Raw genomic sequence first — 57,671 nt, forward strand, 5'->3', positions numbered from 1 at the left:
AGAAGTATTCTTGCCGAGCTTTCGTTGAACGCATATCTCAAAACCAGCGGAGGTAAAGGCTATCATGTGGTCGTCCCGTTAAAACCTTCTGCTTCCTGGGAGGCATTTCGTGATTTTGCAAAGCGCGTTGCCGAAGTGATGGAGCAAAAATGGCCTGACCGCTATACCAGCAATGTCAGAAAGGCTAAGCGAACTAATAAAATATTTATCGACTGGATTCGAAACGGAAGAGGCGCTACTAGTATTTCCCCCTATTCCTTGAGAGCGAGAAAAGGGGCCAAGGTGTCTATGCCTATTGCGTGGGACGAACTTGACACAATTGCCCCCGATGGCATCAATATCGTGGATGCGCTTTTGAGAATTGACGGCAATGACCCTTGGAAAGATTTTTTTCAGAATGATCAGAAGCTAATGTAACAGGTAAAAAAACACTTATATAATTTGAACTATAAAAAGGAGTCCGGCAAAAGTAAATACCGAACCCCTTTCTGTGACCAAGTATATTTTTATAAGTTAATTAATGGCTCTGACCAAGCATATTTTGTTGAGATTGTCCAGACGGTTGACCCTGTTGCTGACCGGAAATCATATTTTGGCTCTGTTGAGTCATTTGGTGCAGCTGTGTCTGTGTTTGATCAATAAGGCTGCTCATCTGTTCAAGGACCTGATGAGCTTGAATCTGTTGGTTAGCCTGTGATAAAGCATTCATTGCATTCTGAATAGCTTGACGTAATTGTTGATCAGCCTGTTGTTTCTGTTGCTGGGTTTGATTTCTGAAGTTCTGAATTTGTTGTTGCAATTGACTGGTAGCCTGCTGGCTTTGCTGAATAATTTGATTATTAGGAGCACTTTGCCCACTGATGTTACCAAAAGGAAACTGCTTTAGTTGATTCATAGTATTTTCTATTTCAGTTATTTGACTTCTTAAACCGCCGATTTCTTCGCTTACCTCCATATCCTTTTTTGCTAATTCTAAGAGATTCTTGTTTTTTTCATCCATTACTATTTGACCTCCAAAATTATAATTGAACAAATATATTTTTTACATATAAATAAATATTTATGTAAAAATGATATCCCGGAGAAAGAATCAGAGTCTAGTAAAAGCTCTGTCATGTAAAAATCAAAATATATCAAAAAAGGTCTCCCGGCATAGGGGGCCAAATTTTTTACTGGAATAAGACGCACAAGAGTAAACCCAAAAGAGCAAATGAATGCTAAATGAAAAGTGAGATATCATGCTCTTTTTTAACGGATTATCTTAATAACACATATAATAGGCATATGGAAATATAAGGCAAGAGGGAGGTTTAATAATGTTTTTCTTTCCGTTATTTGCAGGTTTCGCACTTGGAAGGTTATGGAGACGTAGTTATTGGTACTAATCTTATTTTCTGTTACAGGCTAAGGACAGTTATCCTTAGCCCGAACATAGTAGATATTGATTAAGTATAATAATAGGCAAAGAAAATGAAACCTGTTAAATTGCCAATCGATTAATAGTAAAAACAGAGTACTTATTTTGAATAGGTTCCTTGCCCCAGATTCCATCAAAAAGATCACAGGTGATTTCCTGAATCCTATTTGTGGATCGGTAGGAGTAGACCTTTGCGGTATTTGTTCACATCAAAGGTCTTTTTGACTTTGGGAGGAAAATGTGTAAATTAACCAGAAAGTATAAACTTTCTGGCATAAGTTAATTTAGAAGAGCCAGGAGTATTTTTCATTTCCCGTTAAGGAATTGTAATTGTGGGTATGGCCATCTTCAAATGAAGTAGTACCGTGGTACTGATGAGTATGGCCACCGCCGGGTAATGGTATTACGGGACCGGTAGTCCTGGAGAAATAGTGGACATGAACATGGTCAACGGTTGTTACCCCATTATAAGAATGGACATGAGAACTGCCGTAAGGTATATCATATCCTGTTATACCGTACATTCGATGGGAATGTCCAAAATCAAAAGTGGTTTCATTATAAAAGTCGTGAACGTGAGGTTTTTCCATTATTCTTACATTTAACTCCTTTCCATGGAAATCATATCCAATACAGGTATATGATTTATCTTTTATTCTTGTTAATGATTATTCAAAATACTTGATATACAAGTTCAATTATCCATTATTTAAATCAATGGATAATCAAGCTTTTGCATATTTTAAATTGAACTAGAAAATTCTAATATTACCGTGTTAATCCTTGGGCTTGCGCTATATTGGACACCTACATCGCTCAACACTCTCCTTGGAAAATATAAACGACACCTCGGGGACGGGGACGGGACAGAACCCTAGTGAGGCCGTCAGGCCTCTCTTGTGCCTTTTTTTGTCTCTTCCTTTCTTGAAGAACACGTAGTTGTATGAAAGTCCGTCTGACAGAACGCAAAAAATTAGATGGACAAAAAGCCATATTCCTTAAAAGGCTGCTAAATCCATTGGCAGTGCTTTTTTCTTTTTTGTTACAATGGAATATTTTTGGAGAGTCTGGCTTAGAATGGAATAAGTTGTTTGAACTTAGGAGTGGGGCCAGATGAAAAAGGCAATTGTAATATCATGCTTACTTCTGATGATTATCGGTATTATAGGAGCAGGAGCTTATTATTGGGAATGGAATACACTTCACCATGCGGGGGTTATTTCTGAACCGGCAAATTCATTAATGAGTGCGAATGACAAAAAAGACCAGACTCAAAAAGCGAACAGCCAAGTGAATATACTTGTTTTGGGAACAGATAATAGAGGGAATGAAGTTGCGCGTTCGGATTTATTAATGTTCGTTACAGCCAATGTGGATACGCATCACGTAGCTATGATTTCAATCCCGCGCGACACGCGTGTAAATCTTCCGAATGTGGGATTAACTAAGATCAATCATGCCAATGCGGTAGGTGAAGAGCAGGGGGGAGTCCGTGAAGGAACACTGGAAAGTGTTAAAGCGGTAAGTAATTTGCTTGGTGTGCCGATTAATTATTATGTAAAAATTGACTTCCAAGGTTTTAAAAAAGCCGTTGATGCAGTGGGAGGGATTGAGGTTAATCTTCCTAACGCAGTAAATGATGATCTTCGCGGGATTCATTTATCTGCCGGAATAAACCATCTGTCAGGAGATCAAGCGCTACGGTTATCCAGGGCAAGATATGGTTTACCTAATGGAGATTTTGATCGGCAGTGCAATCAGTTTTATCTTCTTTCTACTTTGGCCAATACGATGCTTAACCTCTCAAATATTTCGAAACTGTCGGAGACTATTCATATAGTCTACCAAGATTTAATCGATACAAATATGTCTGCTGCAGAGATGGCTGCCATGGGACTAAACTTCAAGGGGATTACAGAGAATGAAATACAATATTATCAACTTCCCGGCAAGGGAATTTCAGCCCAAGATCCCCTTGTCGGTGCAGTAGTTTATTATTATGAACCTGATCTAAATGGTGTTCAGAAAGTGGTAGAGCAAGCGCTTGCTAATGCTCAATGATTTTTAGCGCAAAAGTTTTTAAGCTAGAAAGGAGAGAAGTTTTTGATTGATGTCCACTGTCATCTCCTGCCGGGAATTGATGACGGAGCAAAGGGAATGGATGAGTCGTTGATTTTAGCCCGTCAACTGAGCAAGGTAGGCTTTCAGAAGGTTATTGCAACTCCACATGTACTTGAGGGACGTAGATTCCTGGATCCCAAGGTTATCCGAGAGGCGACAGTCCGTTTGAACCTTGAATTGGAACGGGAGGGTATCCCTATAGAAGTACTCCCTGGAGCTGAAAATTATATTTTTCCAGAATTACCTCGATATCTCAAGGAAAATAAAATTCTTACTATGGCCGATAGTCATAAATATCTTCTTTTTGAACTCCCGATTCAGGTACTGCCCAGTTATACGGAACAAGTGATCTTTGAATTACAAGTGCAAGGAATTGTTCCCGTATTGGCGCATCCTGAACGCTACGGCTATTTAGCCGAAGCAACAGAACTTCTGGTAAAGTGGAAAAACAATGGGGTTCTTCTGCAAGTGGATTTGCGAAGTTTGGAAGGACTTTTCGGCCGGGGACCACTTAAGTTAGCCAACTGGTTACTGGAAAATGGCTTGGTACAACTGATCGGGACAGATGCCCATTTTGCATATCATCATGAGGACAGGTATAAAAAAGCACTCCTGTACTTTTCCCAGAGAGTTGGGCCCCAGTACTTTGAGCGTTACTTTAAGACGAATCCTCAGGCTATTTTAGGAGGTGAAGGATTGGAGATCCTGAATAAGGAACAAACAATGACTCCCTTTCGTAATAAAGGAAAAGGCTGGGGATTCAAGGCAAATGCGGGAGAAAAAATACGCAGTTTCTTTGCCAGCGGTAGCAATGAGGGATCTTCTCGATAAGTAAAAACCTAGATTCAGCATCTTAATACAGGGAGCCTAAAGTGAAGTAATTAAAAAATACAGAGAATAAAAGGAACGGGACAGGCATAACTAATAACAGACAACAAATAACAAATAACTATTAAGTGTATTTCTTGGTTGTTTTGACATTATGAGGAGGAAAGAATGGAACAGGAAATCGACCTGAGAAAAATTTGGGAAGTCATTAAAAAACGCTGGTTGATCCTCGTCGCCATTCCCCTCTCGGCGGCTTTGATCAGCGGCGGGATTAGTTTTTATGTACTCAAGCCGGTCTATCAATCCTCAACTACTCTCATCGTGGGCAAGAAAGCTATCGATTTAGAGGAACAGTCTGCCAGACAGCTTTTGGAAAATAATGTCCTAGAGGCTAATAGGCAGCTTGCAAAGACCTATGGCGAAATCGCCAAGAGCCGAACTGTAAGGGAACAGGTCATCATCGAGCTCAATTTAGGATTAAGCGAAGACGAATTGAATTCAAATATTAGCGTTAGTCAAATTAATGAGACAGAAATCCTTCAGATCACTGTCTCAGATACAAACCCTCAATTAGCTGCAGATATCGCCAATAGCGTAGCGCGGAAGTTCGAAGCGGCAGTCATGGAGATCAAAAAAGTCGATTCAGTCAGCATTGTCGACAAAGCCGTGGCCCCCATTGCTCCAGTCAAGCCGGACAAGATCGTGAATATTCTCATCGCCTTTATAGCAGGTTTTATAGGAGCCCTCGGGCTATCCCTTTTGCTCGAATATCTGAACAACACGATCAGCAGCAGTAAGGAAGCAGAAGAACTCCTGGGGCTGTCGGTGTTGGGAGTTATACTCGATTATCGGTATGACAAAATTAGAAAGGAGAGACCATGCGAGAATATAATCTCAGAACCTTAGACAATCCTAAATCCCTGACAGCGGAAGCCTATCGCACCCTACGTACGAACATCCAGTTTGCCAATGCCGATAAAGTAATCAGGCGTATCCTCTTTACTAGCGCTGGATCCGAGGAAGGTAAATCATCCATCGTAGCAAATCTTGCAGTCAGCATGTCCCAAGCCGGAAAAAACGTCATCATTATTGATGCTGACTTGCGTAATCCGTCACAGCACAAGATCTTCGGGCTATCTAATCTGTTGGGGCTAACTATCACCTTGGCAGAAGATGTACCCGTTTCTGATTTTATCGTTAAAACTCCACACGAAGGATTAGATATCCTGACATCCGGTCCAATCCCCCCGAATCCTGCCGAGCTTCTAGATTCCCGGCGTATGAAACACATTTTGAATGAAATAACCCAAACCTATGATTTCGTGCTTATCGATTCCCCGCCAGTCATTCCCGTTACAGACGCTTCAATTCTAGCCCAGTTGGTAGATGGTGTCGTCCTTGTCTTGGCTGCACGGGAAGTTAAGCGGGAATATGCCCTGCGCGCCAAAGAACAGCTCGAGAAAGTAGGAGCTAAAATCCTTGGTACCATATTGAATAAAGCCAAGGTGCAATCCAAGAAGCAAAATTATTATTACTAAAAGAATTAAAAAACACTTCGTGTATGAGATGCGATGGATAAAAGCGCATAAAGATTCATTGTTGCTAAGCCTTTAGGTCTAGTTTTTTTTTGTTTTTCTGACAAAAGGACATCCTTGATGATAAATGCCGAAAAAAATTGGAAATTCATTGGAATTAACAGCTTGAATTTTGAATAATCTTTAGGAATAAGAGGTGTGGAAGGAGCGAGGAGATGTTAAGGGAAAAAAATGGGATCATTGAGCCCATTTCATTGTTGATAGACCTTTTCCTAATAGGTATTGGTTTTTACCTCATTATCAAGCTCGCTATCAATTCGGATTATATTCCGCTAAAGTATTTTCTGATTTTCCTGTCTTATATTCTTTTTTGGACTTTAAACTCTAATGTAATGAGAGTATATGAATCGAGACGCTTTATGTCTTTTGAACAGGAACTATTGAAAATATTTAAATCACATTTTCTCTCCTTTATATTGACAATCTCTTTTTTAATTTTATTTGATCCGAAATTCATAGGTGACCGTTTTATTTTTTATTTTGTAGCCATCGCTTTAGGACTGACCTTCAGCGTTCATATCCTGATTCGGCTGATTTTGCAATACGGGAGACGATCGGGATATAACACCAAGTACAGTTTAATTTTAGGAAGCGGTATTGCTGCTAAAACATATCTAGAAAAAGTTAAAAACAATCCTCAATTGGGCTATAAAATTATTGGTTATTTAGCGCCCCAAAGAAATGGTCTGGAGATACCTTATTTAGGAACTTACTCTCAGTTAGAATCAGTTATGAATCTTCATATCGTGGATACGACGGTTGTGACAGCGTCAGTCACTGAAGAAGGAATTGAGGAGAATCTTGCATTACTCGATATGATGGGGAAAAATGTCGTGATTATGGTCGATGATATGGTAGCCAAAGTTGCCAGTAGCAGATCTTTAGATTTTGGTGGGCTTTCGATGGTTGCCTTCGATAGTCATCCAAGAAATCCTTGGCAAGAGATGGGTAAACAATTCTTCGATTTCGGAGTAACCTTGGTAATCTTATTATTGATCAGCCCACTCATGTTAGCCATAACCCTGGCAATTAAAATTTCCTCAAACGGTCCGGTCATTTTCTCTCAGGAACGGGTTGGTCTTAATGGACGCATTTTCAAGATGTATAAATTCAGATCGATGGTCGTGAATGCGGAAGCGTTAAAAGCAGAGCTTGCTGACCAGAACGAAATGAGCGGCCCTGTTTTTAAGATTAAAAATGATCCCCGAGTAACAACAGTAGGAAAATTTCTTAGAAAGACTAGTTTAGATGAATTGCCGCAATTATGGAACGTTCTTAAGCAGGATATGAGTTTGGTTGGACCAAGGCCGCCACTTCCGAGTGAAGTAAATATGTATGATCCGAAGCATCGAAAAAGATTAGCGGTAAGGCCGGGAATTACCTGTATTTGGCAGATTAGTGGGCGAAATCATGTCGACTTTAATCAGTGGATGGATATGGATGCTGAGTATGTCGACAGGTGGACGTTTTGGTTGGATATGGTGATCTTAGCAAAGACGGTGCCGGTGGTTTTAATGAGGAAAGGTGCGTGTTAGGTGAACATGAAAGATATAAGAGTAAAACGTCCTAAATTATGTTTGGTCTCGTCTTCAGGGGGGCATTGGGAACAGTTGAAGAGATTACAGCCTCTGCTAGATAAATACGATGGCTTTTATGTTTCTGAGAAGACGATTTTTGAGTGTGATGCTAAGTACCTGATGTATCAAACTGATTTAAAGGATAAGTTTATGATCCCCAAAATGATCGCCAATAGCTTAATGGTTCTTTTCATATGGATAAAAGAAAAACCCGACTTTGTAATTACCACTGGGACAATCGTAGCTTATCCTTTTTATTTTTTATCTCGGGTTAGTAAAAAAAAATTTGTCTTTATTGAGACATTTGCCCGGGCAAAAATGCCTACTCAAGCAGGTCTTAAGATGCATAAGCACACAGATCTTTTCATTGTACAATGGGAGTCCCAAAAGCAGTTTTATGATAATGCTGTTTACGGGGGGTGCCTATATTGATTTTCGTTTGTGTGGGTTCAAGGCACTATCCTTTTGACAGGTTGTTTAAAAAGTTAGACGAGCTCATCGAACAAGGCCTGATAGATGAAGAAATTTTTGCTCAAATAGGCACGTCCAAATATATTCCAAGACACTTTGCCTATAAAGATTTCTTAAATCGTGATGAGTTTGAATCAAAGATTGATGAGGCCCAAATCGTAATTTCTCACGGAGCTACGGGTTCATTTATACAAGCATTAAATAAAGGCAAACAAGTAATAGGCGTGACAAGATTAGCAAGGTATGGGGAGCATATCGATGATCATCAAATACAAACCAATGAAGCTTTTGCAGAAAATAAATATATATTAGCTGTCTTCGAAATAGATGAATTATATGATGCCATTAAATCTTATAAAGATGGAACTGCTGATGTGGTAAAATGGGAAAATTTAAATCCAAACGCGATTATCGATTTGATTGACGGATTTATTCAGGAAAACTTGAAGTGAGGATACATTAAATGAATCAAACATTAAAAAACATTTTATTAATACCAATGAATATTCTTTTTAAAATAAATCCAACAACTGAATTAAAATTATTATTTTTTCTGAAAAAAGGTTACAAACTCAATTTATCTAATCCTAGAACCTTTAATGAAAAAATAAATTGGATAAAACTTTATTATAGAAATGATTTAATTCCCATTTGTGCAGACAAATATACTGTTCGCCAGTATGTTGAAGATTGTGGTTACAAAGAGATTCTAGTTGATTTACTATGGGAAGGTTTTGATGCAAATAAAATACCTTTCGATAAACTTCCAAAGCAATTTGTATTAAAAGTAACCCATGGCTCAGGACTAAATATTATTTGCAGAAATAAAGATAAATTAAATATCGAACGTACAACAAAAAAGTTAAATAAATGGTTAAAACATAAATATCTTCCTTGCTATGGAGAATGGTTCTATAGAAAAGTAAGACCAAGAATTATCATTGAGAGGTTCTTGTCGGAAGACGGTGATACTTTACCTATTGATTATAAATTGTACTATTTTAATAATATCAATGGCGCCGGTGGTATTGAATTTACCGCAATACATACGGATAGGTTTACGAACCATAAGATGACAATGTATGATGCTGATTGGAATAAGATGAACGGAGTCTCATATGGATATCCCTCTGAAATAGATTATCAGGCCAAACCAAAGCATTATGATGAGATGGTAGAAATTACGAAGATATTAGCAAAACCTTTCTTACATGCACGGATAGACTTTTACATAATTCGAGATAAATTGTACTTAGGTGAAATAACCTTTACCTGTAGTGCAGGATTTGCAAATATTAAGCCTTATGAATTTGATGTCAAGATGGGAAGTTGGATTAAATTACCTGACAAAAGTGAACTTATAGGAGTAAATTTATGAAATTCTATATTTGGTTTGAAAAATTTATGGATTTAATTTTACGCCTATTATGGATATTGGTCGTCTGGATTCATGAGATGAAGAACATAAGGAAGAAGAAAAAACTATATTCAGAAATTCAACTGCAACCTCATCAGATTCAAGAAATTGATAGAATGTGGAAGCAGGCATATGGCAGGAAAATACCAAGGACCTGGAACAGATTATACCAAAGTTATATGGGTCAATTTGATGCTAAATACTTTCCAGAAATATTATTTACAACAAAATTAGAATTAGTGATGAACCAAAGACATGTTTGCAGAGTGCTATGTGATAAAAATTTGTTAGGAATCTTATTTGAAGATGATGAGGTTAAAGTACCCAAAACAATTGTCTCGAATGCCTGGGGTTATCTTTATGATGGAAGTCACAACATAATAACTGAAGAAAAGATGTTAGAGGTCCTAAAAGATGTGGGGAATATTGTTATTAAGCCAACCATTAACACTAACTCCGGTATCGGTATAACCATGCATAATATCCAAAATGGTATAGATTTATTATCAGGGGAGAGTGTTAAAAACATCATTATAAAATTAAATAATAATTATATCATCCAAGAAAAGTTAGTCGCACATTCTGATTATGCAAGACTTTATGACAAATCGATTAATACAATACGAATTATTACATATATTGTCGATAATTCTGTACATCATGGTCCGCTTGCCTTACGTATTGGACGAGGAGGGAAGTTTATTGATAATCTTCACGCTGGAGGTATTATGATTGGTCTTACAGATCATGGAATTTTAAATAAGGTCGGATTCAGTGAAATGCAAGATAGATTTTATAAGCATCCGGATTCAGGTGTTGTTTTTGAAGGATACAGCGTCTCTTCAACTTTGCAAATTATTAATGCTGCTAAAAGGTTACATGGGCGTATTCCCGGAATTGGTATAATCTCATGGGATTTTATGATAGATAAGGATGATAATGTGGTAATTATTGAGTGTAATCTTAGTTCTCAATCAATATGGTTTCCTCAGATGGTCAATGGTTGCAGCTTTTTTGGAGATGATACTGAGAAAATGATCAACTTAATTTCAAAGAAAAAATGATCACTATGTTAAAAATTTTAATTTTAAATACCATTGGTTTAGATTTTGAAGGCATCACGAATAGTATCACTTCTTATTTGGAAGCAACAGAACGCTCCGACATGAAGATTGACTTTGCTTTAGTCAGCCAGAACTTTCATCCGGAGATGCTTAGGATTATACGAGAGATGGGATGCGGCATACATGTGCTTCCGTTACGAATGAAGGAAACTTTCCGGTATTTTTTAGCTTTGCGCCGCTTGATAAAAAGAAATCAATATGACATTGTTCATGCTCATGGCAATAGTACCACATTAGCTATCGAGATGTGGGCTGCTAAATTGGCGGGTTGTAAAGTAAGGATTGCCCATAGTCGTAATACATGTACGAATTATCCTAGATTAAATAAGTTACTGCGGCCGTTATTTAATTTGTCCTATACACAGGGCTTTGCGTGTGGTATTCAAGCGGGCAAATGGCTCTTTGGCAATAAAGATTTCAGAGTAATCCCTAATGGCAAAGATATCTCAAAGTTTGCTTATAACCCAAACAGAAGAATTGAGCTACGAACAAAATTAAAATTAACCGGTAAGGTTGTTATAGGGCATGCCGGCAACTTCAATTATCAAAAAAATCATGAATATTTAATTAAGATATTCAAGGAGTTGGCTTGTGAAGATAAACATTATGTACTTTATTTGATAGGTGAGGGTTCACTTCGTCCACAGATAGAGAAAATGGTTGAAGCGTATGAATTAGAAGAACAAGTTATTTTTACCGGGAGTATATCCAATATGGCTGATATGCTGCAAGCAATGGATATTATGATCTTTCCGTCTAGATTCGAAGGCTTACCTAACGTGGTGTTAGAGTGGCAGATTGCCTGTCTGCCCTGTGTGATTTCTGACGTAATCACAAAAGAATGTAAATTAACAGATTTGGTTACCTATATGCCGCTGCAAGAAGGGCCGTCTGCATGGGCCGAAAAGATTCGTTCCATAAAAATCCCTGACAGAGAAAAGATAAAAGAGGGTGTATTAGAGCAAATCCAGGCGGCTGGTTTTGATATTCAGGAAAATGCCAAGCAATTAAAAGAAATTTATTATAAGTTAGTTGGAGGAGGTGATGAAATAAATGATGGAAAAAGCAAATCGTATCATCTTTATCAGCAATGAAGTAGCCAACGGGGGTGCGGGGCGCGTTATCAGTGTTTTAGCAAACGCCTTTGCAGGAAAAGGGTATCATGTTTCGGTATACGCTTTTAATAACAGGTATGAAACCTATCCAATGAATCAATGGGTTGAGCAAATCTTTTTAAAAGTAAGATATACACAAAAACTGATCAATAAATTGGACAGGATTCGGCAACTGCGAAACGTATTTAAAAACAACCCAGGTGCTACTATCGTTGCCTTCGAATACTTTGTTAACATGCAGACGATCATTGCGGGTTTGAGATTGAAAAATAAAATAATTATCTCCGAAAGAAATGATCCGACCCAACAGGATAATAAAAAAATGATTAAACCCCTCAGATCCTTTCTATATCGATGGGCAGACGGTCTGGTATGCCAGACACCGGGTGCTAAGGCCTACTTTCCAAAAGCGGTTCAAGAGAAAACAGTTGTTATTGCCAACCCTATTATGGAAGGACTGCCGGAATTGTTCTGGGGAGAAAGAAGAAAAGAAATCGTTAATTTTGGACGTTTAGAAAAGCAAAAGAACCTCTTGCTGTTGATTGATGCATTTGCATTATTTCATAAGGAGTACCCCGAATATAGGCTATCCCTTTATGGAGACGGCAGTGAAAGGAATCGAATAGAAACCTATATTGATCAAAAACACTTACGGCATTGCATTACTGTGCACAGAAGCATTCCAGATATACATGAAAAAGTAATCGAGTGTACCATGTTTGTTTCCTCTTCGGATTACGAAGGCCTTTCCAACTCTATGATCGAGGCGATGGCCATCGGTCTCCCATGTATTGTCACTGACTGCCCTTGCGGCGGAGCGAGAATGATGATTAATTCCTATGAGAATGGGATATTGGTTCCGGTGAGAGATGTGAAGGCCATGTTTGAAGCAATGAAATATATCATAGAAAACCCAGAGAAAGCAGCTGCTATTTCCAGGAATGCTACAAAAGTCAGTTTAGATTTGGCAGTGGGTAAAATAGTAACTGAATGGGAACGGATGATGTGATACATGATTTTATCGAATAGAATCAAAATAGTGGATATTTTGATCGTTTTATACATCTTTGGTTCTATAGTGCTGGACCCAGGAGATAATCTGTTAAGGCTGATTAAAGTCTTACTTGTTATCCCCTGCATTATCTATATTATGAAGTCACAAAAACTCTATCTTAATACTTATGTAAAATGGATGCTAGCCTTTAGCATATTTGCAGGGTTATCCTTTTCTTGGGCACTTTCTATCGATAATGCTGCTTATCGCTACCAGACGTTGGTACTGAATTTTATCGGAATTTATTGTCTGCTTGTGTATATTAAAAATCAAACTGACAGGATTACTTTGATATTAAATACAATGGTCTTTGCCCCAATGATTCTGGAAATGCGAGTTGTTATGTCTTTTGGGCTTCTTGCGTTTCAGGATACCAGAAACCTGGATAGTATAATGAGTTCCAATTTAATCGGGATGCGTGCCGGGATCGCAGTTGTGCTGGGTGCTTATTTATTTTTGACAGGTAAAAAATATAGAATCATTTACCTGTTCAGTATGGCCTTGAATACAGGGATTGTAATTTTGTCCGGATCGAGGAAAGCCATATTGTTTATGCTGATTCCGTTACTTTTGTATTACATCTTCAGTCAAAGTAATATTTTAAAACGCCTCAGAAATGCCCTGCTCGCAATTGGGTTGGTCTGTGTAGCCTTTTATGCGATTATGAATATTCCCTTTGTCTACGACATGGTTGGTTCTCGCTTTGAGACGCTGATCTATGGATTTATTGGTACTGGTAAAACAGATGGAAGTACGAGCATGCGGTTAAAGATGATCGAGTGGGGCCTGGAATGGTTTAAGATGAAGCCATGGATTGGTTATGGTATTAACAATTATATGAGTCTGCTTGGAACAATGAAAACTTATGCCGGAACAACCGGTGTCTATGCTCATAATAATTATATTGAACTGTTAGTTGATCTGGGGATGATTGGAACAGCAATCTATTATTTTATATATTTCAAGATGTTGGAGAAAGCTGTTCGCCTTAAAAAAAGGCTTGCCCCCTTACAATTGATCATGGTCACCATCTTGGTATCCATTATTGTAAATGAATATGGGATGGTATCTTATATCGATATATATACGCAAATTATCCTGGCACTCACCTGGACTTTACTTTTTAGACAAGAAGAAAAGGTAAACGGAAAAGGGGGCGGTTTAAGATGCTAGAGATATCAAAACAGCTTTTTTTTAACTGGAATAACAGCAAAATACATTATTGCCATTGGAAAAGCAATGAGCACCTCGAAGAAGGTCTAAATGGTTTGACAGATTTAGATGTACTTGTTTCTTTGGACAACAAAAATCACTGTGAAAGCATACTGAGGAACTTAAATTTTATTGAGTGTAATCCACAATACGGTTCTCGATATCCAGGCGTAGATGATTGGATTGGCTATGATGCCCAAACGGGCAGATTGATCCATATTCATCTACATTACCAAATCATAACCGGCCATCGAGGTCTGAAAGAATATAACTTACCTTGGTCGCAGGAGGCTCTTGACACAAGAATTAAAGACAATCGTACAGGTGTATATATCATGGAGCCAAATATGGAGATCATGACCCTGTATACACGTATTGCCCTGAAAGCATCATTAAAGAAGATTTACACTGCAAAAAGAGGCAATTTTAAATTAGACATCGGCACTTTAAAAGAAATAACTTATTTAAAAAAAAGAATTAACTTAACACCATTAACAATTTTAATAAAAAAATTTTATGGTAGTGACAAGTTGTTAAAAGAATTTATTGAAAGACAGACCCTTACTTCCGAAGACTTTTTGTCATTACACAAGTATATAACTAAAAGTATGATACCTTGTTGTACGATGAGCACATTTACGTCACTTGTGCAGAAAAATTATTTTAATATCGTGCTTCCTATCAGGAATTTATTAAGAAAAAAAGTTAAAAGGTTAATTATCTATAAAAAGACACCCCAAACTGGTGGAATGATGATAGCGTTTATTGGGCAGGATGGTTCAGGAAAAAGTACTGTGACGGATGAAATACTGGAATGGTTAACATGGAAGTTAGATGCCAATAAGTTTTATCTTGGCAGTGGAGAACACTATTATTCATGGCAAAAAACTTTAAAGAAAAAAATTGAAAACAAAAAAATCTATAAAATAGTAGCTGTGTTATCTGCTTTACTTACGTTAAGTAATCATATATCTGCTGCCAGGAGAACATATAAATCGCTCAACAAAGCAAAAAAATATGTTCTGTGCGGAGGTATTGCTATCTTTGACAGATATCCCCAAACAAAGCATTTTGGTATTAATGATGGTCCTAAGATTAGAGTTAACTATGTAGATAAAATTAGCAATCCATTGTTAAAAAAATATATACTTTACTGTGCCAAAGTGGAAGAGAATTATCTTATCAGGGCTGAAAAAATTGTTCCTGGACTTGTATTTAAACTGATTTTACCACCTGAAATATCGATCAAAAGAAAACCAGAGGAAGATTTTGATACCGTAAAAAGAAAACATGAAATAGTTAAAAGTTTATCATTTGAATATTCAAAAGTGTATTACATTGATTCGACCATGGAATATGGTAAAGAGATAAAGGAGATAAAAGAATTAATATGGGACAACCTGCGGAAACAAAGATAATCGAATTTAATGGGTTAGCAGGATGCGGTAAAACAACATTGGCAAGAGAATTAAAGGAAGAGTTAATTAGAAGGGGATATCGCGTCATTCTATTCGGTGAAGCTTATCATATATTTAAAGAGCACCCATTTAAAAACATAATTAGATGTTTTGAATGGCCGTTATTTCTTCAATACATAAGATTTTTTTTAGTAATAGGAAGAAAAAAAGAAAATACATTATTTATATATTGGGCTGCATTAAGAATTAGTTTGATCTATCGATGGTGCTTGAAAACCGGAGAATATAATTTCATTTTATGTGATCATGGTTTAATTCAAAATATAATTTCATTATTAGGATTTGATCAGTTAAAACATTGTGAAAGGTTTAATCGGTGTTTCACTTCTATCTTAAAAGCTGAGAGCAAGATTTATATCGTAAATTGCAATGTACCCATAGAATTATCCAGTAAACGGATACACATCAGAAAAAAAAACACAGGAAGATTGGATGTAATTAGCAATGATTTGGACTTGAAAAAGTTATTGCGAATAACAGAAATTAATTTTATTGCAGTACGCAACAAAGTAAAAACCATCCAAAAAGAATGGCCGATTATTGATCTTGAAACGGATAAACCAATACAAATAAACATACAAAGAATGTTAAACTTATTAAGTCAAAGGAACCAATACGAATGATTTTCGAAAAAACTATACGTAAACTGACAGATAACGCATATGTTTTTTCCATGTTAGCCAGAATTATTGGCGTAATGACAGGGTTAGTCCATTCCATACTCTATACCCGGTATTTAGGGGCGGAGTTGAGGGGTGAGGCTTCTGTTATTTTGAATTATGCAGGATTGATTTCTTTAGTTCTCTGTTTTGGTGTATATCAGGCGTATCCTTTTTTTAAAAAAAAGACTGGTCAGGATATTTATAGAGAATATATCAATTATGTTTTTGGACTGTTTTTCCTCTACATCATTATAAGTGCTATCTTAATTTTTCTTTTGGATTTACCGACGGATCTTAAAGTTGTAACTTTACTAATCCCATTACTGATGGGAATTAAGCAGTTAAACTATGTGGTCTTAATAGAAAATCCTAAATTGCGAAATACTGCCAGTATTCGACTTGACTTGTTTGATATCGCTTTTCTTGTTATTCTAATGATCTTTACAACAGCAAACTATTTTCTTTGTATCACTTTCTTAATAGTAAAACATTTAGTCTACTTTATCATTGCAGTTTCAAATTTAAAAATCAAAGTTAAAACTATTCGTCCCAATTTGAAAGGGATTTCTCCCTATATAAAATACGGCATTGTTCCAATGGTTACAGTTATTTTTATGGAAATAAATTATAAGGTTGATGTGCTTATTCTACAATATTTCAACATAGATATGGCTCAAATAGGTATTTACTCGCTGGGTGTACTGTTAGCAAATAAATTATGGATGATACCGGATGCGCTTAAAGATATATTACTATCTAAGCTTACTAAAGGAAGAACGGCTGAAGAAGTGGTCAAAATTAGCAGGATCTCATTTTTTATGATGCTTCTTTTTATTCTAGCTGCCGTGTTTTTTGGCAAACCAGTTATTTGTCTATTATATGGAGCTGAATTTAGCGGTGCCTATTTTGTTACGATGATATTATTAGCAGGAGTTTTAGGTATGGTATTTTACAAAATGGTTTATTCATACAATGTGGTGAATGGTCATAAAAATGTGAATCTGGTTCTTTTAGGTATAGCTGCAATTTTAAATGTGAGTTTAAATATTATCCTTATTCCATCATATGGCATAATGGGAGCTGCAGCTGCCTCTTTTGCTTCATATATAGTTTGTGGGATAAGCTTTTTAGTATATTTTTGTCTGAAAACAAGAACACCGTTATTAGATATGTTGATAATCAAGCGTAAAGATATTAAGATGATCTTTAATTTTATAAAGAAATAAGTATGGTCTGGCAAATACCAATAATAAGGACAAAGTTTAATAGCATAACTATGATATGAAGGCGATTTTCTTCTTCAATGGAAGTGATGGAAAAGAAGATTGCAAATATAAAAAATAATTGAATGAAAGATAAGGAGGATAATAAATGAGAACCCACAAATGGCATTTCTGGAGACCAATGTCAAAATGTCTTGCCATGGTTATTGTGCTTACTTGGATAACGCCCATTACCTATGCTGCTGAAAAACCCCAGGGTCAAGGTGGTTTTTTTCATAAGGTCAGGGTAATCGACACAATGAATATCGGGATTCCAAACCTAGGGGGGCTGACCTTCCTACCCAAAACAAATCAATTTGAGGTTATGAACACGAATCCATCGGACCCATCACTCTCACAATTTACTGATTTATTGTCAGTTACGATGGATGAAAAACTTGAAGGATCAGTTCGTATTCCGGTTGCCAAACTGGACTCTGTAAATACCGCATATGATGAGGATTTTGGCGGCTTGTTGATCTTAGAACAAAGCGGACAGAGCCTTGTCCTGGTTCCAACGGGAACTGACGGCAAATTGCAGCCATCTATGCTGACCCGGCAAAATATTCAATCTTGGAGATTGAAAAAGCCAAAGGGCATGACCGTGGATCATACCGGAAAACAGATATTTATTTTGGATTTGTCCGGGCCGAGTATAATTAAAATCACGCCAGCAGGCAGCAAGGGGTTGGAGAATGCATCTATTACAACGGTGGATCTTCGGCAACTTGGCATCTTAAAGCCCCATGGGCTGGCCTTTGATTCGGCAACCGGTCATCTTCACCTTTTTAGTCAAGATAACCAGACGCTATATGAAATAGCGCAGTCCGGAGAGATTGTAGCCACCCGCAACTTATCAACTTTTAAACTCACTAACCTGAAAGCTTTGGTTTTTGCGCCAAGCTTTGATCAGACTGATAATCCGCAGCAAACAAGTCTTTATCTGGCAGACAGTAGCCGTATCATTGAGTTGTCCTTATACGAACCGGTTGTTATGGCTGCAAGTACGTTTAGTTCAGTGCTGTACCATACCATCGACACTTCTAGTTTAACACCGCCGAGTCCTGATCCATGCGGCATCGAATATTTACCATCATCAAATACGCTTTTATTTTGTGATTCCGAAGTGGATGAAATGACCAATCTATGGGCAAACGCGAACCTATTTGAAACCACGCTTAGCGGTACAATCGTTAGAACTTCTAATATAAGATCTTTTACCAAAGAACCAACGGGCATTGCCTATAACCCTGCCAACGGGCATATGTTTATTTCGGAGGACGATGGGCATAGAATATTTGAGGTGGCACCCGGCAAGGATGGTTTTTTTGGCACTTCAGACGACACCCGTTCAGTGTTTATGACCTCATATTTTGGCTCGAACGATCCTGAAGGAGTGGCATTTGATTCTTCGTCCAACACCCTTTTTATCGTTGATGGTGTCAATGAAGAAGTTTATCTAATTAAGCCGGGTATCAATGGCCAGTTCGATGGTGTACCGCCATATGGTGATGATCTTGTGACAAACTTTGACACTACAATTTTAGGAGTACACGATCCAGAAGGAATTGGCTTCTGCCCAGCTACAGGCCATTTGTACATTTCAGACACAGCATCGAGGACTGTTGTGGCAGAGGTTACCGTAGCCGGTACTTTGGAACAAACGATTGATATCTCTGCAGCTTCAGCCCGAAAACTTTCGGGGATAGGCTTCGGACCGAGCAGTACCGATCCGGCATCTGTGGCTATGTATGTAACTGATCGCGGTGTAGATAACAATGTGGATCCAAATGAAAACGACGGAAAAATATATGAGTTATCCATACCAACGAACAACAATGCGCCAACCGTGAGTATAATCGGTCCTGTAAACGGAGCCTCTTATATGAGTGGCGACGCCATAAACTTCAGCGGAAGCGCCAGTGATACGGAGGATGGGAACCTGAGTGCGAGTATGACATGGACCTCATCGATTGATGGTTTAATCGGAAATGGCAGTTCATTTAACGTTAGCAATTTGACTATCGGTACTCATACCATAACAACCACAGTATCCGACAGCAACGGAGTGAGCAGTTCAGCGAGTGTTACTGTATCAGTAGACCCCATACCCCAGATTAGCAAGTTTACGCCAACCGACGATGCAAAGGTTAGCAGTATAAATCCGAATAAAAACTACGGCTCAATAACTACATTGGAAGTGCGTAAAAGCACATATACGCTCCATAGCTATCTTAAGTTCAATGTAACCGGATTAAGCGGTACGATGAAGAACGCTAAGATAAGGGTATATTCTGTTGCAAGCAGTAGAGATGGAGGTTCTATCTATGCTGTATCCAACAATTACAATGGAACCAGTATTCCCTGGTTGGAAAGTGGATTAACTTACAATAATGCCCCGAGTATAATAGGGGAGCCTTTGAGTACAAAGACGAAGGTAACAATTGATTCCTGGGTTGATTATGATGTGACAGCAGCGATTACAGGCAATGGAGAGTACAGCTTTGCTTTAGCAAACATTTCATCCCAGTATACCAAATATAATTCCAGTGAAGCTAGCCTCAACCTACCTGAACTGGTAATCGAGATGGAGTAGCAGGGATATTGTTAATATGTAGTTAACGATATTATGAAGGAAGAGTCCCTAAGGGCTCTTCTTTTTGTGCCGAACAAAAAAATGATTTATTGATTCTTGTATAGATTGGACTGGAATAAGATTACATAGGAGAGCGTTTGTCCAGATGTTTTTCTCCGAAGATCAATCAACGGAAATGGAGAATGATTAATGATTATGTATGACATAACATTTAAAACGTTATCCCCCCGATCTCAAAAGCCATTAAGTATTGAACGTCCGCTCAACATCACCGTAGCGGGGACGGGTTATGTTGGCTTGGTTTCAGGGGTATGTATGGCCCATAGAGGACATAACGTCACTTGTGTAGATATTAATGAGAAAAAAATAACAATGCTGCAACGGGGAACATCTCCAATTTACGAACAAGATTTACAGGAATTGATGTACCTTAATGAAGCGAGATTAACTTTTACGACAGACTATAAATCTGCTTACAAAAATGCAGATGCCATTTTTGTTGGTGTAGGAACCCCTGAACAGCCTGATGGTTCTGCTAACTTAGTATACATAGCAACAGTTGCAAGACAAATTGCGGAAACGGTAGAAAAGGACTGCCTCGTAGTGGTGAAATCCACAGTTCCCGTGGGTACCAATGATAAAGTCGAGAAGTTTATTCAGGATTTTTTAGCAAATGATGTAGAAGTACAAGTCGCATCAAATCCAGAATTCTTAGCTCAAGGCACGGCAGTACGCGACACGCTTGAGGCGGCTAGGATTATTATCGGCACAAATAGCCAAAAAGCCAGGGATACGCTTATAACAATCTATGAGCCGTTTGGCTTGCCGATCGTATCCGTGTCAAGACGCTCTGCTGAGATGATTAAATACGCCGCCAATGATTTTCTAGCATTAAAAATATCCTATATGAATGATATTGCAAACCTTTGTGAACTGGTCGGCGCCGATATTGAAGAAGTCGCCAGAGGGATGGGGTATGACAGCCGGATTGGCAGTAGATTCCTAAATGCGGGTATTGGATATGGCGGGAGTTGCTTCCCAAAAGATACGAAAGCACTAGATTATCTGGCAACTTTGCATGGGTATAACATTAGAACAGTTAAGGCTGCTATCGATGTCAATAACGATCAAAAACTCCTTCTGTATAAGAAGGCTTGTCAGCGGCTTATCACCTTTAATGGTTTGAAAGTAGCAGTATTAGGGCTAACCTTTAAGCCCGGGACTGATGATTTAAGAGAAGCCCCATCGCTAGCAAATGTACCTTTATTATTAACGCAAGGGGCGGATATTTATGCCTATGATCCGGTTGGTACGGAGAACTTTAAAAGACAATTTTTTAACACGGGTTTAGAACAAGAAGTGAAGTATGGCAAGAAAAGCATACATTATGTAAGGACAGCTGAAGAAGCACTGGATAGTGCAAATGTCTGCTTTATATTTACCGAATGGGAAGAAATTAAAGCACTGGAGCCGGGAGACTATAAGAAGCTCATGCGTACACCTCTTGTTTATGATGGCCGGAATATTTACGATGTAAATGAGATGAGAGAAAGCGGCGTTGAATACTATTCGATTGGCAGAAAATAATGGTATTAAGTGAGGATATTAGTTAGGAAAGCTATCTATCTATTATAAAAGGAGAAGTTGATGACCATGATAGAAGGATATAAGGAATTAGACCCGAGTAAACTTTATTTAATTACCGGCAGCGCCGGATTCATTGGTTTTTTCTTATCTAAGAAGCTTTTGGAACAAGGATGCAGAGTCGTTGGCATTGATAATATGAACGACTACTATGATGTGAATTTAAAGGAGAGCCGACTTAAGCTATTAGAAGAACAAGAACAGTACACTTTTATAAAAGAGGATATCTCAGATGGAGAAACCCTTAAGGAGGTCTTTGAAGAGTATAAGCCCGAGATTGTGGTGAATTTAGCAGCACAGGCGGGAGTACGATATTCTATTAAGAACCCGGATGCATATATTCAGAGTAATATTATTGGTTTCTATAATATTTTGGAAGCCTGTCGTCACAATCCTGTCCAACACTTAGTCTATGCATCGTCAAGTTCAGTCTATGGCGCTAATATGAAAGTGCCGTTTTCAACAGAGGATAAAGTAGACAATCCTGTTTCTCTCTATGCTGCATCGAAGAAATCCAATGAATTAATGGCGCATAGCTATAGCCAATTGTATAGCATACCTTCTACCGGCTTGCGGTTCTTTACTGTATACGGCCCGATGGGAAGACCGGACATGGCCTATTATGCTTTTACTCAGAAGATATTTAATGGCGAGGCCATTAAGGTATTTAACTACGGGAATTGTTATCGAGACTTCACCTATATCGATGATATTATAGAATCAATGATGAGGATACTTTGTAATCCGCCAGCTAAGAGAGTAGATAAAGACAGCATCCTCGATGGGTTACAATACGCAGTTTACAATATTGGTAATAATCGGCCGGAACAATTGATGGATTATATCGCTGCTTTAGAGAAGGCGTTGAGTAAAGCGGTCAGTCGAGAGATTGTTGCGAAGAAAGAGCTCCTTCCAATGCAACCTGGAGATGTAAAGGCCACGTATAGCGACAGTACACCCCTAGAGAGGGATTTTGAGTTTAAGCCGAGTACAACTATCGAGGAAGGGCTGCAACGGTTTGCGGATTGGTATGTTGATTATTATCGGATATCCTAATTTCTTGGAAGGATTGACAACAGCAAACTAGACAGATCCGTTAGAAAAAAGACATGAGGAGATTTCTAGAGATAATGGAATAAATGAGTTATTTGAAAAATACGTTTTAGCATAAGAGTTAATTTAGGAGGGATTTAATTGAACGCAATATTACTGCCAGGAGATTTTGTCCGGGAATCCCTGGAATTACACCTCTTTTTTGGACGAATTATGAAAGAGCACTCCATATTTCTCGAAGCTGGTTTTGTGGCGAAGGATGCAGCATTCGCGCGGCAAGCGGATATGTTTAAGACCCAATTTGCTGAATTATTAAGGGAAGCTGTTTTTTTGGCAAACGGGGTTATCAGTGAAGAAACATTAAGCTCAGGGGAATCAATAACAGATAAAACGCTACGAGCAGAACAAATTACTGAGGAACTATCCGGTATTGCTATTGAATCAGTTATTACGAATGAAGAATTCGGACTAACCCCTAATACCGGAATAAATCCAGCACAACTGGAGGCACAAGTCACTGTCTTAAATCAGAAAGCCATTAGTTTGACCAATGCATTGGTCCAGTTTAAAACCAACATACTTAACGGAATGCTTCAATGTAAATTGTTCACTTTTAATTTTCCTTTATTAATAATCCATATCCGAAGAGAAGCCTTATTTTACATAAATCATTTAGAACGGTTGCAACGGCACATGGCAATTGATTTTGTTCAGGAGGCTATTGAAGAAGAAAAATTTTGGAATAGGCAAATGGCGGAGCATGCACAGTTTATTCGTCACTTATTAGATCCAACTGAATCTAGCCTAATAGTCAAAGCAGAGGGCTTTGATAGGGAATTTCATTCACTTGAGCAAAGAGTACCAGCAGCCCAAAAAAAGACAGACATAGGACGTCTGACACGGGAAACTATTACGGCAACCCGAGCATTAAGGGATTTTAAAGCAGCAGGTACAGAAGGGCTACTAACATGTAAGATAAAATCAATAATCATTCCACTCTTAGCAGATCATGTATTAAGAGAAGCCAATCATTACCTTAGAATATTAAACAGGTCAAAACGGGATTTACAATTATAACACCTTAGATTATTTCTATCATTTCAAAATAGACAGCATATTTGAATCAATAGAATGGAATTGGGATACTGTTCTAAGCTAAAATACAAAATCGGGGTTTGATCCCGTTTGTTTTTTTATGGACAAATTATCGTCAACTAATTCATGTGTTTTTAGCAAATGATATCTTTACTTGTATAGACGAGTAAATGAAATAAGAAAATTATTTCAGCATTGCAGAACTAAACAAAAAAATTCAAGGAGGATGATTGAAAGTGGTGGATTTGAAAGTCCTGACTCAAGCGATGTCCGATTTGGACGAAGACGTGTTAAACAAGGCGATTGATGAAGTACTAAGCAAAGAAAACAATGCAGCAGAAGTTCAAGAAGTTGTTAAAGCCTGTCAGCAAGGTATGACGCTCGTAGGTGAGCGTTATGATTCGGGCGAATATTTTATCGGGGACCTGGTCTTTGCCGGGGAAGTGTTACAAAGCGTAATGGACAAGCTCAAACCGGCTTTAAGTGCAGGGTCCTCAGCAAAAGGCGGAAAAATTGTCCTGGCTACCGTTTTCGGAGATCTTCATGACATAGGTAAAAATATTTTTAGATCCATGGTTGAGGCCGCAGGTTTCGAGGTGATTGACCTGGGGATTAATGTTCCGGTTAGCCAGATCGTGGACAAGGTAAAAGAGGTTAACCCTGATATTGTCGGATTAAGCGGTGTACTGACCTTGGCGCTGGACAGCATGAAAGAAACAGTTGACGGTCTTGCTGAAGCAGGCCTTAGAAATTCAGTCAAGGTAATTATCGGCGGAGTACCGGTTAATGAGGTTGTTTGTAAAAGCATAGGAGCCGATGGTTTCTCGACTAACGCTGCTGAAGGCGTAAAAATATGCCAGAGATGGGTGGGTTGATCAATGAGTGAAGTTGTGAATCTATATCAAGAGCGTCTGGACCGGGTTTATAAAACCTTGAGGCTGGAACAAGCAGACCGCGTTCCGGTGTTAGGCACTTATGGTACCTGGAGTGCCTATTATGCAGGATATACCGATTCTGAAACCAATTGGGACACAGATAAATGCGGGAAAGCAATGATGAAAGTGGCGAATGATATTCCGTTGGATATGCTTCATCAGCCCTTTTCCAGACCTGGCGGCGTGTATCAGGCGTTGGGGAGCAGTTCATTCCATTATTTAAGTGACAGCAATATCGTTCAGTATTCCGATGAGGGTGCGAAAATAATGAAAGATGATGAATATTCCGAATTTACTAAAAATCCATTCAGGTTTTTGGTAGAAAAGGTTTTGCCGCGAAAATATGCCGAACTGGCCAAAGACTCCCCGATGAAGGATTTGGCATTTGCCAAAGGCGCCATGAAGTTCGGAATGTTTGGCGCCCAGAAGGGAGCCATTAAGGGTTCGCTTGCCGCACAAGGAATGCCTGTGTTATTTGACGGTATTATTTTACACCCGATGGATTGGATTGCCGATTTCTTCCGGGGCATTAAAAACACATTTATGGATATCCGCCGTCGTCCGGTTGAGCTCGCTGAAGCCATCCAAGCGTTTACACCGTTGGTCATCAGACTCGGTATGGGTCAGGTACACATGGGACCGCCGAGTCCAAATCCCAAAGTTCTTCTTATGCCGCTGCATTTACCTACGATGCTCAAAACAGCGGATTTTGACAAGTATTACTGGCCGTCATTTAAAATGATTATGGAATTCTTCGTTGCCCATAATGTCTATGTCATACCGTTCTACGAAGGGGATTGGTCACGTTATTATAATCATCTTCAAGAACTGCCTGCCAAGAAAACAATGGGCTGGTTCGAACATGGCGATCCCAAAGAGCTTAAGGATAAACTCAAAGATACCATGTGTCTTATCGGAGTTTTCCCGGCGACTTTACTGCAGTATGGCACCAAGGAAGAGTGTATTGCCAAAGCGAAAGAATTATTGGATGATCTGGCGCCTGGCGGAGGATACATTTTTGGTACTGATAAAGAACTTATTGCGCCTCAGGATGCGAAAGCAGAAAATGTTATCGCCGTAAACAAGTTTGTCATGGAGTATGGTATTTATAAATAGGAGGTACCTCGCGATGGAAGAAAAGTTATTGATTTCTTGGAGTGATATCGTTAAGGAGCATCCGGAGCTCGCAGATAAAGATCCAGCAATGGGCATGAATTGGGATATCGGGCAGGAAATGATTTTTGCCTATGTCACTTTCCTGGCGCTTTTTTAAAACGAAGAAAATATATTACCACCCGGGAAATAGGAACAAGAATATCATATGAAGCAAAGGCTTAAAGCCAGGAGAATATCCTGGCTTTTTTATCCGGCCTTTTAGGTTATATTTTTGAACAGATCACGCGCCCCTAATTTTCATTTGTTTTTTTACTGATAATAATTTTGAAAATTTAAAATATATAAATTACCCCCTTAGTAAGCGCTAAGATTTTTTAAATTTTACCTATGATATATTAACTTGTATAGACAGCAAATTTTATTATCATAGACTAAAAAAATAGCTGTAAAAAACTTAAGGAGGATGGTTTGAAGTGGTAGATTCGAAAGTCCTGATTCAAGCGATGTCCGATTTGGACGAAGACGTGTTAAACAAGGCGATTGATGAAGTACTAAGCAAAGATGACAATGCCGCAGAAGTCCAAGAAATTGTTAAAGCCTGTCAGCAAGGTATGACGCTCGTAGGCGAGCGCTATGATTCAGGCGAGTACTTTATTGGGGATTTAGTCTTCGCCGGGGAAGTGCTGCAAAACGTCATGGACAAGCTCAAACCAGCTTTAGGCACAGGGTCCTCAGCAAAAGGCGGAAAAGTCGTCCTGGCTACTGTCTTCGGAGACCTTCATGATATCGGTAAAAATATTTTCAGGTCCATGGTAGAAGCCGCGGGTTTCGAAGTGATCGACCTGGGGATCAATGTTCCGGTTAACCAGATCGTGGACAAGGTAAAAGAGGTAAACCCGGATATTGTCGGATTAAGCGGCGTACTGACTTTGGCGCTGGACAGCATGAAAGAAACAGTTCACGGTCTTGCTGAAGCAGGCCTTAGAAATTCAGTCAAGGTGATTATCGGTGGCGTACCGGTTAATGAGGTTGTTTGTAAAAGCATAGGAGCCGATGGTTTCTCCACAAACGCAGCTGAAGGTGTCAAAATATGCCAGAGATGGGTGGGTTGAGCAATGAGTGAAGTTGCGAATCTGTATCAAGAACGTTTAGACCGAGTATTCAAAGCCTTTAATCTGGAGCAGCCGGACCGTGTACCGGTACTGGGTACTTATGGGTCTTGGTGCGCCGAGTTTGCAGGGTATACGGATGCAGAAACCAACTGGGATATAGAAAAAGGCGGCAAAGCCATGATGAAAGTAGCCAGCGAAATCCCGCTGGACATGGTTCATAACTACTTTGGCAGGCCTGGCGGCGTTTATCAGGCGTTGGGGAGCAAGGCATTTCATTATCTGAGTGACAGTACTGTCGCTCAGTATTCGGATGAGCATGCCCAAATCATGACAGCTGATGAATATCCGGAGTTTGCCAAAGATCCGTTCAGGTTTTTAGTAGAAAAGATCTTGCCGCGGAAATATGCCGAACTGGCCAAACCTTCACCGATAAAAGACTTAGCATTTGCCAAAGGCGCTATGAAATTCGGCATGTTTGGGGCACAATCTGGGGGTATTGTAGGCGCGCTTGCCACGCAATACGGAATGCCTATGCTATTTGACGGTGTTATTTTACACCCGATGGATTGGATTGCTGATTTCTTCCGGGGCATTAAAAATGCCTTCATGGATATCCGCCGTTGTCCCAATGACTTTTTGGCGGCTATTGAGGCATTTACGCCGTTGATTATCAGGCTTGGTATGGGTCAGGCTCTTATGACGCCGCCGAGGCAATATCCGAAGGTTCTGGAATTACCGATTCATTTGCCCACAATGTTGAAAACTTCTGATTTTGATAAGTTCTTCTGGCCGGCGTTTAAAACGATTATGGAGTTTTTTGCTTCCCAGAACATCAATGTCGTACCAATTTATGAAGGCGATTGGTCTCGTTATTACGATCACCTACAAGAGCTGCCTGCCAAGAAATCCATGGGTTGGTTTGAATACGGCGATCCGAAAGTAATCAAAGAGAAACTCAAGGATATCATGTGTATTTCCGGGCTTTATCCTGCGACCTTGCTGCAATTTGGCACGAAGGAAGAATGTATCGCCAAGGCCAAAGAATTAGTGGATATTCTGGCCCCGGGCGGCGGATATGTATTTGGTACGGATAAGGAACTGATTACAGGTAAAGCGGAAAACATCATCGCCGTAAACAAGTTTGTCATGGAGTATGGTGTTTATAAATAGGAGGTGCTTCACGATGGAAGAACAATTGTTGATTTCTTGGAGTGATATCGTTAAAGAGCATCCGGAACTCGCAGATAAAGATCCTGCGATGGCTATGAGCTGGGATATTGGACAGGAAATGATCTTTGCCTATGTAACTTTCCTGGCGCTCTTTTAAAACAAAGGAATAAGGAACTAAATATAAATTAAGCAAAAGTAAGTAAGACAACCGGGTTTGGTCCCGGTTGTCTTTTGTTCACTTTGCATAATTGAGGAGTAAAGTGAAAGAGAAATTCCAATTTACTCTGAGAATGTCTCAAGAAATTTTTTGGTTACCTTAGACAAATATCTGTCCTTTACCCATACCACTGCAGGTTCCTTTTCAAGGAAAGATTCCTTAATATGTAGAATTTTTATCTTGTCATAAAAAACAGGGTTGATGCTGAATTTGGGGACTAAGGTCAACCCAACTCCCAAAGTAACCAAAGTCAGCAGTGTAGAAATATCAGGGCAATCGAATATTACATCAGGCATTAAGCCGTACGCATTAAACTTTTCGAGGATTTCCTCATATAAACCTCTTCCCTCAATTCTTCTCAATAGAAGGAGAGGATAGGTAACAATATCTTGTAAGCTTATAGTATCCTCAGGAAAAAACATGTTCCAGTCTGATGGTATTACAACCACAAACGGCTCTTTGGGCAAACGTAGGGCCTTAATTTCTTTGGATTTAACGGGAAGTAATAGCAAAGCAACTTCAATTGATCTTTTCTCCAACATTTCTTCAAGAAAACGCGAATCGCCCAGCAATAATTTAAAATAAAGTTTTGGATATTGATCCTGAAGGAGCTTAATTCGGCCAGGCAGTAAGGAAACGCAAGTTGACGACGCGCCAATGAGTAGCGTTCCTCGAATTCCATCTCTGAATTCTTTGACTTCTTTTTTAGTATCTTCCATTAAATTCATCAATTCTACTGCGCGTTGATACAACAATATTCCAGCCTCAGTCATTTCCCAACGTTTGGAGTCTCTGATAATTAACGTCGTTCCCAGCTCATCTTCGAGCTGCTTGAGTTGTTGGCTCAGAGGGGGCTGGGCCATATTCAAAGCCTTTGCTGCCAGTGTAATCTGTCCTTTTTCAACAATTGTCCGAAAGTAACGTAATTGACGTATATCCATGAGTACCCCTTTCTTGATTCGATACAAAAATCATATGCATATATCACTATATATATATTATACATATCAATGGTTTCCTGATAAACTAATTTTTAGAAAATACAAAAAATTATAGAAATGGTTCAAGAGGACAAATATCTTTGAGCCAAATAAATCAAGTATGAGAGGAGTTTATTTATGACGGAACAAACAGAAAAAGGATGGCAAAGCTACCATACGGTATGGGCAATGTTGTTTATTGGCTGGGTCGTATCATATGCTGATCGCGCATGTACTGGTCCGGTGGTGAGCTGGATGATTGCCAATAAGGTGGGTTTTTTGAGCGCTGCTGCAAACCCGTATGCCCTTGGCGGATTACTGGGAAGCTTATTTTTTGCCGGATACATGCTGACACAATTTCCTGGAGGATACTTCGGAGACAAATTTGGTTATCGCACAATCATTGTTATTAGTATCTTCTGGGCGGGAATTACAACACTTTTAACCGGTTTGATTGGCGGCTTGATGGTTTTTGTTGCTTTACGTGTATTAACCGGGTTAGGCGAAGGCGTTCTTTATTCAAATGACCGCTCCTTGGTTGCCCAGGTGACTCCCCCTAAGAAGCTTGGTTTAGGAATGGGTGTCGTTATGGCCGGGCTTACTGTGGGGCTGTCGGCGGCTTTGGTTGGAACAATATATTTGATAAATGCGGGTAAGTCTGTTTTAGGTCAAAATGCATGGAAAATGCCGTTTATCGTTCTGGGGATAGTTACCATTGTCGTGGCTATAATCATGCGGATTGCTTTAAAGCCGAAAGATAAAAGCGTTTCTGAAAATTACATGAAGGCCATAATCAATTTATCTAAATATTCCATAGTTTTCTTGATTGTCATTATGGCTATTTATTTTGCGGCAAATACGGTAGGATTAAGTGATATAATGATTGCTGTCATTTTATCCTTCTTGGCCATTGTATTTTTAGGCTATATTGTCGTTACTAAAGGCGGCGAGGTTGGCCCTGTACTAAAGGATAGAAACCTTATTCTTATCTACCTTGTACACATCCCCTTATTATGGCATCTCTGGTTTTATAGTTTTTGGGGCGGTGCCATTGTCAAAGATTTTGGTGGCGGAACGCTCACTGCGGCGCTTCTTGTTATATCATTTAATGCCATTGCCGGAGTCATCGGTTTTCCTTTGGGCGGCAAAATATCCGATATGGTTTCCCATAAACCCAATGGCCGCCGCAATACATTTATCGTCATGTTGGCGCTAATGACATTATTTATTTTTATCTTCACAGCCTATGTAACGACCGGTGGAAAAGATATGGTTATTCAATCCATTATACTATTTCTTTCGGGTTTGATTTACTTCGCTTTATGTCCGGTCGGACACGCCCTAGCTTCAGAGAACGCACCGGCCAATTTACGTGGCGCAGCTTTCGGCACATTGAATCTTGTTTCTGAGATCGGTGCTATTTTGGCTCCGGTAGTCTCCGGTGTGCTTCGCGGAAGCTCAGGAAATTGGGGGTCAGCTTTGATTTTAGATGGTATTTTAATGGGTGTAGCTTGTCTCTTGGTTATCGGCGTGCGTACTAAAATTTCTTCAAATAATGGGTTGGTGGGTTGATCAATGAGTGAAGTTGCGAATCTGTATCAAGAACGTCTAGAACGGGTATTCAAAGCCTTCAATCTGGAACAGCCAGACCGCGTACCTCTGCTTGGCACGTATGGTTCCTGGTGCGCCGAGTTTGCAGGGTATACCGATGCAGAAACAAACTGGGATATGGAAAAAGGCCGTAAAGCCATGATGAAAGTGGTCACTGAAATCCCGCTGGACATGGTTCATCGCTACTTTCCCAGGCCAGGCGGTGTTTATCAGGCATTAGGGAGCAAAGCATTTCATTATTTGAGTGACAGTACTGTCGCACAGTATTCGGATGAGCATGCCCAAATCATGACAGCCGATGAATATCCGGAGTTTGCCAAAGATCCGTTCAAGTTTTTGGTAGAAAAAATCTTGCCCAGGAAATACGCCGAACTGGCCAAACCTTCACCGGTAAAAGAACTGGCATTGGCTAAAGGCGCTATGAAATTCGGTATGTTTGGGGCGCAATCCGGAGCTATTGTCGGTGCAATGGCCGGTCAATACGGAATGCCCAAACTTGTTGATGCTACGATTATCCACTCGATGGATTGGATTGCTGATTTCTTCCGGGGCATTAAAAACGCCTTCATGGATATCCGACGTTGTCCCGGGGAACTTTTAGCAGCAATAGAGGCGTTTACACCGTTGGTCATCAGGTTTGGCATGAGCCAGCTTAACATGGTTCCACCGAAACAATATCCCAAAGTTGTTTATATACCGATGCATTTACCAACGATGTTGAAAACATCGGACTTTAACAAGTTTTACTGGCCGTCCTTTAAAAAGATCATGGAGTTTTTTGCTTCCCAGGATATCAATGTCGTTCCAATTTATGAAGGCGATTGGTCTCGTTATTACGATCACCTACAAGAGCTGCCTGCCAAGAAATCCATGGGTTGGTTCGAATACGGGAACCCTAAAGAGATCAAGGATAAACTCGGAGATACCATGTGTATTTCGGGACTTTATCCGGCAACTTTACTGCAATTTGGTACGAAAGAAGAATGTATCGCCAAGGCCAAAGAATTAGTAGACATTCTGGCACCAGGCGGCGGATATGTATTTTGTACCGATAAGGAAATCATCACAGGCAAGGCGGAGAATATCATCGCAGTAAACAAGTTTGTCAAGGAGTATGGTATTTATTGATAGGAGGCGCTTCATGGTAGAAGAAAAATTGTTGATATCCTGGAGTGATATTGTTAAACAACATCCGGAACTCGCAGATAACGATCCTGCGATAGGTATAAATTGGGATATCGGACAGGAAATGGTTTTTGTTTATGTAACTTTCCTGGCGCTGTTTTAAAACAAAGAAAATACGGAAGAATTAAAAGACAATCGGATTTGATCCCGGTTGTCTTTTGTTCACCTGCATAATTGAGAATAGGTGCAGTAATGGACTTGTTAAGTAACGTAAACCATGTGGTTACAAAAAAATGTTGCAACTATATAATAGAAATGCTTTTTAGGCTGCTACCTCAGAGAAGATATATAACTAACCGGGCCACCATGTCAAAACAATTTGAACGGTAGCATTACGGATGGCATAAAAAATTTAACGCGAATTAAACAATAAAAGAAGTTAATATTGTATAATATATGCGCTATTGTTAAATTCTTAAGATAGTAAAAGACTTAACAGCCGTATTCAGTCTACCATAAAACATTCAGTAAAATATTTAATGTATGTAAACATTTAAAACATTTTTATACAAAATAAAGTGAGGAAAGGGGAGATGGGCATTTAACCAGCATATTGCCCGGCGGTTGAAAAAATGACGGGGGGAAGACGAGTATGGAAGAAGATCTTAAAAAATTGGAAGTAGTAGTTCCCGATACATTCTTTCCAGTTGAGAAACTAGTTAAGTATACTCATTTAGGGTCTGTAAAAACTTATCCGAAAGGAAGTACGGTTGTTTTTCCGGGAGATAGAATGCTAACTCTAGGTTATGTCATTTATGGAAGGCTTAAAATCAATTTGTTCATTGAGGATGAACGGGAAAAATTGATGTATTTTGCTGGGAAGTATTGTATATTGAGTCTTTTATTCACAGAGTTCAGTGGCATCTATGCTGTTGCCACTGAAGACAGCCAAGTTTGTTTTTTTACAGAGCAACAAATCAGACAAATCTTTTATATAGATGATGATATTGTAATTGATGTTCTTAAGAACTATCAATCCAAAATAAACTATTATGTTAAACAAGTAACCGAGATGGATTATTTTAATCCTACTGTCAGAGTTGTAAGGTTGCTTTACAAACTTTGCCTCGCCAGTGGCATCGAAGTGAATGATTGTATAGAAATCAATATTGACCTATCGATGAAAGATATATCGGAGATTACGGGGACGCATTATGTAACAGTATCTAAGGTATTGGGATGGTTAAGAAGGCAGAATATCCTGGAAAAAAAGAAGAGCAAAATAATTATCCGTGATTTACCAAAGCTTTATATGCTGACACATGAAACACATGTTTTAGAAGTAGCGCATGAGAAAAGAATAAGATAATTGAAAAATAGGAAACAATAAAAATTAGTTATTTCTAATTATTTTAACAACAGGCAATTAAAGTTTTAAACCGGTTTAAAGCTTTAATTGCTTGTTGCTTTTATAATGTATCTGTAATGAACAAAATCTACTTCATTAACTGGGAAGGAGGTGAAAAATTATGAGCACATTTTTGATTTTTATCGCCGGCGTGTTATTTTTTGGAGGAATTATTTTCATTAAACCCCGTGCCAAGCGTGAATTAATGTGGAAAACGGTTCTGAACTGGAGCTTATTTGTACTATGGTATGCCATTACTTGGACTGGTATTTCCTTTGTTTACATTAATGCCAGTGTTGGCCACGTCAAAGCAACAAGTACGGCAATATTTTTATTCCTAGGGATTTCTGTGGTACTTGCGGTTGTTTTGGCTCGTCTGTTAGGTTTTATTGGCGTAAAAAAAGCAAGCAATGCAGTACAAGCTTAGAAAGGAGGTAATAGCATGGTAGAAAAAATAGAGCAAAAACAAAAATTAGGAATGAACCGCCGCAATTTTCTGAAAGCTGGAATGGCCGCAACAGCAATGGGGGTCATAGGAGCGATCAAGGCTCCTGCTAAAGTGGCGAATGCTGCTACCAGTAATGTTAATTATTCTGCCGGAGCAAAAGGGCAATGGTCAAAACTCCATCCCGAGCATAACTATGGCGGAGCTAGCGTCCGTTTTGCGGAAAATAATGATCAATGGCTAGGGACATCCAAGCTTGTTGGGACTGTAAAAAATACCAACGAGGCTGATATGGGGTTTAATTTGGCCCGGAGGGGGCTAATTAGTGATAGAGCCCATAGAGGAGTTTTTAATTTCGTTCCTAAACATCCTCAAGGAGGAGCAATAAGTGCGACTCTCGGTTTGGTTGCCTCAGAAGCTGCAGTAGACGGCAAACCGGCGCCTGAAAAATTACCGATTCCCGACCCTGAGCAAATGTCCCAGCATATTAGAGACCTTGCCTATTTTCTGAGAGCTGATGAGGTTGGTATTGGACAAATGCCTTCTTATGCCTACTATTCCCATAAAGTTAATCCCACAAAGAATTTGACTTACCAACCGGTAGAGGAATGTGTTTACCCAGTAACACAACGCTATCCCTATGTAATCGTCGTAATGGTTGACCAACATCTGGAGACTATGTTGGGATCCACCGGCTATGACGGAGTCAGTGCATCTCAATCTATGCGCAGTTATCATGCTACGGCGAATATTGCGGTTATTATTGCAAAATACATCAGAAGTCTCGGCTATAATGCTAGAGCCAACCATGCAGGAAACTATATGGCCGTCATGCCACCTCTAATATTAGCAGCGGGATTGGGCGAATTAACCAGAACGGGAGATTGCGCAGCACATCCCCGGCTAGGATTCCGCCTTAAAGTAGCCGCTGTTACCACAGATCTGCCACTGCTTCCCAATAAACCAATCGATTTTGGTATGTTGGATTTCTGCAGAGTATGTGGAAAATGCGCGGCTGAATGTCCATCCAAAGCCATCACGCATGACAAAGACCCAATTGAATATAACGGTTACTTACGTTGGAACAGCGACATGAAAAAGTGCACGGAATTCCGTGTATCCAATGAAGAAGGTTCTTCCTGCGGACGTTGCATGAAAGTCTGTCCCTGGAACTCCAAGGAAGATTCTTGGTTCCATGAAGCTGGGATGTGGATTGGAAGCAGAGGGCAAGCCAATTCAAAGCTTCTCAAGTCAATTGACGATATGTTCGGCTATGGTACTGAACAAATCGAGAAGTACAAGTGGTGGTTGGAGTGGCCGGAACTTTATAAGATACCTGCCAGTATCCCGGCTCCGGCCCCAACAGCTCCTCCTGCTCATTAAAATTATTTTTTCGTAATAGAACAATGCGCTCTAAGCGACGGGTTTTTAACCCGTCGCTTAAATTTTTATTCCATTACGGGAGGAGACCTTCTTCCATGGCTTCTTCACATAATATTTTAACATGAAATGTTTTAGAGAAATTTAGTATGTGTAAAAAATAAAGCAAAAATCTTCTTTAAGGTTTGGCATTATTAATAAGAAAATATTGATGGAAATATTTTTAAAATTGTATCACTGGATATAGTCAATCATTTTAGCTGAAGTAAAATACAACTGAAATACTAATACCATTTAGGAGGAGATACTTACATGGGAAACAACTTAGACAGACGAAGTTTTTTAAAAGCTTCACTCATGGGTACCGTCGCCGCCGCTGTTGCAACGGCTGCGGTGGCAAAGGAAACATTTAATCCTTTAGTTGCCCAGGCGGCAGACATCGTAGCGCCTATTAAGGAAACTTCGGAATTTCCTTACACAGTCGATCCAAAGTATCAGCGTTTTCCGGGAAACAAGATTTATTATCAAAGAGTATTTGATACTGAAGAAAACAAGACGCCAATGAAATTTGTGCATGATGATGTTTCTGAAATTACAGGAAAAAAAGATACTGGGAAAGACCTTCCGCGGATTAACGCTGAGAAGCTTGGGATTAAAGGGCGTAATGCAACCGTTAGCGAAACGGGAGTAATTTATTTCTCTCAACATGATGGTACTGTTTTGCCGCTGCGCCAGAAAGAATTAGGCTGGCGCGCATTGGATGTAGCTTTGTGTACAGCGGCTTGGTCAGTGGAATATAATTACAACGGATTTACGGCGCCTGGTAGTGGTCCGGCAGGCGTGATTGCACATTATCCCATTAATCCCGAAACGAATGAAATGGCGAAAGAACCTGTGGTTATTCAAGGAATGTTTAATTGGGATAATTCCAAAGCTGAAGAAAGGCGGAGTCAGGGACGGCAATGGAAATTCAATTCTGCGGACGAGGCTAGTCTGATTATGAAAAAGGCAGCCCGCTTTCTGGGAGCGGATTTAGCCGGTATTGCGCCCTATGACGATCGCTGGACTTATGCCAACTGGAGCAGACCAAAGTCCCGACCGTTTAAAATGCCTAATGGCAGAACTGTATATGCTCCGTTTAATATCGAAAAATTTCTTGGAAATCGGGAAGTGGAGGTTTTCGGGCTAAGCGTTTTTGAAGCAGACTGGGAAAAGTATGCCGGCTTCCAACCAAAATCCGTAATTGCCATGGCTTTCGAAATGGATTACGAAGCATACCGCACAGCGCCGTCGCTCCTTCACGGCGCTGCAACGGGCAAAGCTTACTCGAACATGGGAGAAGTAGCCTATAAGCTTGCAACGTTTTTAAGAGAGATAGGGTACAATGCGATTCCGTCGGGAAATGACACCGGACTGAGCGTTCCAATTGCAGTTCAAGCCGGTCTCGGAGAGGCCGGAAGAAACGGGTTGCTTATTACTCAAAAATTCGGCCCCCGGGTGCGTATCGCTAAAGTTTATACGGATTTGGAACTAATTCCTGACAAGCCAAAAAGTTTCGGAGTCCGTGAGTTCTGCCGCTTATGTAAGAAATGCGCGGACGGTTGCCCGGCTCAAGCTATTTCTCACGAGAAAGAAGCAAAGGTTTTGCAACCGGAGGATTGTGGTCCGTCTGAGGTTCCTTACACATCAAAATGGCACGTCGACGCTCAACGTTGTAACTCTTTCTGGGCTTATAACGGGGATTGCGGAAACTGTATCTCGGTCTGTTCATGGAATAAAATAGAACAATGGAATCATAACGTGGCTAGAATTGCCACCCAAATTCCTTTGGTTCAAGATGCAGCCCGTAAGTTTGACGAGTGGTTTGGCTACAATGGCCCGGTAGACCCTGAAGACAGGATTGAGTCCGGCTATGTTGCGAATATGGTCAAAGATTTCTGGAAGGACACCGAACCGACAAAATAAAGGAGGGAACCTAATATGACAACAATTTCTGGTGTAATCGTATGGGTCATTCTTGGCATGTTGTTATTACTTATTCAATACGGCATTTGGCAGTATTTGAAGAGGAAAGGAAGAAACACGATTGGTCTGCAAATCGGTGGTTTTATTGCGAACTTCTTATTAATATTTACTTTGGCTTGGGCATATTCCAGTCTGATGGAGCGTGAATATCAAGCGATCGCAATGGGTTTTCTCTTCTTTGGTGGCGCAACGCTGGTTCCGGCTGTAATTACGTATAGATTATCGAATCGTTCGCTAAAGAAGAGCAAAGAGAATTCTGTAACCACCTCAGTCTAGATAAATGAAGGAATAAAATGTTTTAAATACGCCAGCCACTTGTCCATTTAGCTTTGGCATTAGTGGCTCGCGTACTTTATTACGTCTATAGTGTGTTTATTCTCAATACAGCGAAGGATGAAAAAAGATGGCTAGTAAAAAGAGAGACCTGGAGTCCTGCTATTTGATCGTACTTTTCATAACTGCGATAGCGTCGATCTTTTACGGTATCTTTTGGACGAGTAAAACAATTGATTACGAGGCGGTTATTCAGCAGAAAATTCCTGGTGTTACATCTATTGAGAAAATCATTGGAACCCAACGTGCTTATCAAGTTGATGCTGCAGGAGAGAAGTATTATGCCGTTTGTGACTCCGCAGTAGGATATCAATCCCGCATCGAAGCCATGACCATCGTCAACCAAGAAGGTTTAGTGGAAAAAGTAATTGTCACCCAGCAGGGAGAGACCCCCATCTTCTTTGCAAGACTCTATACCGGAAAATTGTTTGATCAATTTAAGAACCTTTCCGTCAAAGAACCCATTTATTTAGGAGGGGCCTCAGGATATTCCGGTTATCTGGACCAAAGACAAACCAATAATTACATTGACCGGGTAACCGGTTCCACGGTATCGTCTCATGCTGTAGCCGAGGCAGTTAACAAAGGGACGGCCTATGTAGCATCCAAATTCTTCAATACGCGCTGGAGCAATCCTTATGACACTTACCAATTTAACCGGCAGGATTTCGCGATGATGACGATCTATATCATCGCGCTCGCAGCAACTTTCATCAAGAAACTTGTGCGGTTCCGGGTTTGGATACTTTTAGCAGCATTTGGTGTTATGGGATTTTTCGTAAAAGAATTTGTGGCAGCCAGCAATTTGTTCTCATTAATAACGCTGCAAATACCCGGCTTAACCAATGTAGGATGGTACGTGCTTATAGGTGGATCTTTGGGCTTCATTGTTCTCTTAGGTAAGAATAGTTACTGTGCATGGATTTGCCCTTTCGGAGCAGTCCAGGAGGTCATTAATAAAGCTGCAGGTTTTAAATCCCTGGGGATTTCCCCGCAAGTCACCAAGAGATTGAAGCTGGCTGCGCCGACCATCCTATGGGCTGCCATCATACTTGGAACCTTCTTAGGAGACTATGGAACATTGGATTACCAGCCGTTCAGTGCATTCTTCCTGTTTAAAGCCGTATGGGTCATGTGGTTAATGCTGCCGGTATTTATTTTCATCAGTCTGTTTATCAGCCGGTTTTATTGTCAATTCTTCTGTCCAGTCGGCTTTATACTCAACTTACTCAATCGTTGGCGGAATAACGGGGTGAGAGTATGGAAACAAATATGGAATCGAATAGGGAACCAAAGATGGAACCAAAGATGGAACCAAGGGAAAAGCAACAAAACCTGAAAATAAAAGATCTGTTATTTATAGCTTTAATACTGATACTGGGAGCAGCTCACATCGTCGTAATGCTCCAATCAGTAGGCATTATCCGGGCAGACCGTTAAAAATTTCCGGAAGGGGAGGAAGTCTCAAATGGCAGTCAACATGGAAGTTAGAAACGAAATGAAACAATTCCAACTTGGACAATACAAAGGATTAAACGTCGATCGTTTTGATGTCTGCGTCAAAGAAGAAGAACTTAATGAAGCACTCAATTACGTTAAAAATTCTTTGGACGAAATCCAGGTCGAAAAAAACGATGAACCGATTGAAACCGGAGACTATGTCATCGTAAATTTTGAAGGAACGGAAAATGGCAAGACAGTCCCAAAATTTAGGGAGAGAGGCTTTAAGTTCAGAGTGGGTGATGAAAACTTTATAGAGGAATTCTCCACCAACCTGCTTGGTAAGAAGACGGGTGAAACGGTGATATTTCAAACGACGGTACTGCCTGATTTACTGGAATACCAAGCCTTATGGGGAAAACAAATTACTTTTTCCGTCGAGATTGTAAAAGTATATCGTATGAAAGAGCCGGAGTTAACTGACGATATTGTCCGGGAAATTGATCCCCAAGCAGAAACGTTACAGGAATTTGAAATCATACTAAAGAATAAAATTCTTCAGGAAAAAGTAAATAAAGCACAAATCGCTAATATGAGTAAAGTAATTGGGGCAATAGCTGAGAACTGCAAATATGAATTCGAGCAGGAAATATTAGTCGAAGCAGCGGAGGATTTGTATCGAAAGTTTGTTGAGGAGCTTAAGGCCGTTTACAACATGGAACTCATTGTTTACTTAATCCAAAGGAAGCTATCATCTGATGAGCTGCTGAACGAGTGTAAGGAAGAAGCTTCAAGAAGAATTCTTGGAGAGAAAATTTTAGATGCAGTGATCAAGGCAGAAGGAATTCAGCTTACGGATAAAGAAATGCTTCATGAGAAAGTCCGGCTGCAGAACCGTGAGAAAGCAGAGAAAGTAGAACTGTCAAGAGAAAACAATATACAAGATGTCCAATGCTTACGCAGAAAAGCGATGGATTTTTTGTTAGAGGCAAATCTAGCGCAATAATATCTTAGACCAAGATATAACGAGGTAATCAGTATGTATACAGTGAATTCTTGTACGTACTTGCAGTGGGTGGATCCGCCAGTTGTTGAAAGCGTGGTAAGTCATGCGACGAGTAAAGGAGTTAAAGTATCATATAAAAAAGGGACGACCATTCTGCACGAAGGCGAGTTGGTGCAGAATGCGCACTTTTTAGCCAAAGGCTGGGTTGCTTACTATGTCAACAATCTTCGTGGAGAGTCGAAAATTGCATGCCTGGTTGGTCCAAAAAGAGTATTCGGATTAGGTGAGGCATTTGATATGCTTCCAATTAATTCAAGTGTCAAAGCGATTGAAGATTGTGAGAACTATCTGGTTTCCAAGGCCGACCTGATAGAGTCAATGGCTGATAACTTAGAGGCAAGAATTGCAGTGATAAGCATTTTATACAACAGATTACGCTGTGTTATTGAAGGTGTCAACCTATTTTCTTCTTTGTTATCTCCGAAAGAAAGATTAATAAATTTTTTTGTATCGATGCTACAATCCTACGAATGTAAAAAACATGGAGATTGGTTTGAATTGCCTGTGAACTTATCTCACGAGCGGATAGGAGAAATTATCGGTGCCTCAAGGGTTACGGTATCTCGAATTATCAGTAAGTATAAAATCACAGGTAAACTAAAAAATTGTAAGAATAAACTTTATGTTCACAGGGAGCTGATACTCGAGGAATATGGAGAAATAGGAATTTAAGAAACGCATATCCTAGGGGAAAATATATGATATAGTGTCTAAAGCCAGGAGAAAGTCCTGGCTTATTTTGTGTAAGTGTCCAAAAATGCATTATGTACATTTATATTTTTTTAATATACAGACAAAACAAGATATTGTTTTGTCTGTAGAATCTTAAAATAAAAGAATATTAGCATATGTTAACAAAAAACTTACCATGCGCTAATAATTTTTTTTTTTTTAAAGTGTTATGATCTCGTTGACGATAGATTTCTCGCAAACCGTTCATCCGGTCAATTCAGATTTACAAACAGATGTATTTGTTTTGTAGTCGGTTGATTCAACGCAGGTGTAAGGTTTCTGAGAAATGCAAATTGTATGGAGGAGGTGAAAAAATGGGAACTTTCTTAGTTTTTTTAGGCGGGATTTTGTTTTTAGCCGGGATCATCTTTATTAAACCCCGGGCGAAAAAGGATCAGAAATGGAAAACTGTCCTTAACTGGTCATTGTACGTTATTTGGTATCTGATCACCGTCACCGGAATCTCTTTTGTTTATATTAATTCCATCGTAGGACATGTTAAAGCTACAAGTACTGCAATCTTTTTATTCTTAGGATTATCAGTTGTTCTCGCCGTTGTACTAGCCAGACTTTTAGGCTTTCTCGGTAAACAAAAACGTACAAATTCAAGCGTAGAAGTATAAAGAGGTGAAAAAAATGTCCAGGTTTTCCAATCATGAAGGAAAGCAACAACAGCCGAAATTACAGATGAACCGACGTAACTTTTTGAAAGCTGGTGCCGCTTCTGCTATTGGCATGGGGATTCTCGGAGCGGTAAACGCTTTGCCGGCAAAGGCTGCGGATGCAGTGACGAATGCTTCAGTGCCGCAGAACGGCGCAAAGTCCAAACTTCATCCCGTTATGGATTACGGCGGTGCTTCCGTCAAATTTGTTGAACACAATGACCAGTGGCTAGGCACATCGAAGCTTATTGGTACGGTCAAAAATACCCACGAAGGCGAGATGGGACTTGCTCTGGCTTGCCGCGGCAAACTTACGCCGGAAGCTCAAAGAGGGTACTATCACTTCCAATTTGTTATGAAGCACCCTTTAAATGCCGCTATTGGCGGGTTCGCGATGAATCTTGCTCCTGAAGAAATGGTTGACGGAAAGCCCTCGCCGACCAAGTTGCCGATTCCCGACCCTGAACAAATGTCCCAACACATCAAAGATTGCGCATATTTTTTACGGGCGGATGAAGTCGGGATTGGTAAAATGCCTGCCTTTGCTTACTATAGTCATAAAATGCCAAGTCCGGATGATATGCTGAAAGATGATTTGACCAACGCAATGCCGGTAACCGAGAGGCTGCCGTATGTTATTGTCGTAATGATTGACCAGCATTTAGAGACTATGCTGGCCTCGACCGGATATGACGGTATCAGCGCCGGTCAATCCATGCGCTCTTATCATACGACCGGAGTCGTTACGGTTATCTTGGCCAACTATATCCGATCACTTGGATATAGCGCCAGAGCGCATCATTTGACAAACTATGCGGCAACCATGCCACCCTGTATTATTGCTGCAGGACTGGGTGAATTAACCAGAACAGGTGACTGCGCCGCACATCCGCGTATGGGATTCCGCCACAAGGTGGCAGCAGTGACCACGGATTTGCCGCTTGTTCCCGACAAACCGCTTGATTTCGGGATGCTTGATTTTTGCCGGGTCTGTGGCAAATGTGCAGAAAATTGCCCCTCCGGCGCTATTACGTTCGATAAGGAACCGGTTGAATACAACGGTTACTTGCGTTGGAACAGTGATATGAAAAAATGCACCGTATTCCGTACAACCAATCAAGAAGGTTCATCCTGCGGCAGATGTATGAAGGTATGTCCGTGGAACTCTAAGGAACAATCCTGGTTCCATACTGCCGGTACTTGGATCGGCAGCCATGGAGAAGCTTCCTCCAGCCTGTTGAAAAAAATTGATGATATGTTTGGCTATGGTGATGAGCAGATTGAAAAATATAAGTGGTGGCTGGAATGGCCAGAGCTGTACAAAGTACCGGCAGCCCATTGATTTCTTTCATCACGCATGTAACTTAATTAAGTTATATGCGTGGCAATAACTGGACCCAGATTGGAGATGCCCTAAATCATATTTGGGGCATCTTTTTCAGTTTTGGGTGCTGCAGCCTTTCCACAGGTAGAAAATTGATATCGACTTCATTCGGCATTGGGTTATAAATCGCCGCTATTCTATGAAATATATAGAATATAACCATTTAGTGAGCGTATGCGTCAATATAGCGCAAAATATTTTGAAAAATTTGTTGACATTGCCAATCATTGTTAGTTACTATTAACCTAATTTAATATTATTATAAGCTCAATGCAAGAATAAATAAGGATAAAGGGGTGGACATATTTTGAAGCTTACCATTACGAAAAAACAATACATAAATATTTTCATTATTGTTTTACTTTTTCTCATAGCTGCCGGTGTAAATATTGTTCTAAAGGGAATGGTGGCCAATGGACAATGGAGCAGTCTGGAAGATTTGCTCAATACAGTGATAAAAGCAAGTATTCTGTTTTCCTTTGTCGGCTTGATTCTAAGTAGTAGTCTAGCCTACCTGATATATCGAAACGCAAAATTTCTACGCATGTATACCGATTATAATAAAAACCTTTCCGAGGGCAAACTAGCTTCAAATTTTGAAGTAAATACTGACGGCTTATTGGATGACCTGCTTACTATTACGAATAATTTAGTCGTTGGTCGGCGCGCGCTTATTGCAAAGCTTATGGAAGCTGCCGGAAATTTAGAAAACACCAGTGGGGAATTATCTTCGACCGTACAGGAAACGACCGCCGTAAGTGCACATCTTTCCGATATGTTAGGCCAACTTGCAACCGGGGCAAAGGACCAAGCGATCTCTTTAGAACAAACGAGTGTGGTTATTGAGCAGCTCTCCGCAAACGCGCAAGAAGTTGCTGCCAATGCAGAAAGCGTCAGCCAAAGCAGCGGAAAGGCGGCATTGGCAGCGGAATCGGGGTTCAGTCAAGCAGAAAATGCCATAAGAAAAATAGAGAAGATTAGTGAAGTATCCGTCCAAACATCCGAAGTTGTTTCTATATTAGGGGATCAATCCATTCAGATTGGCAATATTGTTGATGTCATTAAAGATATTGCCGAACAAACCAATCTATTGGCCCTAAATGCAGCTATTGAGGCGGCCCGGGCAGGTGAACAGGGAAGAGGTTTTGCTGTTGTAGCCGATGAAGTACGTAAGCTGGCGGAGCAATCGTCAACTTCTGCAGCCCAGATTGCAATACTTATAGGTAATATTCAACGGGAGACAGAACGTGCTGTTGAAATGATGGAAATAAGTAAGGATGAAGTAGCCGGAGGTGTCGAGGCTGTCAAGCTGGCGGGGAGATCATTCCAGACAATTGTTGAGGAGATTAAGACTGTTGTCAATCAGATTCAGCAAGTGACGACTGCGGCACAGGAAATAGCCAGTGGAACAACGCAAGCTGCCATTTCTATCGAGAGTATTGGCGCAATAGCTGAACAAACAGCTTCCAGCACGCAAGAGGTATCTGTTGCTTCGGAGGAACAAAATGCTAAAATGCTTTTGGTAAGCCAATCCGCAGAAACATTGGCTCAGCTAGGTGAAGGATTATCCCGGCTTATTGGTAAAAAATAAGCCTAGTATTTTCTTCCTGAATATTATTAAAACAAAAAGAATCTATTTATTAGAACATTTTTACAAGTGCCTAATAAGTAGGTTCTTTTATCTTTATGGCCTCTTTTCTGTTATCTTCTCGAAAAAGTTAATTTTTTGAAAAGTATATAAACCATTATTTTTCTTGGCTGTATAACGGTATACAGGTACAGTGATTGAATCTAAAGTACGATAAACACGAAATTAATATTACCTTATTTAGGGAGGAGAGACTTCATGGGAAACTTAGACAGACGAAGTTTTTTCAAAGCTTCACTCATGGGCACCGTCGCCGCGGCTGTTGCAACGGCTACGGTTGCAAAGGAAACATTTAATCCCCTAGTTGCCCAGGCGGCAGACATTGTAGCGCCTATTAAAGAAACATCGGAATTCCCTTACACAGTGGACGAAAAGTATCAACGTTTACCAGGGAGCAAGGTCTACTACTTAAAGGTTTTTGATCCGGAAGAAAACAAGACGCCGATACAATTTGTTCACGATGACGTTTCGGCAACAACCGGAAAAAAAGACACCGGAAAAGATCTGCCGAGAATTAACGCTGAGACCATCGGTATTAAAGGACGGCGGGCAACAGTCTCAGAAACAGGCGTTATATTTTTTGCCCAACATGATGGTACGGTTTTGCCGCTGCGTCAAAAAGAAGTAGGCTGGCGCCAATTAGACGTAGCCTTGTGTGTTGCAGCTTGGTCGGTAGAGTTTTGGTACAACGGGTTTACAGCACCCGGCAGCGGCCCGGCCGGAATAATCCAGCATTACCCCATTAATCCTGAAACCAATGAAATGGCAAAGGAGCCTGTGGTCTTCCAAGGGATGTTCAATTGGGACAATACCATGGCTGAAGACAAACGGAGTCAAGGGATGCAATGGAAATTCAACTCAGCGGAAGAAGCTACGAAAATTGTGAAAAAAGCAGCACGCTTTTTAGGAGCGGACCTGGTCGGAATTGCGCCCTATGATGACCGCTGGACCTACGGTAACTGGTGCAGACCAAAAACCATGCCGTTTAAATTGCCAAACGGCAGAACGGTGTATATGCCGTATAACCTTGACAAATATCTTAAAAACCGCGAAGTGGAAGTATTTGGACTAAGTACTTTTGAAGCTGATTGGGTGAAATATGCCGGTTTCCAACCCAAAAATGTAATTGCATTGGCTTTTGAAATGGATTATGAGTCCTTCCGAACGGCGCCATCAATCATTGAGAGCGCTGGGCCCGGCAAAATTTATTCCAATATGGGAGAAGTTTCTTTTAAACTTGCAACGTTTTTAAGAGAGCTTGGGTACTATGCGGTTCCATCGGGGAATGACACCGGAATGAGTGTTCCCATCGCTGTGCAGGCTGGTCTGGGGGAAGCAGGAAGAAATGGAATGCTTGTCACGCAAAAATACGGGCCTCGGGTTCGTATCGCCAAAGTCTATACCGATTTAGACATTATTCCTGACAAGCCGAGAAGTTTCGGAGTACGTGAATTTTGCCGTCTATGTATGAAATGTGCGGATGCTTGCCCTGCCCAGGCCATTTCTCACGAGAAAGAAGCGCGTGTTCTACAGCCTGAAGATTGTGGCACATCAGAAAACCCTTATACATCAAAATGGCACGTTGACGCACACCGCTGCAACTCTTTCTGGGCCTATAACGGTGGGGACTGCGGAAACTGTATTGCGGTCTGTTCCTGGAATAAAATTGGGCAGTGGAACCATGATATAGCCAGAATTGCTACCCAAGTCCCGTTGGTTCAGGACGCGGCACGCAAATTTGACGAATGGTTTGGCTATAACGGCCCCGTAAACCCTGAAGAACGAATTGAGTCAGGCTATGTCACGAACATGGTCAATGATTTCTGGAGTGACACCGAGCCGACAAAGTAAGAGGAGGGATATCCTACATGAAGATTTACAGTGTTTTAATTTGGATGGGTATCGGCATGTTGATGCTGCTGATTCAATATGGTATATGGAAATACTTAAAGTTTAAAGGGGAAAATACAATTCCTATGCAGTTATGTGCTTTTGCTGCCAATTTCTTGTTCGTTTTTGCTTTGGCTTGGGGTTATTCCAGCTTTGTTGAGAGTGAATACCAGGCCGTTGCTATGGGCTTTCTTTTCTTTGGCGGCGCGGCTTTGATACCGGCTGCAATAACGTATCGGTTGGTTAACCGTCCGTCAAAGAAGAAGGCAGACAATTCTGAAACCATCTCAGCTTGATCAGGTAAAAGGTTAAAATGACTCGTTAAGACGTATACAGCCACTTGCCTTGCGGGGTCTTAAGTGGCTTTACGCCTTTATCATCAACGGTTTGTTGAAAATTAGAAAAGGATGAAAAAAGTGGAGAGGAAGAAGAGAGATCTTAAGTCCTATTATTTAATGGTTCTATTTTTTACGGCGGTTGCAGCAATCATTTATGGTGTTTGGTTTACCGGAAAAGCAGTTGATTACCCTGCACTTATCCAGCAGGACTTCCCGGGAGTTACCTCCATTGAAAAAATCTTAGGAACCCAGCGGGCTTATAAGATAGACGCCACAGGGAAACAATATTATGCGGTTTGCGACTCGGCAGTGGGATATCAATCCAGGATTGAAATCATGACGATTCTTAACGATCGTGGATTGGTTGAGAAAGCGATTGTCACCCGGCAGGCAGAGACACCGGTTTTTTTTGAAAGGCTTTATAGCCAGAAATTTTTTGATCAATTTAACGGTCTTTCTCTTCGGGAGCCCATTTACCTGGGAGGCGCCTATGGTTATTCCGGTTTCCTGGATAAAAGACAAACAGGAAATTTTGTTGACCGGGTAACCGGCTCTACGGTATCGTCGCATGCTGTTGCCGAAGCTGTTAACAAAGGGACTTTGTATATCGCGTCGCAATTCTTTGATAAGCAATGGTCGAACCCTTATGACGTTTACCAATTAAACAGTAAGACTTTAACAATGATTGTGGTTTTTCTTATCGCACTCGCCGCAACTTTTATAAAGAAAATCTCCCGTTTACGGATTTGGTGGCTTTTAATCATTATTGGAGTTATGGGTTTCTTTGTCAAAGAGTTTGTGACGGCAAACAATCTGTTCTCGATTGTAACGTTACAAATACCCCGCTTGACAAATTTAGGATGGTACGTGATTATGGTCGGATCGTTGGGCTTTGTTGTTCTCTTTGGGAAGAATATTTACTGTACATGGGTTTGTCCTTTTGGAGCTGTACAGGAGTTTCTGAACAAAGCCGCAGGATTTAAATCTTTAGGGATTTCTCCGCAAGTTACCAGGATTTTGAAGTTGGCCGCCCCGACCATCCTATGGATTGCAATCATGCTGGGAACCTGGGTTGGAGACTATGGGACATTGGATTACCAGCCTTTTAGCGCTTTCTTTTTGTTTAAAGCTGTATGGGTGATGTGGTTAATGTTACCCATTTTTATTTTCATCAGCCTGTTTATTAACCGGTTTTATTGCCAATTTTTTTGTCCCGTTGGCTTTATACTCAACTTACTAAATCGTTGGCGGAATAATGGGGTGAGGGTATGGAATCAAATATGGAACCGACTATGGAACGGAATATGGAACCAAAGATGGAAAACCAACAAAGGCTAAAAATGAAAGATCTGTCATTGATAGGCTTGATCATCATGCTTGGTGCTGCACATGTCATTGTAATGCTTCAATCGGTTGGGATTATCCGTGCGGATCGCTGAAAAACCGGCAGGAGAGATAATATCAAGTAGTAGTCAACATGGAGGTTAGTAAGAAATGAAACAATTTGAACTTGGACAGTATAAAGGATTAAATATTGAAAGCTTTGATGTATCAGTTAAAGAGGAAGAGCTTGATGAAGCAATTAACTATATTCTTAAATCTTTGGACGAAATCCAGGTCGAGAAAAGGAATGAGCCAATTGAAACAGGAGATACTGTAATCGTTAATATTGTTGGAACAGAAACGGGTATGCCTTATCCGAAAGTGAAAGAAGATGGTTTACAATTCAAGGTGGGTGACGATAATGTTTTGCCGGAGTTCTCAGCTAAGCTGCTTGGACAGAAAATGGGCGATACTGTAGTTTTTGATACGACAATACAACCTTTCTTAATTGAATTCCAAGCCTTATGGGGGCTTGAGATCACATTTTCCATCAAAATTGTTAAAGTATTTATGATTGATAAGCCGGAATTAACAGAGGAAAACATACAAAAGATTGAGCCGAAGGTGAAAACGCTGCAGGAATTTGAAAAAATGTTGGAGAAAAAAATTATTCAAGAAAAAAAGACCAGAACACATTTGGCTAATATCAATAGAGTGATAGCCGCTCTGGCAGAACAATGCAAGTATGAATTCGATGAAGAAATCTTGAATCAAAAAGCAGAGGATTTATATTTGAAATTTACCAGAGAGCTTAAGGAATTTCACAATACAGAACTCATGGTTTACTTACTGCAAAGAAAGATATCTGCCGATGAATTATTGACTGAGTGCAAGGAAGAGGCTGCGAGAAAGATTCTCAGAGAGAAAATTTTGGACGCTGTAATTCAAGCAGAAGGAATTCAAGTTACTGTCAAAGAAATTGATGATTTAAAAGAACAATGGATGAAAAACCCGGAAAATGAGCAATCCGCTGATCTGACGAATGATATCGGTGTTCTGGAGAACCAATATTTGCGCAAAAAAGCTATGGATTTTTTAGTAAATGCTAATTTGGTTAGATAGTATTTTTGTTTAGACTATTATTCTGGGGGTGATAGTCATGTATTTTGATAATTTAGCGGTACGTTTGGAGTGGATAGAACCACCTGTAGATGAAATTCTCTCAAAATTCGTTAAAAGGAAGAATAACAAAGAGGCATTCAAAAAAGGTACGATCATATATCATGAGGGCGATGTCGTGTATTATGCGTGTCTAGTCACCAAAGGATGGGTAGCTTATTGTCTAAATAGTATCTGTGGGGAATCAAGAATTGCTTGTCTGGCAGGTCCCGGAAGAATCTTCGGCTTAGCGCCGGCCTTTTGTCAACTACCAATTAATATAAGTATTAAAGTTCTTGAAGACTGCGAGACCTATAAGGTGTCCCGGGACGATCTGATTCAAGGAATGCTTGAGGATGTTAATTTGGGAATAGAAATGGTATCCACTGTTACGATGAGATTGATGTGCGCTTTTGAAGGAGCCAATATATTTTCTTCCTTGTCATCTCCAAAAGAAAAGCTAATCTATTATTTCGTGTCACTGATTCAAAGCGGGGAATATAAAGAACAGGAAGACTGGTATGAATTAACTGTCAATCTGTCTCATGCGCGAATAGCAGAAATTATCGGTACCACCAGGGTTACGGTATGTCGAATGTTCCATCATTACAAAAATGTAGGCAAACTGAAGAATGCCAATAATAAAATTTATGTTCACAAAGGACTGATCATGGAAGACTATGAAAAAATCGGTATTTCTAGCTAGTAGGCGTATTTAATTATAAATGGTGACTTGAACGAAATGAACTTGTGTCGCATCCTCTAGGTGCGTCACAAGTTTTTTATTTGTATTAATCTTGCACCAATAAAAATTTAGCCAAAATTAATTTAACAACTGTGCTGCTGAGCATAGTGGCAATAATTTGAGAAAAGTATAATGAAAACGAAATATTGATTCCATTTAAGGGAGGAGAAACTTTATGGCGAACAATGTAAGCAGGAGGTCTTTTTTCAAAACATCGCTCATGGGTGCCGTAGCTGTTGCCGTGGCATCGGCTGCGGCGGCAAAGGAGACATTTAACCCATTAGTGGCCGAAGCGGCGGACATGGTAGCTCCGATCAAGGAAACCTCGGAATTTCCTTACACAGTGGATCCAAAGTATCAGCGTTTTCCGGGAAACAAGATTTATTATCAAAGAGTATTTGATACTGAAGAAAACAAGACGCCAATGAAATTTGTGCATGATGATGTTTCTGAAATTACAGGAAAAAAAGATACTGGGAAAGACCTTCCGCGGATTAACGCTGAGAAGCTTGGGATTAAAGGGCGTAATGCAACCGTTAGCGAAACGGGAGTAATTTTTTTCTCTCAACATGATGGTACTGTTTTGCCGCTGCGCCAGAAAGAATTAGGCTGGCGCGCATTGGATGTAGCTTTGTGTACAGCGGCTTGGTCAGTGGAATATAATTACAACGGATTTACGGCGCCTGGTAGTGGTCCGGCAGGCGTGATTGCACATTATCCCATTAATCCCGAAACGAATGAAATGGCGAAAGAACCTGTGGTTATTCAAGGAATGTTTAATTGGGATAATTCCAAAGCTGAAGAAAGGCGGAGTCAGGGACGGCAATGGAAATTCAATTCTGCGGACGAGGCTAGTCTGATTATGAAAAAGGCAGCCCGCTTTCTGGGAGCGGATTTAGCCGGTATTGCGCCCTATGACGATCGCTGGACTTATGCCAACTGGAGCAGACCAAAGTCCCGACCGTTTAAAATGCCTAATGGCAGAACTGTATATGCTCCGTTTAATATCGAAAAATTTCTTGGAAATCGGGAAGTGGAGGTTTTCGGGCTAAGCGTTTTTGAAGCAGACTGGGAAAAGTATGCCGGCTTCCAACCAAAATCCGTAATTGCCATGGCTTTCGAAATGGATTACGAAGCATACCGCACAGCGCCGTCGGTCCTTCACAGCGCTGCACCGGGCAAAGCTTACTCGAACATGGGAGAAGTAGCCTATAAGCTTGCAACGTTTTTAAGAGAGATAGGGTACAATGCGATTCCGTCGGGAAATGACACCGGACTGAGCGTTCCAATTGCAGTTCAAGCCGGTCTCGGAGAAGCAGGGAGAAACGGACAGTTGGTTACTCAAAAATTCGGCCCCCGGGTGCGTATCGCTAAAGTTTATACGGATTTGGAGCTTACCCCCGACAAACCAAGAAGTTTCGGCGTGCGTGAGTTCTGCCGCTTGTGCCTGAAATGCGCGGATGCTTGCCCGGCTCAAGCCATCTCTCACGAGAAAGAAGCAAGGATCTTGCAGCCCGAGGATTGTGGTCCGTCGGAGAATCCCTACACGATGAAATGGGAAGTTGACGCTCAACGTTGTAACTCTTTCTGGGCTTATAACGGCGGGGATTGCGGAAACTGTATCTCGGTCTGTTCATGGAATAAAATAGGACAATGGAATCATAACGTGGCTAGAATTGCCACCCAAATTCCTTTGGTTCAAGATGCAGCCCGTAAGTTTGACGAGTGGTTTGGCTACAATGGCCCGGTAGACCCTGAAGACAGGATTGAGTCCGGCTATGTTGCGAATATGGTCAAAGATTTCTGGAAGGACACCGAACCGACAAAATAAAGGAGGGAACCTAATATGACAACAATTTCTGGTGTAATCGTATGGGTCATTCTTGGCATGTTGTTATTACTTATTCAATACGGCATTTGGCAGTATTTGAAGAGGAAAGGAAGAAACACGATTGGTCTGCAAATCGGTGGTTTTATTGCGAACTTCTTATTAATATTTACTTTGGCTTGGGCATATTCCAGTCTGATGGAGCGTGAATATCAAGCGATCGCAATGGGTTTTCTCTTCTTTGGTGGCGCAACGCTGGTTCCGGCTGTAATTACGTATAGATTATCGAATCGTTCGCTAAAGAAGAGCAAAGAGAATTCTGTAACCACCTCAGTCTAGATAAATGAAGGAATAAAATGTTTTAAATACGCCAGCCACTTGTCCATTTAGCTTTGGCATTAGTGGCTCGCGTACTTTATTACGTCTATAGTGTGTTTATTCTCAATACAGCGAAGGATGAAAAAAGATGGCTAGTAAAAAGAGAGACCTGGAGTCCTGCTATTTGATCGTACTTTTCATAACTGCGATAGCGTCGATCTTTTACGGTATCTTTTGGACGAGTAAAACAATTGATTACGAGGCGGTTATTCAGCAGAAAATTCCTGGTGTTACATCTATTGAGAAAATCATTGGAACCCAACGTGCTTATCAAGTTGATGCTGCAGGAGAGAAGTATTATGCCGTTTGTGACTCCGCAGTAGGATATCAATCCCGCATCGAAGCCATGACCATCGTCAACCAAGAAGGTTTAGTGGAAAAAGTAATTGTCACCCAGCAGGGAGAGACCCCCATCTTCTTTGCAAGACTCTATACCGGAAAATTGTTTGATCAATTTAAGAACCTTTCCGTCAAAGAACCCATTTATTTAGGAGGGGCCTCAGGATATTCCGGTTATCTGGACCAAAGACAAACCAATAATTACATTGACCGGGTAACCGGTTCCACGGTATCGTCTCATGCTGTAGCCGAGGCAGTTAACAAAGGGACGGCCTATGTAGCATCCAAATTCTTCAATACGCGCTGGAGCAATCCTTATGACACTTACCAATTTAACCGGCAGGATTTCGCGATGATGACGATCTATATCATCGCGCTCGCAGCAACTTTCATCAAGAAACTTGTGCGGTTCCGGGTTTGGATACTTTTAGCAGCATTTGGTGTTATGGGATTTTTCGTAAAAGAATTTGTGGCAGCCAGCAATTTGTTCTCATTAATAACGCTGCAAATACCCGGCTTAACCAATGTAGGATGGTACGTGCTTATAGGTGGATCTTTGGGCTTCATTGTTCTCTTAGGTAAGAATAGTTACTGTGCATGGATTTGCCCTTTCGGAGCAGTCCAGGAGGTCATTAATAAAGCTGCAGGTTTTAAATCCCTGGGGATTTCCCCGCAAGTCACCAAGAGATTGAAGCTGGCTGCGCCGACCATCCTATGGGCTGCCATCATACTTGGAACCTTCTTAGGAGACTATGGAACATTGGATTACCAGCCGTTCAGTGCATTCTTCCTGTTTAAAGCCGTATGGGTCATGTGGTTAATGCTGCCGGTATTTATTTTCATCAGTCTGTTTATCAGCCGGTTTTATTGTCAATTCTTCTGTCCAGTCGGCTTTATACTCAACTTACTCAATCGTTGGCGGAATAACGGGGTGAGAGTATGGAAACAAATATGGAATCGAATAGGGAACCAAAGATGGAACCAAAGATGGAACCAAGGGAAAAGCAACAAAACCTGAAAATAAAAGATCTGTTATTTATAGCTTTAATACTGATACTGGGAGCAGCTCACATCGTCGTAATGCTCCAATCAGTAGGCATTATCCGGGCAGACCGTTAAAAATTTCCGGAAGGGGAGGAAGTCTCAAATGGCAGTCAACATGGAAGTTAGAAACGAAATGAAACAATTCCAACTTGGACAATACAAAGGATTAAACGTCGATCGTTTTGATGTCTGCGTCAAAGAAGAAGAACTTAATGAAGCACTCAATTACGTTAAAAATTCTTTGGACGAAATCCAGGTCGAAAAAAACGATGAACCGATTGAAACCGGAGACTATGTCATCGTAAATTTTGAAGGAACGGAAAATGGCAAGACAGTCCCAAAATTTAGGGAGAGAGGCTTTAAGTTCAGATTGTGTGACGAAAACGTCTTACAGGAATTCTCCGCCAACCTGCTTGGTAAGAAAATGGGCGAGACAGTGATATTTGAAACCACGATACAACCTGTCTTACTGGAATACCAAGCCTTATGGGGGCAGCAGATCGCCTTTTCCGTTGAGATTGTAAAAGTATATCGTATGAAAGAGCCGGAATTAACTGACGATATTGTCCGGGAAATTGACCCAAGAGTAAAAACCTTGCAGGAATTAAAAGAATTGTTGGCAACGGAGATCAATCAAGAGAAAAAGGCAATAGCGCGCGCAGCCAACATCGAAAAAGTGTTTCAGGCTCTGGCCGATCAAAGCAAGTATGAATTTGATGAAGGGACCTTAAATCAAGCAGCAGAGAATTTGTACCGGAAATTTGCCGAGGAGCTTAAGGCCATCCACGATATGGAACTCATTCATTACTTAATGCAAAGGAAGATAACGGCTGATGAGCTGCTTACCGAGTGTAAAGAAGAATCTGCGAAAATAATTTTTGGCGAAAAAATCTTGGATGCAGTGATTCAAGCAGAAGGGATTCAGCTCACTGGCGAAGAAATGAAGCAGGCAAAAGAGCAGTTGAAGAACAGCTGGCAGGATGATCAGGCAGCTGATTTAGCTAGAGAGCTAAAGATGTTGGAAACCCAACTTCTGAGAAGAACTACTATGGATTTCTTGCTGGAGGCGAATTTGGCAAGACCATAATCTCTTTTAAATTAATACGTTTGGGGGCTGAGGTAACATGTATATCTCCAATTCGCTTGTGTATTTGCAGTGGATTGAACGGCCGGTTAAAGACATTGTTATCAAACACGCTTCAAGTAAAGGAACGAAGGTGTCATTTAAAAAAGGCACCATCATCATTCCGGAAGGGAGTGTGGTGGAACATGCGTATGTTGTCATTAAAGGATGGGCTGCATATTATCTGAATAATCTCTGTGGGGAAGAAAGAATTGCCTCTTTAGTAGGCCCCGGAAGGGTTTTTGGCTTAGGACCGGCATTCGATCAGCTTCCGGTTGCTGTAAGCATTCACGCTATCGAAGATTGCGAGGCGTATAAGGTTTCCCGAAAAGACTTGATTCAGGCCATGCTTGAGGACATCAATTTAGGAATTGAAATGGTATCCATTGTAACATTGAGATTGCGGTCAATTTTAGAAGGGGAAAATATATTTTCTTCTTTGTCAACACCTAATCAAAGGTTGATCTATTATTTTGTTTCCTTGCTCCAATCCGGTGAACAAAAGAAACACGGGAACGGGGATTGGTATGAGCTGCCGGTAAACTTGTCCCATGAGCGAATAGGAGAGATTATCAGTGCCTCTCGGAGTACGGTATGCCGAATGATCAGCCAGTATAAACATACAGGGAAACTTAAAACTGTCAGAAATAGGCTTTTTATTAACAGGGGACTTGTAGAAGAATACGGGGTAATAGAAATTGATGGTTCGAGAGTGCTCGGCTACTAACTAAAATTTAAGATTGAGTAGCTAAAGTGGCACTTGTGTTTAGAAGCCGATATATGGTTATAGATTCAGACCCCTTGAGCAAAAATCAAATTCTAAAATAGTATCTTTTTATTGTTTGGGACTTGAAGAAATAGTTTCTGATTTTTGAATAACTGTTCTATTATATAGTTGCAGCAATTTTTTTGTAACCACATGGTTTACGTTACTTAATAAGTCCATTACTGCACCTATGGGGCATAAAAAATAGCACCAGAACTTATAGCTAAATACCGCTATTACCAACACGACGATAAGTTTTATCCAATCAAAGCCTGTTCCTTTGAAGCCAAATACTGTTCCAAACGGTTCAATATTTCCTGAAGCCGGATTGTTATTGATTATTACCAGAAAAACACCAAGCCATAGCAAGAAATAACGTGTTACTTTAAAGATTTTGGCAATTTTTAAACGGTATTTTACCCCACAAAGTTTATTGATTATTTCCTGCAAACCGCCAAAGGGGCAAACCCAAAAACAATAAATATTTTTCCCTGTGAATAATGGCAAACCAATTCCTGTGAATAAAATTAAATACCATAAAAAATTTTCCCGTATTGAAGGAAAAAAACCTAACATCGCGCCTGTCAAATATTGCATAGAAATTGGACGATTAAGCCAGAAGCCAAGCACTGCTATACTACAGCAGATAATTGGAAGTCGAAGATTTAATTTCCTTTTAAAGAGAAGATTCAATTGCTTAGTGAAGAAAGGAAAAATGATAGCACAAATGAATATAAACATTACAAATGCTTCTGCTGCTCCAAAATTCCATGGCTCACTTTTCTCTTCGATCTCAAGGTTCAGATTTCCTCTGCCAACAGCGTGGGACGCATTGCGAACTGCTTTAGCTATAGCTTTCGAGGAGATGGTAGCGCCTGAAACTCCGCTAAGATCTTCTCCTAGAACAAAAGGTGAGGTTACCTTTGCGTCCTTAAATTTATCCAAATAACCTTTTCTTAGGACTTCTCCTAAATAAGAAGGGGTTTCTTTTTGTTCGACAACAATTGTGCTAATAATTTGTCCGTTTAAATCTATACCTACTGCAATCTTCAGAGGACCACCATAACCATTGGCTTCTCCAAAAGCTACAAAACCAATCTCTTTTTGATTTGAATCTTTTGCCGAAAAAGTTAAAGGGTCTGAGGAGCTTTTTTCGAATTCTTCTGCTTGCGGATAAGCTTGCTTTAATACCCCAGCATATTGTTTGGCGTTATTTGTGTTTTCATTTGTTTTTTGTTTGTCTGAAATAAACCAAGCTCCAAGTAGAGCAATAATTGCCAGAAATATTATTATCTTTTTAACCAGCAAATAATTTTTCATTTTCTACATCTCCAGAGAGGTAGGGGAAGTGCGCTTTTTAAAGTAACACTTCCCCTATGACTATTGTTTATTTTGGGTCTTTAATTAAAGTTCAAAAGGTTTCTTTGCACCATATCCCAAAGTTTTATCCACGAAGACAAGGAAACGATCAAGTGGGGAGGCATGTTCTATGACCGAAGGTGTTATGTCATGGAACCAGGCTGTTCCTTTTACCTTATTGTACGGACATACTCCTATGCAAACACTGCAAGATGAACGATTTATTCTCCAAAAGTCAAAACATTTTCTTCCGTCGACAGGCCATCTGACGACACCGGGGCGGTTGGATATGTTGAGTGTTTCAGCTGTTTGTTCACCCGAGCTAATACAACCGTTAGGACAATTTTCCGCGCATTTTTTGCAGACATCGCAGAATGCTTTAACGCCCATATCCACAGGCTTATCTGGCATCAGAGGTGCGTCGGTAAGTACGGCACATAACCGTACCCGGGGACCGAATTTAGGCGTAATCAGCAATCCGTTTCTTCCTAATTCGCCCATACCGGCTTCAAGTGCGGCAGGAATTGTTGGCATCGTATCATTACCAATAGGGATAGCCGGATATCCTAAACCTCGGATGAACCTAGCCAGTGAGTCTGCAACTTCCACCATGTTAGAGTAGCCCAGTCCGGCGCTTGCTGAAGCACTGTAGGTTTTTAGATCACGAATTGGGTCATTTTTCATCTCGATCGCCGCTACTACAGCATACTTAAACTGTGCAGGATCTTTCGGCCAAGGCTTACTTGTTTTTTCTTTAAAGTTAAAGTATTGTGAATAAATCCAATTAGGGTCTAATTTGGCAACACCTACATCAAATGCACCAAGAAATAAGCCGGCGTTCTTGACCTTTCGGCTAAATACCTCAGGCTC

55 protein-coding genes (2 of these 55 running past the window's edge) are annotated in these 57,671 nt (G+C 40.3%); 50 read left to right on the forward strand and 5 right to left on the reverse strand.

Translation table 11 applies throughout. The annotated features are described in order from the left end of the window. Positions 1-417: the 3' portion of a DNA ligase D gene (ligD, locus tag AB3489_RS04725; protein WP_026156554.1), read on the forward strand. It extends 1,998 nt beyond the left edge of the window; only the last 417 of its 2,415 coding nucleotides appear in the window; the start codon falls outside the window, past its left edge; its stop codon occupies positions 415-417. 100 nt (positions 418-517) lie between these two features. Here ligD and AB3489_RS04730 read toward each other — a convergent pair whose 3' ends face one another. Both AB3489_RS04730 and AB3489_RS04735 read right to left on the reverse strand, forming a co-directional pair. Beyond that, a complete protein-coding gene (locus AB3489_RS04730) occupies positions 518-1,000 on the reverse strand; it encodes a hypothetical protein (RefSeq protein ID WP_020492655.1) in 483 nt (160 codons plus the stop codon). Between the two features lie 701 nt (positions 1,001-1,701). Next, the gene (locus AB3489_RS04735; RefSeq protein ID WP_083916801.1) at positions 1,702-2,007 is read right to left on the reverse strand and encodes a YmaF family protein; all 306 of its coding nucleotides are present in this window, start codon (positions 2,005-2,007) and stop codon (positions 1,702-1,704) included. A 523-nt stretch (positions 2,008-2,530) separates the two neighbouring features. On the opposite strand from AB3489_RS04735, the gene AB3489_RS04740 reads away from it, so the two are divergent. The 25 genes from AB3489_RS04740 to AB3489_RS04860 all read left to right on the forward strand — a co-directional run bounded on the left by AB3489_RS04740 (position 2,531) and on the right by AB3489_RS04860 (position 28,211). Beyond that, on the forward strand, positions 2,531-3,478 hold the full coding sequence (locus tag AB3489_RS04740) for an LCP family protein (protein ID WP_083916802.1): 948 nt from the start codon (positions 2,531-2,533) through the stop codon (positions 3,476-3,478). A 42-nt stretch (positions 3,479-3,520) separates the two neighbouring features. Further along, positions 3,521-4,369 carry a tyrosine-protein phosphatase gene (locus tag AB3489_RS04745; RefSeq protein WP_119774502.1) on the forward strand — a complete coding sequence of 283 codons (849 nt, stop codon included), beginning with the start codon at positions 3,521-3,523 and terminating at the stop codon, positions 4,367-4,369. Positions 4,370-4,534: 165 nt separating this feature from the next. Beyond that, entirely contained in the window at positions 4,535-5,272 is a 738-nt protein-coding gene (locus AB3489_RS04750) for a YveK family protein (protein WP_020492659.1), read from the forward strand. Then, on the forward strand, positions 5,245-5,904 hold the full coding sequence (locus AB3489_RS04755) for a CpsD/CapB family tyrosine-protein kinase (protein WP_020492660.1): 660 nt from the start codon (positions 5,245-5,247) through the stop codon (positions 5,902-5,904). The genes AB3489_RS04750 and AB3489_RS04755 overlap by 28 nt, the downstream gene beginning before the upstream one ends. Positions 5,905-6,116: 212 nt before the next feature. Continuing rightward, positions 6,117-7,496, forward strand: coding sequence for a sugar transferase (locus AB3489_RS04760; protein ID WP_020492661.1), 1,380 nt, complete (start codon positions 6,117-6,119; stop codon positions 7,494-7,496). Between the two features lie 6 nt (positions 7,497-7,502). After that, positions 7,503-7,970, forward strand: coding sequence for a PssD/Cps14F family polysaccharide biosynthesis glycosyltransferase (gene pssD, locus AB3489_RS04765; RefSeq protein WP_034382459.1), 468 nt, complete (start codon positions 7,503-7,505; stop codon positions 7,968-7,970). 11 nt (positions 7,971-7,981) lie between these two features. After that, the gene (locus tag AB3489_RS04770; protein WP_368294584.1) at positions 7,982-8,461 is read left to right on the forward strand and encodes a glycosyltransferase; all 480 of its coding nucleotides are present in this window, start codon (positions 7,982-7,984) and stop codon (positions 8,459-8,461) included. An 11-nt stretch (positions 8,462-8,472) separates the two neighbouring features. Then, positions 8,473-9,387 (forward strand): ATP-grasp fold amidoligase family protein, encoded by a 915-nt coding sequence (locus tag AB3489_RS04775; RefSeq protein ID WP_083916803.1) that lies wholly within the window; start codon positions 8,473-8,475, stop codon positions 9,385-9,387. Next, positions 9,384-10,490, forward strand: a complete 1,107-nt coding sequence (locus tag AB3489_RS04780) for a sugar-transfer associated ATP-grasp domain-containing protein (RefSeq protein ID WP_020492664.1) — start codon at positions 9,384-9,386, stop codon at positions 10,488-10,490. The genes AB3489_RS04775 and AB3489_RS04780 overlap by 4 nt, the downstream gene beginning before the upstream one ends. 5 nt (positions 10,491-10,495) lie before the next feature. Beyond that, complete coding sequence (locus AB3489_RS04785; protein WP_165904924.1) at positions 10,496-11,644, forward strand: glycosyltransferase family 1 protein; 1,149 nt, start codon at positions 10,496-10,498, stop codon at positions 11,642-11,644. Further along, positions 11,604-12,674: a glycosyltransferase gene (locus AB3489_RS04790; RefSeq protein WP_119774501.1), complete on the forward strand. Its 1,071-nt coding sequence runs from the start codon at positions 11,604-11,606 to the stop codon at positions 12,672-12,674. The genes AB3489_RS04785 and AB3489_RS04790 overlap by 41 nt, the downstream gene beginning before the upstream one ends. A gap of 3 nt (positions 12,675-12,677) precedes the next feature. After that, entirely contained in the window at positions 12,678-13,892 is a 1,215-nt protein-coding gene (locus AB3489_RS04795; RefSeq protein ID WP_020492667.1) for an O-antigen ligase, read from the forward strand. Beyond that, complete coding sequence (locus AB3489_RS04800) at positions 13,886-15,349, forward strand: hypothetical protein (protein ID WP_119774500.1); 1,464 nt, start codon at positions 13,886-13,888, stop codon at positions 15,347-15,349. Before AB3489_RS04795 ends, AB3489_RS04800 begins: the two co-directional genes overlap by 7 nt. Further along, positions 15,322-16,032, forward strand: a complete 711-nt coding sequence (locus AB3489_RS04805) for a hypothetical protein (protein WP_119774499.1) — start codon at positions 15,322-15,324, stop codon at positions 16,030-16,032. The genes AB3489_RS04800 and AB3489_RS04805 overlap by 28 nt, the downstream gene beginning before the upstream one ends. Then, positions 16,029-17,297, forward strand: a complete 1,269-nt coding sequence (locus tag AB3489_RS04810) for a polysaccharide biosynthesis C-terminal domain-containing protein (RefSeq protein WP_020492669.1) — start codon at positions 16,029-16,031, stop codon at positions 17,295-17,297. The genes AB3489_RS04805 and AB3489_RS04810 overlap by 4 nt, the downstream gene beginning before the upstream one ends. A 409-nt stretch (positions 17,298-17,706) precedes the next feature. Continuing rightward, entirely contained in the window at positions 17,707-19,929 is a 2,223-nt protein-coding gene (locus tag AB3489_RS04815; RefSeq protein WP_368294140.1) for a DNRLRE domain-containing protein, read from the forward strand. 195 nt (positions 19,930-20,124) lie between these two features. Beyond that, a complete protein-coding gene (locus tag AB3489_RS04820) occupies positions 20,125-21,516 on the forward strand; it encodes a UDP-glucose/GDP-mannose dehydrogenase family protein (RefSeq protein WP_083916808.1) in 1,392 nt (463 codons plus the stop codon). 66 nt (positions 21,517-21,582) lie between these two features. Further along, positions 21,583-22,629: an SDR family NAD(P)-dependent oxidoreductase gene (locus tag AB3489_RS04825; RefSeq protein WP_026156557.1), complete on the forward strand. Its 1,047-nt coding sequence runs from the start codon at positions 21,583-21,585 to the stop codon at positions 22,627-22,629. Between the two features lie 138 nt (positions 22,630-22,767). After that, entirely contained in the window at positions 22,768-23,703 is a 936-nt protein-coding gene (locus tag AB3489_RS04830; protein WP_034382454.1) for a DUF2935 domain-containing protein, read from the forward strand. A gap of 254 nt (positions 23,704-23,957) precedes the next feature. Then, positions 23,958-24,596 (forward strand): B12-binding domain-containing protein, encoded by a 639-nt coding sequence (locus tag AB3489_RS04835; protein WP_020492674.1) that lies wholly within the window; start codon positions 23,958-23,960, stop codon positions 24,594-24,596. Positions 24,597-24,599: 3 nt separating this feature from the next. Beyond that, on the forward strand, positions 24,600-25,772 hold the full coding sequence (locus AB3489_RS04840) for a uroporphyrinogen decarboxylase family protein (RefSeq protein WP_020492675.1): 1,173 nt from the start codon (positions 24,600-24,602) through the stop codon (positions 25,770-25,772). A 13-nt stretch (positions 25,773-25,785) separates the two neighbouring features. After that, entirely contained in the window at positions 25,786-25,929 is a 144-nt protein-coding gene (locus tag AB3489_RS04845; protein ID WP_020492676.1) for a hypothetical protein, read from the forward strand. A 316-nt stretch (positions 25,930-26,245) separates the two neighbouring features. Further along, a complete protein-coding gene (locus AB3489_RS04850) occupies positions 26,246-26,884 on the forward strand; it encodes a B12-binding domain-containing protein (protein WP_020492677.1) in 639 nt (212 codons plus the stop codon). Between the two features lie 3 nt (positions 26,885-26,887). Continuing rightward, positions 26,888-28,054, forward strand: a complete 1,167-nt coding sequence (locus tag AB3489_RS04855; RefSeq protein ID WP_020492678.1) for a uroporphyrinogen decarboxylase family protein — start codon at positions 26,888-26,890, stop codon at positions 28,052-28,054. Positions 28,055-28,067: 13 nt separating this feature from the next. Beyond that, the gene (locus AB3489_RS04860) at positions 28,068-28,211 is read left to right on the forward strand and encodes a hypothetical protein (RefSeq protein ID WP_020492679.1); all 144 of its coding nucleotides are present in this window, start codon (positions 28,068-28,070) and stop codon (positions 28,209-28,211) included. A 122-nt stretch (positions 28,212-28,333) separates the two neighbouring features. On the opposite strand, the gene AB3489_RS04865 is transcribed toward AB3489_RS04860, so the two are convergent. Then, on the reverse strand, positions 28,334-29,212 hold the full coding sequence (locus tag AB3489_RS04865; protein WP_020492680.1) for a LysR family transcriptional regulator: 879 nt from the start codon (positions 29,210-29,212) through the stop codon (positions 28,334-28,336). A gap of 177 nt (positions 29,213-29,389) precedes the next feature. On the opposite strand from AB3489_RS04865, the gene AB3489_RS04870 reads away from it, so the two are divergent. The 24 genes from AB3489_RS04870 to AB3489_RS04985 all read left to right on the forward strand — a co-directional run bounded on the left by AB3489_RS04870 (position 29,390) and on the right by AB3489_RS04985 (position 55,403). Further along, the gene (locus AB3489_RS04870; protein WP_020492681.1) at positions 29,390-30,823 is read left to right on the forward strand and encodes an MFS transporter; all 1,434 of its coding nucleotides are present in this window, start codon (positions 29,390-29,392) and stop codon (positions 30,821-30,823) included. A gap of 3 nt (positions 30,824-30,826) precedes the next feature. Further along, positions 30,827-31,990 carry a uroporphyrinogen decarboxylase family protein gene (locus tag AB3489_RS04875; protein ID WP_020492682.1) on the forward strand — a complete coding sequence of 388 codons (1,164 nt, stop codon included), beginning with the start codon at positions 30,827-30,829 and terminating at the stop codon, positions 31,988-31,990. Positions 31,991-32,003: 13 nt separating this feature from the next. Next, positions 32,004-32,150: a hypothetical protein gene (locus AB3489_RS04880; protein ID WP_020492683.1), complete on the forward strand. Its 147-nt coding sequence runs from the start codon at positions 32,004-32,006 to the stop codon at positions 32,148-32,150. 489 nt (positions 32,151-32,639) lie between these two features. After that, positions 32,640-33,356 carry a Crp/Fnr family transcriptional regulator gene (locus tag AB3489_RS04885; RefSeq protein ID WP_368294143.1) on the forward strand — a complete coding sequence of 239 codons (717 nt, stop codon included), beginning with the start codon at positions 32,640-32,642 and terminating at the stop codon, positions 33,354-33,356. Between the two features lie 160 nt (positions 33,357-33,516). Continuing rightward, complete coding sequence (locus AB3489_RS04890; protein WP_368294144.1) at positions 33,517-33,822, forward strand: dehalogenase; 306 nt, start codon at positions 33,517-33,519, stop codon at positions 33,820-33,822. Positions 33,823-33,837: 15 nt separating this feature from the next. After that, positions 33,838-35,223 carry a reductive dehalogenase gene (locus AB3489_RS04895; protein WP_368294145.1) on the forward strand — a complete coding sequence of 462 codons (1,386 nt, stop codon included), beginning with the start codon at positions 33,838-33,840 and terminating at the stop codon, positions 35,221-35,223. A gap of 309 nt (positions 35,224-35,532) precedes the next feature. Next, the gene (locus tag AB3489_RS04900) at positions 35,533-37,185 is read left to right on the forward strand and encodes a reductive dehalogenase (RefSeq protein ID WP_368294146.1); all 1,653 of its coding nucleotides are present in this window, start codon (positions 35,533-35,535) and stop codon (positions 37,183-37,185) included. 15 nt (positions 37,186-37,200) lie between these two features. Further along, complete coding sequence (locus AB3489_RS04905) at positions 37,201-37,521, forward strand: tetrachloroethene dehalogenase (RefSeq protein ID WP_368294147.1); 321 nt, start codon at positions 37,201-37,203, stop codon at positions 37,519-37,521. Between the two features lie 127 nt (positions 37,522-37,648). Continuing rightward, on the forward strand, positions 37,649-38,917 hold the full coding sequence (locus AB3489_RS04910) for a 4Fe-4S binding protein (RefSeq protein WP_368294148.1): 1,269 nt from the start codon (positions 37,649-37,651) through the stop codon (positions 38,915-38,917). Positions 38,918-39,046: 129 nt separating this feature from the next. Further along, positions 39,047-40,024, forward strand: coding sequence for an FKBP-type peptidyl-prolyl cis-trans isomerase (locus tag AB3489_RS04915; RefSeq protein WP_368294149.1), 978 nt, complete (start codon positions 39,047-39,049; stop codon positions 40,022-40,024). Positions 40,025-40,057: 33 nt separating this feature from the next. Next, entirely contained in the window at positions 40,058-40,756 is a 699-nt protein-coding gene (locus AB3489_RS04920) for a Crp/Fnr family transcriptional regulator (RefSeq protein WP_368294150.1), read from the forward strand. A gap of 374 nt (positions 40,757-41,130) precedes the next feature. Further along, on the forward strand, positions 41,131-41,439 hold the full coding sequence (locus tag AB3489_RS04925; RefSeq protein WP_368294151.1) for a dehalogenase: 309 nt from the start codon (positions 41,131-41,133) through the stop codon (positions 41,437-41,439). Between the two features lie 13 nt (positions 41,440-41,452). Next, the gene (locus AB3489_RS04930; protein ID WP_368294152.1) at positions 41,453-42,820 is read left to right on the forward strand and encodes a reductive dehalogenase; all 1,368 of its coding nucleotides are present in this window, start codon (positions 41,453-41,455) and stop codon (positions 42,818-42,820) included. Positions 42,821-43,169: 349 nt separating this feature from the next. Beyond that, positions 43,170-44,453, forward strand: coding sequence for a methyl-accepting chemotaxis protein (locus AB3489_RS04935; RefSeq protein ID WP_368294154.1), 1,284 nt, complete (start codon positions 43,170-43,172; stop codon positions 44,451-44,453). Positions 44,454-44,708: 255 nt separating this feature from the next. Continuing rightward, a complete protein-coding gene (locus tag AB3489_RS04940; RefSeq protein ID WP_368294155.1) occupies positions 44,709-46,361 on the forward strand; it encodes a reductive dehalogenase in 1,653 nt (550 codons plus the stop codon). Positions 46,362-46,378: 17 nt separating this feature from the next. Then, on the forward strand, positions 46,379-46,696 hold the full coding sequence (locus AB3489_RS04945; protein WP_119774494.1) for a tetrachloroethene dehalogenase: 318 nt from the start codon (positions 46,379-46,381) through the stop codon (positions 46,694-46,696). Between the two features lie 120 nt (positions 46,697-46,816). Further along, entirely contained in the window at positions 46,817-48,076 is a 1,260-nt protein-coding gene (locus AB3489_RS04950; protein ID WP_368294157.1) for a 4Fe-4S binding protein, read from the forward strand. 156 nt (positions 48,077-48,232) lie between these two features. Next, positions 48,233-49,183, forward strand: coding sequence for a trigger factor (locus AB3489_RS04955; protein ID WP_368294158.1), 951 nt, complete (start codon positions 48,233-48,235; stop codon positions 49,181-49,183). Between the two features lie 37 nt (positions 49,184-49,220). Then, positions 49,221-49,925, forward strand: a complete 705-nt coding sequence (locus AB3489_RS04960) for a Crp/Fnr family transcriptional regulator (protein WP_368294159.1) — start codon at positions 49,221-49,223, stop codon at positions 49,923-49,925. 214 nt (positions 49,926-50,139) lie between these two features. After that, a complete protein-coding gene (locus AB3489_RS04965; RefSeq protein ID WP_368294160.1) occupies positions 50,140-51,795 on the forward strand; it encodes a reductive dehalogenase in 1,656 nt (551 codons plus the stop codon). A 15-nt stretch (positions 51,796-51,810) separates the two neighbouring features. Continuing rightward, positions 51,811-52,131 carry a tetrachloroethene dehalogenase gene (locus AB3489_RS04970; RefSeq protein WP_368294147.1) on the forward strand — a complete coding sequence of 107 codons (321 nt, stop codon included), beginning with the start codon at positions 51,811-51,813 and terminating at the stop codon, positions 52,129-52,131. Positions 52,132-52,258: 127 nt separating this feature from the next. After that, positions 52,259-53,527, forward strand: coding sequence for a 4Fe-4S binding protein (locus AB3489_RS04975; RefSeq protein ID WP_368294148.1), 1,269 nt, complete (start codon positions 52,259-52,261; stop codon positions 53,525-53,527). A gap of 129 nt (positions 53,528-53,656) precedes the next feature. Next, complete coding sequence (locus tag AB3489_RS04980; protein ID WP_368294161.1) at positions 53,657-54,640, forward strand: trigger factor; 984 nt, start codon at positions 53,657-53,659, stop codon at positions 54,638-54,640. Between the two features lie 37 nt (positions 54,641-54,677). Beyond that, positions 54,678-55,403: a Crp/Fnr family transcriptional regulator gene (locus AB3489_RS04985; protein ID WP_368294162.1), complete on the forward strand. Its 726-nt coding sequence runs from the start codon at positions 54,678-54,680 to the stop codon at positions 55,401-55,403. Positions 55,404-55,511: 108 nt separating this feature from the next. Here AB3489_RS04985 and AB3489_RS04990 read toward each other — a convergent pair whose 3' ends face one another. Both AB3489_RS04990 and AB3489_RS04995 read right to left on the reverse strand, forming a co-directional pair. After that, entirely contained in the window at positions 55,512-56,762 is a 1,251-nt protein-coding gene (locus tag AB3489_RS04990; protein WP_368294163.1) for a 4Fe-4S binding protein, read from the reverse strand. Between the two features lie 84 nt (positions 56,763-56,846). After that, on the reverse strand, positions 56,847-57,671 hold the 3' portion of the coding sequence (locus AB3489_RS04995; RefSeq protein WP_368294164.1) for a reductive dehalogenase. It continues 468 nt past the right edge of the window; 825 of the gene's 1,293 nt are visible here — the last part of the coding sequence; the start codon falls outside the window, past its right edge — the gene reads right to left on this strand; the stop codon is at positions 56,847-56,849.

It is taken from the genome of Dehalobacter sp. TBBPA1 (assembly GCF_040931655.1).
GTDB classification, from domain to species: Bacteria; Bacillota; Desulfitobacteriia; order Desulfitobacteriales; family Syntrophobotulaceae; genus Dehalobacter; species Dehalobacter restrictus.

What these genes read in the sequence shown, in the direction of transcription:
- AB3489_RS04730 (WP_020492655.1), bottom strand. Translation starts at nt 1,000, where the DNA reads ATGGATGAAAAAAACAAGAATCTCTTAGAATTAGCAAAAAAGGATATG.
- AB3489_RS04735 (WP_083916801.1), bottom strand. Translation starts at nt 2,007, where the DNA reads ATGGAAAAACCTCACGTTCACGACTTTTATAATGAAACCACTTTTGAT.
- AB3489_RS04740 (WP_083916802.1), top strand. Translation starts at nt 2,531, where the DNA reads ATGAAAAAGGCAATTGTAATATCATGCTTACTTCTGATGATTATCGGT.
- AB3489_RS04750 (WP_020492659.1), top strand. Translation starts at nt 4,535, where the DNA reads ATGGAACAGGAAATCGACCTGAGAAAAATTTGGGAAGTCATTAAAAAA.
- AB3489_RS04755 (WP_020492660.1), top strand. Translation starts at nt 5,245, where the DNA reads ATGCGAGAATATAATCTCAGAACCTTAGACAATCCTAAATCCCTGACA.
- AB3489_RS04760 (WP_020492661.1), top strand. Translation starts at nt 6,117, where the DNA reads ATGTTAAGGGAAAAAAATGGGATCATTGAGCCCATTTCATTGTTGATA.
- pssD (WP_034382459.1), top strand. Translation starts at nt 7,503, where the DNA reads ATGAAAGATATAAGAGTAAAACGTCCTAAATTATGTTTGGTCTCGTCT.
- AB3489_RS04775 (WP_083916803.1), top strand. Translation starts at nt 8,473, where the DNA reads ATGAATCAAACATTAAAAAACATTTTATTAATACCAATGAATATTCTT.
- AB3489_RS04780 (WP_020492664.1), top strand. Translation starts at nt 9,384, where the DNA reads ATGAAATTCTATATTTGGTTTGAAAAATTTATGGATTTAATTTTACGC.
- AB3489_RS04785 (WP_165904924.1), top strand. Translation starts at nt 10,496, where the DNA reads ATGTTAAAAATTTTAATTTTAAATACCATTGGTTTAGATTTTGAAGGC.
- AB3489_RS04790 (WP_119774501.1), top strand. Translation starts at nt 11,604, where the DNA reads ATGATGGAAAAAGCAAATCGTATCATCTTTATCAGCAATGAAGTAGCC.
- AB3489_RS04795 (WP_020492667.1), top strand. Translation starts at nt 12,678, where the DNA reads ATGATTTTATCGAATAGAATCAAAATAGTGGATATTTTGATCGTTTTA.
- AB3489_RS04800 (WP_119774500.1), top strand. Translation starts at nt 13,886, where the DNA reads ATGCTAGAGATATCAAAACAGCTTTTTTTTAACTGGAATAACAGCAAA.
- AB3489_RS04805 (WP_119774499.1), top strand. Translation starts at nt 15,322, where the DNA reads ATGGGACAACCTGCGGAAACAAAGATAATCGAATTTAATGGGTTAGCA.
- AB3489_RS04810 (WP_020492669.1), top strand. Translation starts at nt 16,029, where the DNA reads ATGATTTTCGAAAAAACTATACGTAAACTGACAGATAACGCATATGTT.
- AB3489_RS04820 (WP_083916808.1), top strand. Translation starts at nt 20,125, where the DNA reads ATGTATGACATAACATTTAAAACGTTATCCCCCCGATCTCAAAAGCCA.
- AB3489_RS04825 (WP_026156557.1), top strand. Translation starts at nt 21,583, where the DNA reads ATGATAGAAGGATATAAGGAATTAGACCCGAGTAAACTTTATTTAATT.
- AB3489_RS04840 (WP_020492675.1), top strand. Translation starts at nt 24,600, where the DNA reads ATGAGTGAAGTTGTGAATCTATATCAAGAGCGTCTGGACCGGGTTTAT.
- AB3489_RS04845 (WP_020492676.1), top strand. Translation starts at nt 25,786, where the DNA reads ATGGAAGAAAAGTTATTGATTTCTTGGAGTGATATCGTTAAGGAGCAT.
- AB3489_RS04855 (WP_020492678.1), top strand. Translation starts at nt 26,888, where the DNA reads ATGAGTGAAGTTGCGAATCTGTATCAAGAACGTTTAGACCGAGTATTC.
- AB3489_RS04860 (WP_020492679.1), top strand. Translation starts at nt 28,068, where the DNA reads ATGGAAGAACAATTGTTGATTTCTTGGAGTGATATCGTTAAAGAGCAT.
- AB3489_RS04865 (WP_020492680.1), bottom strand. Translation starts at nt 29,212, where the DNA reads ATGGATATACGTCAATTACGTTACTTTCGGACAATTGTTGAAAAAGGA.
- AB3489_RS04870 (WP_020492681.1), top strand. Translation starts at nt 29,390, where the DNA reads ATGACGGAACAAACAGAAAAAGGATGGCAAAGCTACCATACGGTATGG.
- AB3489_RS04875 (WP_020492682.1), top strand. Translation starts at nt 30,827, where the DNA reads ATGAGTGAAGTTGCGAATCTGTATCAAGAACGTCTAGAACGGGTATTC.
- AB3489_RS04880 (WP_020492683.1), top strand. Translation starts at nt 32,004, where the DNA reads ATGGTAGAAGAAAAATTGTTGATATCCTGGAGTGATATTGTTAAACAA.
- AB3489_RS04885 (WP_368294143.1), top strand. Translation starts at nt 32,640, where the DNA reads ATGGAAGAAGATCTTAAAAAATTGGAAGTAGTAGTTCCCGATACATTC.
- AB3489_RS04890 (WP_368294144.1), top strand. Translation starts at nt 33,517, where the DNA reads ATGAGCACATTTTTGATTTTTATCGCCGGCGTGTTATTTTTTGGAGGA.
- AB3489_RS04895 (WP_368294145.1), top strand. Translation starts at nt 33,838, where the DNA reads ATGGTAGAAAAAATAGAGCAAAAACAAAAATTAGGAATGAACCGCCGC.
- AB3489_RS04900 (WP_368294146.1), top strand. Translation starts at nt 35,533, where the DNA reads ATGGGAAACAACTTAGACAGACGAAGTTTTTTAAAAGCTTCACTCATG.
- AB3489_RS04905 (WP_368294147.1), top strand. Translation starts at nt 37,201, where the DNA reads ATGACAACAATTTCTGGTGTAATCGTATGGGTCATTCTTGGCATGTTG.
- AB3489_RS04910 (WP_368294148.1), top strand. Translation starts at nt 37,649, where the DNA reads ATGGCTAGTAAAAAGAGAGACCTGGAGTCCTGCTATTTGATCGTACTT.
- AB3489_RS04915 (WP_368294149.1), top strand. Translation starts at nt 39,047, where the DNA reads ATGGCAGTCAACATGGAAGTTAGAAACGAAATGAAACAATTCCAACTT.
- AB3489_RS04920 (WP_368294150.1), top strand. Translation starts at nt 40,058, where the DNA reads ATGTATACAGTGAATTCTTGTACGTACTTGCAGTGGGTGGATCCGCCA.
- AB3489_RS04925 (WP_368294151.1), top strand. Translation starts at nt 41,131, where the DNA reads ATGGGAACTTTCTTAGTTTTTTTAGGCGGGATTTTGTTTTTAGCCGGG.
- AB3489_RS04930 (WP_368294152.1), top strand. Translation starts at nt 41,453, where the DNA reads ATGTCCAGGTTTTCCAATCATGAAGGAAAGCAACAACAGCCGAAATTA.
- AB3489_RS04940 (WP_368294155.1), top strand. Translation starts at nt 44,709, where the DNA reads ATGGGAAACTTAGACAGACGAAGTTTTTTCAAAGCTTCACTCATGGGC.
- AB3489_RS04945 (WP_119774494.1), top strand. Translation starts at nt 46,379, where the DNA reads ATGAAGATTTACAGTGTTTTAATTTGGATGGGTATCGGCATGTTGATG.
- AB3489_RS04955 (WP_368294158.1), top strand. Translation starts at nt 48,233, where the DNA reads ATGAAACAATTTGAACTTGGACAGTATAAAGGATTAAATATTGAAAGC.
- AB3489_RS04960 (WP_368294159.1), top strand. Translation starts at nt 49,221, where the DNA reads ATGTATTTTGATAATTTAGCGGTACGTTTGGAGTGGATAGAACCACCT.
- AB3489_RS04965 (WP_368294160.1), top strand. Translation starts at nt 50,140, where the DNA reads ATGGCGAACAATGTAAGCAGGAGGTCTTTTTTCAAAACATCGCTCATG.
- AB3489_RS04970 (WP_368294147.1), top strand. Translation starts at nt 51,811, where the DNA reads ATGACAACAATTTCTGGTGTAATCGTATGGGTCATTCTTGGCATGTTG.
- AB3489_RS04975 (WP_368294148.1), top strand. Translation starts at nt 52,259, where the DNA reads ATGGCTAGTAAAAAGAGAGACCTGGAGTCCTGCTATTTGATCGTACTT.
- AB3489_RS04980 (WP_368294161.1), top strand. Translation starts at nt 53,657, where the DNA reads ATGGCAGTCAACATGGAAGTTAGAAACGAAATGAAACAATTCCAACTT.
- AB3489_RS04985 (WP_368294162.1), top strand. Translation starts at nt 54,678, where the DNA reads ATGTATATCTCCAATTCGCTTGTGTATTTGCAGTGGATTGAACGGCCG.
- AB3489_RS04990 (WP_368294163.1), bottom strand. Translation starts at nt 56,762, where the DNA reads ATGAAAAATTATTTGCTGGTTAAAAAGATAATAATATTTCTGGCAATT.